The 56,752-nt window shown below is 48.4% G+C and carries 59 protein-coding genes and 6 tRNA genes (2 of these 65 only partly in view); 17 read left to right on the plus strand and 48 right to left on the minus strand.

The features are described from left to right. From rodA to A1sIIA65_RS04715, 15 genes are all read right to left on the minus strand, one after another. Positions 1-973 carry the 5' portion of a rod shape-determining protein RodA gene (rodA, locus tag A1sIIA65_RS04645; RefSeq protein WP_095676407.1) on the minus strand. 188 nt of this gene lie to the left of the window's left edge, so 973 of the gene's 1,161 nt are visible here — the first part of the coding sequence; it begins with the start codon at positions 971-973; the stop codon falls past the left edge of the window. Then, on the minus strand, positions 970-3,126 hold the full coding sequence (mrdA, locus tag A1sIIA65_RS04650; protein WP_095676408.1) for a penicillin-binding protein 2: 2,157 nt from the start codon (positions 3,124-3,126) through the stop codon (positions 970-972). The genes rodA and mrdA overlap by 4 nt, the downstream gene beginning before the upstream one ends. Next, positions 3,123-3,644, minus strand: coding sequence for a rod shape-determining protein MreD (mreD, locus tag A1sIIA65_RS04655; RefSeq protein WP_095676409.1), 522 nt, complete (start codon positions 3,642-3,644; stop codon positions 3,123-3,125). Before mreD ends, mrdA begins: the two co-directional genes overlap by 4 nt. Before the next feature lie 2 nt (positions 3,645-3,646). Further along, positions 3,647-4,591, minus strand: a complete 945-nt coding sequence (gene mreC / locus A1sIIA65_RS04660; protein WP_095676410.1) for a rod shape-determining protein MreC — start codon at positions 4,589-4,591, stop codon at positions 3,647-3,649. Between the two features lie 10 nt (positions 4,592-4,601). Further along, positions 4,602-5,633, minus strand: a complete 1,032-nt coding sequence (locus tag A1sIIA65_RS04665; RefSeq protein WP_095676411.1) for a rod shape-determining protein — start codon at positions 5,631-5,633, stop codon at positions 4,602-4,604. Further along, complete coding sequence (ndk, locus tag A1sIIA65_RS04670) at positions 5,634-6,056, minus strand: nucleoside-diphosphate kinase (protein ID WP_095676412.1); 423 nt, start codon at positions 6,054-6,056, stop codon at positions 5,634-5,636. A gap of 12 nt (positions 6,057-6,068) precedes the next feature. Next, positions 6,069-6,404 (minus strand): DUF4233 domain-containing protein, encoded by a 336-nt coding sequence (locus A1sIIA65_RS04675; RefSeq protein ID WP_095676413.1) that lies wholly within the window; start codon positions 6,402-6,404, stop codon positions 6,069-6,071. After that, the gene (locus tag A1sIIA65_RS04680; RefSeq protein WP_095676414.1) at positions 6,404-7,762 is read right to left on the minus strand and encodes a bifunctional folylpolyglutamate synthase/dihydrofolate synthase; all 1,359 of its coding nucleotides are present in this window, start codon (positions 7,760-7,762) and stop codon (positions 6,404-6,406) included. Before A1sIIA65_RS04680 ends, A1sIIA65_RS04675 begins: the two co-directional genes overlap by 1 nt. Further along, positions 7,763-10,342 carry a valine--tRNA ligase gene (locus A1sIIA65_RS04685; RefSeq protein ID WP_095676415.1) on the minus strand — a complete coding sequence of 860 codons (2,580 nt, stop codon included), beginning with the start codon at positions 10,340-10,342 and terminating at the stop codon, positions 7,763-7,765. A 22-nt stretch (positions 10,343-10,364) separates the two neighbouring features. Then, complete coding sequence (clpX, locus tag A1sIIA65_RS04690; protein WP_095676416.1) at positions 10,365-11,663, minus strand: ATP-dependent Clp protease ATP-binding subunit ClpX; 1,299 nt, start codon at positions 11,661-11,663, stop codon at positions 10,365-10,367. Positions 11,664-11,725: 62 nt separating this feature from the next. Then, complete coding sequence (locus A1sIIA65_RS04695) at positions 11,726-12,982, minus strand: MFS transporter (RefSeq protein WP_095676417.1); 1,257 nt, start codon at positions 12,980-12,982, stop codon at positions 11,726-11,728. Between the two features lie 28 nt (positions 12,983-13,010). After that, positions 13,011-13,637 (minus strand): ATP-dependent Clp protease proteolytic subunit, encoded by a 627-nt coding sequence (locus tag A1sIIA65_RS04700; protein ID WP_095676418.1) that lies wholly within the window; start codon positions 13,635-13,637, stop codon positions 13,011-13,013. Further along, a complete protein-coding gene (locus A1sIIA65_RS04705; RefSeq protein ID WP_095676857.1) occupies positions 13,637-14,203 on the minus strand; it encodes an ATP-dependent Clp protease proteolytic subunit in 567 nt (188 codons plus the stop codon). The genes A1sIIA65_RS04700 and A1sIIA65_RS04705 overlap by 1 nt, the downstream gene beginning before the upstream one ends. A 177-nt stretch (positions 14,204-14,380) precedes the next feature. Beyond that, positions 14,381-15,673, minus strand: a complete 1,293-nt coding sequence (gene tig / locus A1sIIA65_RS04710; protein WP_095676419.1) for a trigger factor — start codon at positions 15,671-15,673, stop codon at positions 14,381-14,383. Positions 15,674-15,726: 53 nt separating this feature from the next. Beyond that, a tRNA-Pro gene (locus A1sIIA65_RS04715) sits at positions 15,727-15,802 on the minus strand. 74 nt (positions 15,803-15,876) lie between these two features. On the opposite strand from A1sIIA65_RS04715, the gene A1sIIA65_RS04720 reads away from it, so the two are divergent. Then, positions 15,877-15,950 (plus strand) — tRNA-Gly (locus A1sIIA65_RS04720). Between the two features lie 5 nt (positions 15,951-15,955). Here A1sIIA65_RS04720 and A1sIIA65_RS04725 read toward each other — a convergent pair. After that, on the minus strand, positions 15,956-17,035 hold the full coding sequence (locus A1sIIA65_RS04725; RefSeq protein WP_095676420.1) for a hypothetical protein: 1,080 nt from the start codon (positions 17,033-17,035) through the stop codon (positions 15,956-15,958). Between the two features lie 245 nt (positions 17,036-17,280). Between A1sIIA65_RS04725 and A1sIIA65_RS04730 the strand changes: the two genes are divergently transcribed. Then, positions 17,281-17,922, plus strand: a complete 642-nt coding sequence (locus A1sIIA65_RS04730) for a hypothetical protein (RefSeq protein ID WP_190277102.1) — start codon at positions 17,281-17,283, stop codon at positions 17,920-17,922. Positions 17,923-18,020: 98 nt separating this feature from the next. Continuing rightward, positions 18,021-18,476, plus strand: a complete 456-nt coding sequence (locus A1sIIA65_RS04735; RefSeq protein ID WP_095676858.1) for a ribose-5-phosphate isomerase — start codon at positions 18,021-18,023, stop codon at positions 18,474-18,476. On the opposite strand, the gene trmB is transcribed toward A1sIIA65_RS04735, so the two are convergent. Further along, positions 18,473-19,132 (minus strand): tRNA (guanosine(46)-N7)-methyltransferase TrmB, encoded by a 660-nt coding sequence (gene trmB, locus A1sIIA65_RS04740; RefSeq protein ID WP_095676421.1) that lies wholly within the window; start codon positions 19,130-19,132, stop codon positions 18,473-18,475. The two genes, A1sIIA65_RS04735 and trmB, sit on opposite strands and share 4 nt — an antisense overlap. 75 nt (positions 19,133-19,207) lie before the next feature. Here trmB and pepN point away from each other — a divergent pair, with 75 nt between their 5' ends. Beyond that, positions 19,208-21,745 carry an aminopeptidase N gene (pepN, locus tag A1sIIA65_RS04745; protein ID WP_095676422.1) on the plus strand — a complete coding sequence of 846 codons (2,538 nt, stop codon included), beginning with the start codon at positions 19,208-19,210 and terminating at the stop codon, positions 21,743-21,745. On the opposite strand, the gene A1sIIA65_RS04750 is transcribed toward pepN, so the two are convergent. Next, complete coding sequence (locus A1sIIA65_RS04750) at positions 21,746-21,964, minus strand: hypothetical protein (protein WP_095676423.1); 219 nt, start codon at positions 21,962-21,964, stop codon at positions 21,746-21,748. It abuts the gene before it with no gap. A gap of 10 nt (positions 21,965-21,974) precedes the next feature. Then, on the minus strand, positions 21,975-22,490 hold the full coding sequence (locus A1sIIA65_RS04755) for an HNH endonuclease (RefSeq protein ID WP_095676859.1): 516 nt from the start codon (positions 22,488-22,490) through the stop codon (positions 21,975-21,977). A 118-nt stretch (positions 22,491-22,608) separates the two neighbouring features. Here A1sIIA65_RS04755 and A1sIIA65_RS04760 point away from each other — a divergent pair, with 118 nt between their 5' ends. After that, entirely contained in the window at positions 22,609-23,154 is a 546-nt protein-coding gene (locus A1sIIA65_RS04760; protein WP_095676424.1) for a mechanosensitive ion channel family protein, read from the plus strand. On the opposite strand, the gene A1sIIA65_RS04765 is transcribed toward A1sIIA65_RS04760, so the two are convergent. The 4 genes from A1sIIA65_RS04765 to ettA are packed head-to-tail and all read right to left on the minus strand — an operon-like array spanning position 23,151 to position 26,846. Further along, positions 23,151-23,537: a globin gene (locus A1sIIA65_RS04765; protein WP_095676425.1), complete on the minus strand. Its 387-nt coding sequence runs from the start codon at positions 23,535-23,537 to the stop codon at positions 23,151-23,153. The genes A1sIIA65_RS04760 and A1sIIA65_RS04765 overlap by 4 nt on opposite strands. A 1-nt stretch (position 23,538) precedes the next feature. Then, a complete protein-coding gene (locus tag A1sIIA65_RS04770) occupies positions 23,539-24,801 on the minus strand; it encodes an MFS transporter (RefSeq protein ID WP_095676426.1) in 1,263 nt (420 codons plus the stop codon). 3 nt (positions 24,802-24,804) lie between these two features. After that, on the minus strand, positions 24,805-25,179 hold the full coding sequence (locus tag A1sIIA65_RS04775; RefSeq protein WP_095676427.1) for an acyl-CoA thioesterase: 375 nt from the start codon (positions 25,177-25,179) through the stop codon (positions 24,805-24,807). After that, a complete protein-coding gene (gene ettA, locus A1sIIA65_RS04780) occupies positions 25,179-26,846 on the minus strand; it encodes an energy-dependent translational throttle protein EttA (RefSeq protein ID WP_095676428.1) in 1,668 nt (555 codons plus the stop codon). Before ettA ends, A1sIIA65_RS04775 begins: the two co-directional genes overlap by 1 nt. Positions 26,847-26,911: 65 nt before the next feature. On the opposite strand from ettA, the gene A1sIIA65_RS04785 reads away from it, so the two are divergent. Then, a tRNA-Arg gene (locus tag A1sIIA65_RS04785) sits at positions 26,912-26,985 on the plus strand. 74 nt (positions 26,986-27,059) lie between these two features. On the opposite strand, the gene A1sIIA65_RS04790 is transcribed toward A1sIIA65_RS04785, so the two are convergent. The 4 genes from A1sIIA65_RS04790 to pstC form a co-directional block, all read right to left on the minus strand. Beyond that, positions 27,060-28,208 carry a substrate-binding domain-containing protein gene (locus tag A1sIIA65_RS04790; protein ID WP_095676429.1) on the minus strand — a complete coding sequence of 383 codons (1,149 nt, stop codon included), beginning with the start codon at positions 28,206-28,208 and terminating at the stop codon, positions 27,060-27,062. 128 nt (positions 28,209-28,336) lie between these two features. Beyond that, positions 28,337-29,233, minus strand: a complete 897-nt coding sequence (gene pstB / locus A1sIIA65_RS04795; RefSeq protein ID WP_223298024.1) for a phosphate ABC transporter ATP-binding protein PstB — start codon at positions 29,231-29,233, stop codon at positions 28,337-28,339. 4 nt (positions 29,234-29,237) lie between these two features. Continuing rightward, a complete protein-coding gene (pstA, locus tag A1sIIA65_RS04800) occupies positions 29,238-30,278 on the minus strand; it encodes a phosphate ABC transporter permease PstA (RefSeq protein ID WP_223298510.1) in 1,041 nt (346 codons plus the stop codon). Positions 30,279-30,280: 2 nt separating this feature from the next. After that, on the minus strand, positions 30,281-31,270 hold the full coding sequence (gene pstC, locus A1sIIA65_RS04805; RefSeq protein WP_095676431.1) for a phosphate ABC transporter permease subunit PstC: 990 nt from the start codon (positions 31,268-31,270) through the stop codon (positions 30,281-30,283). A gap of 109 nt (positions 31,271-31,379) precedes the next feature. Here pstC and orn point away from each other — a divergent pair, with 109 nt between their 5' ends. The 4 genes from orn (at position 31,380) to A1sIIA65_RS04825 (ending at position 33,941) form a co-directional block, all read left to right on the plus strand. Beyond that, the gene (orn, locus tag A1sIIA65_RS04810) at positions 31,380-31,964 is read left to right on the plus strand and encodes an oligoribonuclease (RefSeq protein WP_095676432.1); all 585 of its coding nucleotides are present in this window, start codon (positions 31,380-31,382) and stop codon (positions 31,962-31,964) included. Between the two features lie 22 nt (positions 31,965-31,986). After that, a tRNA-His gene (locus A1sIIA65_RS04815) sits at positions 31,987-32,062 on the plus strand. Positions 32,063-32,113: 51 nt separating this feature from the next. Then, on the plus strand, positions 32,114-32,599 hold the full coding sequence (locus tag A1sIIA65_RS04820; RefSeq protein WP_095676433.1) for an inorganic diphosphatase: 486 nt from the start codon (positions 32,114-32,116) through the stop codon (positions 32,597-32,599). Positions 32,600-32,603: 4 nt separating this feature from the next. After that, positions 32,604-33,941: a serine hydroxymethyltransferase gene (locus A1sIIA65_RS04825; protein ID WP_095676434.1), complete on the plus strand. Its 1,338-nt coding sequence runs from the start codon at positions 32,604-32,606 to the stop codon at positions 33,939-33,941. Here A1sIIA65_RS04825 and A1sIIA65_RS04830 read toward each other — a convergent pair. Continuing rightward, a complete protein-coding gene (locus A1sIIA65_RS04830) occupies positions 33,934-34,599 on the minus strand; it encodes an HNH endonuclease family protein (protein WP_095676435.1) in 666 nt (221 codons plus the stop codon). The genes A1sIIA65_RS04825 and A1sIIA65_RS04830 overlap by 8 nt on opposite strands. Before the next feature lie 89 nt (positions 34,600-34,688). Here A1sIIA65_RS04830 and A1sIIA65_RS04835 point away from each other — a divergent pair. Further along, a tRNA-Lys gene (locus A1sIIA65_RS04835) sits at positions 34,689-34,761 on the plus strand. Between the two features lie 9 nt (positions 34,762-34,770). On the opposite strand, the gene A1sIIA65_RS04840 is transcribed toward A1sIIA65_RS04835, so the two are convergent. Beyond that, positions 34,771-35,370 carry a trimeric intracellular cation channel family protein gene (locus A1sIIA65_RS04840; protein WP_095676436.1) on the minus strand — a complete coding sequence of 200 codons (600 nt, stop codon included), beginning with the start codon at positions 35,368-35,370 and terminating at the stop codon, positions 34,771-34,773. 118 nt (positions 35,371-35,488) lie between these two features. On the opposite strand from A1sIIA65_RS04840, the gene A1sIIA65_RS04845 reads away from it, so the two are divergent. Beyond that, on the plus strand, positions 35,489-37,159 hold the full coding sequence (locus A1sIIA65_RS04845) for a glycoside hydrolase family 13 protein (RefSeq protein ID WP_095676437.1): 1,671 nt from the start codon (positions 35,489-35,491) through the stop codon (positions 37,157-37,159). Positions 37,160-37,164: 5 nt separating this feature from the next. Here the strand turns inward: A1sIIA65_RS04845 and A1sIIA65_RS04850 are convergent, their stop codons facing one another. From A1sIIA65_RS04850 to A1sIIA65_RS04870, 5 genes are all read right to left on the minus strand, one after another. Next, positions 37,165-37,569, minus strand: a complete 405-nt coding sequence (locus A1sIIA65_RS04850) for an FKBP-type peptidyl-prolyl cis-trans isomerase (protein ID WP_095676438.1) — start codon at positions 37,567-37,569, stop codon at positions 37,165-37,167. A 76-nt stretch (positions 37,570-37,645) separates the two neighbouring features. Then, positions 37,646-38,974 (minus strand): argininosuccinate synthase, encoded by a 1,329-nt coding sequence (argG, locus tag A1sIIA65_RS04855; RefSeq protein ID WP_095676439.1) that lies wholly within the window; start codon positions 38,972-38,974, stop codon positions 37,646-37,648. Between the two features lie 10 nt (positions 38,975-38,984). Continuing rightward, positions 38,985-40,169 (minus strand): class I SAM-dependent methyltransferase, encoded by a 1,185-nt coding sequence (locus A1sIIA65_RS04860; RefSeq protein ID WP_223298511.1) that lies wholly within the window; start codon positions 40,167-40,169, stop codon positions 38,985-38,987. Between the two features lie 10 nt (positions 40,170-40,179). After that, the gene (locus A1sIIA65_RS04865) at positions 40,180-41,403 is read right to left on the minus strand and encodes a sensor histidine kinase (protein WP_095676440.1); all 1,224 of its coding nucleotides are present in this window, start codon (positions 41,401-41,403) and stop codon (positions 40,180-40,182) included. Further along, positions 41,400-42,086, minus strand: coding sequence for a response regulator transcription factor (locus tag A1sIIA65_RS04870; RefSeq protein ID WP_095676862.1), 687 nt, complete (start codon positions 42,084-42,086; stop codon positions 41,400-41,402). Before A1sIIA65_RS04870 ends, A1sIIA65_RS04865 begins: the two co-directional genes overlap by 4 nt. 112 nt (positions 42,087-42,198) lie before the next feature. Here A1sIIA65_RS04870 and A1sIIA65_RS04875 point away from each other — a divergent pair, with 112 nt between their 5' ends. After that, the gene (locus A1sIIA65_RS04875) at positions 42,199-42,663 is read left to right on the plus strand and encodes a hypothetical protein (RefSeq protein WP_095676441.1); all 465 of its coding nucleotides are present in this window, start codon (positions 42,199-42,201) and stop codon (positions 42,661-42,663) included. On the opposite strand, the gene hpf is transcribed toward A1sIIA65_RS04875, so the two are convergent. The 5 genes from hpf to A1sIIA65_RS04895 are packed head-to-tail and all read right to left on the minus strand — an operon-like array spanning position 42,664 to position 45,880. After that, on the minus strand, positions 42,664-43,011 hold the full coding sequence (hpf, locus tag A1sIIA65_RS04880; protein WP_095676442.1) for a ribosome hibernation-promoting factor, HPF/YfiA family: 348 nt from the start codon (positions 43,009-43,011) through the stop codon (positions 42,664-42,666). Positions 43,012-43,062: 51 nt separating this feature from the next. Then, positions 43,063-43,446 (minus strand): hypothetical protein, encoded by a 384-nt coding sequence (locus A1sIIA65_RS04885; RefSeq protein WP_095676443.1) that lies wholly within the window; start codon positions 43,444-43,446, stop codon positions 43,063-43,065. Then, positions 43,447-43,593, minus strand: coding sequence for a hypothetical protein (locus A1sIIA65_RS07020; RefSeq protein ID WP_190277103.1), 147 nt, complete (start codon positions 43,591-43,593; stop codon positions 43,447-43,449). A 39-nt stretch (positions 43,594-43,632) separates the two neighbouring features. After that, complete coding sequence (locus A1sIIA65_RS04890) at positions 43,633-44,700, minus strand: trans-sulfuration enzyme family protein (protein WP_095676444.1); 1,068 nt, start codon at positions 44,698-44,700, stop codon at positions 43,633-43,635. 16 nt (positions 44,701-44,716) lie between these two features. Beyond that, positions 44,717-45,880, minus strand: a complete 1,164-nt coding sequence (locus A1sIIA65_RS04895; protein WP_095676445.1) for a MalY/PatB family protein — start codon at positions 45,878-45,880, stop codon at positions 44,717-44,719. Between the two features lie 34 nt (positions 45,881-45,914). Between A1sIIA65_RS04895 and A1sIIA65_RS04900 the strand changes: the two genes are divergently transcribed. Further along, positions 45,915-46,547, plus strand: coding sequence for a DNA-3-methyladenine glycosylase family protein (locus tag A1sIIA65_RS04900; RefSeq protein WP_223298027.1), 633 nt, complete (start codon positions 45,915-45,917; stop codon positions 46,545-46,547). Here A1sIIA65_RS04900 and msrA read toward each other — a convergent pair. Further along, a complete protein-coding gene (gene msrA / locus A1sIIA65_RS04905) occupies positions 46,540-47,067 on the minus strand; it encodes a peptide-methionine (S)-S-oxide reductase MsrA (protein WP_095676446.1) in 528 nt (175 codons plus the stop codon). The genes A1sIIA65_RS04900 and msrA overlap by 8 nt on opposite strands. Positions 47,068-47,094: 27 nt before the next feature. Between msrA and A1sIIA65_RS04910 the strand changes: the two genes are divergently transcribed. Both A1sIIA65_RS04910 and A1sIIA65_RS04915 read left to right on the plus strand, forming a co-directional pair. After that, positions 47,095-47,166, plus strand: a tRNA-Arg gene (locus A1sIIA65_RS04910). Positions 47,167-47,301: 135 nt separating this feature from the next. Beyond that, the gene (locus A1sIIA65_RS04915) at positions 47,302-47,568 is read left to right on the plus strand and encodes a WhiB family transcriptional regulator (protein ID WP_095676447.1); all 267 of its coding nucleotides are present in this window, start codon (positions 47,302-47,304) and stop codon (positions 47,566-47,568) included. Between the two features lie 4 nt (positions 47,569-47,572). Here the strand turns inward: A1sIIA65_RS04915 and A1sIIA65_RS04920 are convergent, their stop codons facing one another. Genes A1sIIA65_RS04920 through A1sIIA65_RS04935 form a run of 4 tightly spaced genes read right to left on the minus strand, consistent with a single transcriptional unit; the run spans position 47,573 to position 51,131 of the window. Then, entirely contained in the window at positions 47,573-49,045 is a 1,473-nt protein-coding gene (locus A1sIIA65_RS04920; protein ID WP_095676448.1) for a sensor histidine kinase, read from the minus strand. A 2-nt stretch (positions 49,046-49,047) separates the two neighbouring features. Then, positions 49,048-49,437 carry a DUF6912 family protein gene (locus tag A1sIIA65_RS04925; protein ID WP_095676449.1) on the minus strand — a complete coding sequence of 130 codons (390 nt, stop codon included), beginning with the start codon at positions 49,435-49,437 and terminating at the stop codon, positions 49,048-49,050. Positions 49,438-49,456: 19 nt separating this feature from the next. Further along, on the minus strand, positions 49,457-50,542 hold the full coding sequence (locus A1sIIA65_RS04930) for a CpaE/TadZ family protein (RefSeq protein ID WP_095676450.1): 1,086 nt from the start codon (positions 50,540-50,542) through the stop codon (positions 49,457-49,459). Next, positions 50,535-51,131 (minus strand): SAF domain-containing protein, encoded by a 597-nt coding sequence (locus A1sIIA65_RS04935; RefSeq protein ID WP_095676451.1) that lies wholly within the window; start codon positions 51,129-51,131, stop codon positions 50,535-50,537. The genes A1sIIA65_RS04930 and A1sIIA65_RS04935 overlap by 8 nt, the downstream gene beginning before the upstream one ends. 123 nt (positions 51,132-51,254) lie before the next feature. Here A1sIIA65_RS04935 and A1sIIA65_RS04940 point away from each other — a divergent pair, with 123 nt between their 5' ends. Then, on the plus strand, positions 51,255-51,758 hold the full coding sequence (locus tag A1sIIA65_RS04940; RefSeq protein ID WP_095676452.1) for an Rv3235 family protein: 504 nt from the start codon (positions 51,255-51,257) through the stop codon (positions 51,756-51,758). Between the two features lie 5 nt (positions 51,759-51,763). Here A1sIIA65_RS04940 and secA read toward each other — a convergent pair whose 3' ends face one another. The 4 genes in view from secA to mtrA are tightly spaced (at most 47 nt apart) and all read right to left on the minus strand, a layout consistent with a single transcriptional unit that may run on beyond the window. Continuing rightward, entirely contained in the window at positions 51,764-54,436 is a 2,673-nt protein-coding gene (gene secA / locus A1sIIA65_RS04945) for a preprotein translocase subunit SecA (RefSeq protein ID WP_095676453.1), read from the minus strand. A 47-nt stretch (positions 54,437-54,483) separates the two neighbouring features. Next, positions 54,484-55,122, minus strand: a complete 639-nt coding sequence (locus A1sIIA65_RS04950) for a ComF family protein (RefSeq protein ID WP_125932728.1) — start codon at positions 55,120-55,122, stop codon at positions 54,484-54,486. 31 nt (positions 55,123-55,153) lie between these two features. Next, positions 55,154-56,722 (minus strand): MtrAB system histidine kinase MtrB, encoded by a 1,569-nt coding sequence (mtrB, locus tag A1sIIA65_RS04955; protein ID WP_095676455.1) that lies wholly within the window; start codon positions 56,720-56,722, stop codon positions 55,154-55,156. Between the two features lie 16 nt (positions 56,723-56,738). Continuing rightward, positions 56,739-56,752, minus strand: partial view of an MtrAB system response regulator MtrA gene (gene mtrA / locus A1sIIA65_RS04960; RefSeq protein ID WP_095676456.1) — the final stretch only. It continues 667 nt past the right edge of the window; 14 of the gene's 681 nt are visible here — the last part of the coding sequence; its start codon lies beyond the right edge, outside the window; it ends in the stop codon at positions 56,739-56,741.

Below are 56,752 nucleotides of genomic sequence, written 5' to 3' on the forward strand. Positions count from 1 at the left end.
TCCCGTAGGGGTCCGTCGATCGCCGCGCAATTGCAAATGCTCGCATCAAAATAAGAAAGAGGAGGAAGATGATGAGCCCACTACCTAAGAATCCAAGTTCTTCACCTGCAACGGTAAAGATAAAGTCAGTCTGCTGTTCAGGAACAAAGCGACCATTGGTCTGGGGACCATTAAAGAGACCTGTTCCAATGAGCCCACCAGAGCCCACAGTGATGCGCGCCTGCCTGAGTTGATAGCCAGCACCTTGTGAATCTGCATTGGGATCGACAAATGATTGAAGTCGCTTTACCTGGTAATCACTAATCACTCCGGCCTTGACTGCAACAAATCCACCGACGAGGGCTAGAAGAATCAATCCAACAACCCAGCGTGTGGGAGCACCCGATACTGCAAGCATGGTGACAACGGATGCGCTAATGATTAGGACTGTTCCCATATCAGGTTGAGCAAGGATGAGAAGAATGGGAATAGCTGCAACACCGAGAGCCTTTAATACATCTTGATGCGAAGGTGCATCATTGTTGTGTGTGCGCTCAGATAAGAGCATTGCAATGCCGATGATGATAGAAATCTTTGCGATCTCCGCTGGTTGAATCTGCAAACCTGCTGGCAAACGAATCCATGCCTTTGCGCCATTTACTTCACTACCCACTCCTGGAATGAGAACAAAGAGAAGTCCGAAGACACCTAGCCCCCAGATATATGGCGTGTATGCACGTAGTAGTCGGTAATCGATAATTGTCGTTCCCCACGCAAGTGCAAGACCGATGACAATATTGATGACATGGCGCTTGAGGTAATATTGGGGATCTAAGCCATTTGATGCATACCAATCACGAGTTGCTGCATAGACAAGCAACGTTCCAATAACTAAAAGCGCAGCGACTGCGCCCGTTAATACCGGATCAAAGCCAGAGAGAACTGAGCTTCTGCGCGCTCGACGATAAGGGCTGCGATTGAGGAATGTACTCATCGTTTCACCTTCGCCTTCGCAGTGGGTGTTGGGCTAGCAAGAACTTTTGGTTTCCCGGGATTTAATATAGATGGCTTTGGTTTTGTCGCAGGTGAAATGCGAGGCAACGTGGTCGGTGGCTTTCCATTGGGAAAGAGTGCAAGCTCTGGCTTAACCGTAGAACCTTGAGCACCAAAGATTGCTTCATAAATCTGTCGAACACCCACACCAGATGTGCCAGCACCGTAACCACCTTGGCTGACCATCATGACAACGGCGTAACGAGGATTTTTTGCAGGAGCAAATGATGCATACCAAGATGTATCAGATTTAGCACTGCCATTTGGGTTTCGACCAAAGACCTGAGCAGTTCCTGTCTTACCTGATGTTGCAACAGGGAAACCCGCAAATGCTCCCGCTGCTGTACCCGAGATTGCTACTTCACGTAGAGCATCATGTAAGAAGTCAATAGTTGCCTGGTCTTCACCGAGCTCACCGAGTTTTTCAGGTTGGAAAGTACGAAGCACTGTTCCATCGGTCTTCACAATTGCCTTAGCAACTGTTGGCTTCCAGATAGTTCCACCGTTAGCGACGGCTGCATACATCTGTGCAAGTTTGAGAGGAGTTACCACAGTATCTCCTTGGCCAATAGAGAAGTTCACAGCATCGCCTGCGCGAATCTTGTCGCCATCAAGACAGTTCTCGCGTGCTAACTGAAGTAAGAATGCTGTTTGCTGTGATTTAGTAGAACGCTCTTTGTAGTTGCAGTAGAAATCCTTATTCTGGCTATACCAAGCCTTGCGCCATTCACGATTTGCCAGGCGCCCTGAGGATTCAGAAGGTAGATCCACACCAGTCTTTTTACCCATTTGGAACTTCTCAGCAGCCTTGAAGAAGTAATCATTTGGGTTTGATTTAGGCCTCAAACCACCATCACGCAACCATTCGTCATATGCGATGCGATACCAAATAGTGTCGCAGGAGACAGCGATAGCTTTCTTCATGGAGAGAGTTCCCTGAGCTTTACTCTCAAAGTTCTGGAATGCGCGAGTACCTACCTGTACCTCAGAAGGACAGGCATAGGAAGCGCTCAAGCTATATCCAGCATCTTTTGCCGCAATCACTGAGACTGCCTTAAATGTTGAACCGAGTGCATAGAGGCCTTGCAGTGCGCGATTGAGTGCAGGAACCCCCGTCTTCTCGCTATAGAGATCTTCCGCCTCTTGAACTGTTAATCCTGTTTCAAAGGCGTTGGGATCAAATGTTGGATAGGAAGCAAGAGAGAGAACTTGTCCATTGCGAACATCGAGAACAACAGCTGCTCCCCCGTCAGCACGGAAACCAGATCCGCGTGCGCGCTTTACCGCAGCCGCAAGTGCTGCCTCTGTTGCGGCTTGCAGTCGAATATCTAGACTTGTCACGAGATGGTTTCCAGCAACTGGCTTTGTATTCTTACTTGTCGTCGTTACAGCTTCTTTTCTGTCAACGATAAATGTCTTAATTCCTGGATTTCCTCTCAAATATTCGTCATAGACGATTTCAAGTCCAGCTTTTCCAATAGATTCAGATCGAAAGTATGAGCGACCATTTGCTCCAGCAAGATCGGATTCAGTTAGCGGTCCGACATAACCGAGTACATGTCCCCCGTTAAGTCCAAGGGTTGTCGGGTAACTTCTAATGGCAAGTGGCGTGGCTGAAATTCCAGGATATCTATCTGAGCGCTCCACAATACGAAGTGCAATCTGAGGATCAGCAGTATTGGTAATTGGTATTGGTTGGAACCTGGAACCTGTCCAGCATCCAGCTTTCTTGCCCTTAGGAAGTTCGCCACATAAACGTGTGCGCTGCCAGACATCATCAAAGTTAAGACCTAAAAGAGTGACAAGGTCTTTCACAACAGCAACACCCTTTTCAGGCAACTTATCAATCTTGGTGCGATCAACAGTGACTGCAAGGCCCACTCTATTGAGCGCCATCGGAACACCAGATGAGTCAACGATAAAGCCACGGTTTGCAGGTGTCACCACATCGCGGCTTTGAATACTGAGCGCTGCATCACGATAGATAGGACCTGCAGCTACCTGGAGATAGAAGAGGCGACCAAAGAGGGCGAGCATGAGGGATGCGATGAAGATTTGAATAACAAGAAGGCTGAGCCGAGAGCGTTGATTCATAGCTGAGAACGCATTCCAAAAATATTTGCGTGGAAGAAAGAGATGACTTTAAGGATGAGTGGGGAAATTATCGCTGTCCAGAATGCAGAACCGGCAAGAAGGAAGGCAATGTTTGAGACGCTTCCCACCTGTTGCCCCAGCATCATTCCAAGGAGTAGAAAAACTGTTTGCGCCGCAATGACGCCAATGGTGACGAGAAAAATGATGTTGATGGGATTGCCGCGAATATTGTCATCACCATAGCCAAGAAATGCGATTGCATAGCAGGCGATGATTAGTACCAGAGTCCAGTGCCCCATAGGTCCAGGAGAGGTTTGTGAAACATCCATCATCAGCCCTGCACCAAAACCAGTGAGTGCACCTATCTCAGGTGTGCTCAGTGCAGCCCAGATGAGTGCAACAACAAGAAGCAAGTTAATGCCGCCTGCTGGCAATCGCATCTGCGTCACAACAGCTTCTTGTAGTAAGAAGACAGTAAAGAAGATAGGAAAGGAGTAGAAGAATCTGCGCAGTGACATCGTTATTTCGTAGCTGTAGGTGTCGGTGTTGGCTCAACTGCACCAGGTGTTGCATAGATAGTGACAGTCGGAAGAGGGGTAGGGCGAGGCTTAGGTGGCACAAGTGAATCGCGAGGGTCGGCAGAAGATCCTGAAACGACTACTGCAACCACACCGAGTGTTGAGAAATTGGTATAGAACTTCACATCAGCAGTTTGTGTCACAGCACCTGGTGAATTATCGACCGAAGTGACTTCACCGATAGGAACACCTGGAACAAATGGACGACCGTTCTGACTTCCGCGCGCTAAGAGCGCATCACCTTTACGCACCTGTGTCGTGTTATCAAGGAGCTGCAGAACTCCCTTACGTGTGCCCTGACCACTGAGAATTCCAATTTGCTGTGTGCCTGCAATACGAGCACCAATTTTAAATGCAGGATCTGATGCCAATTGCACGAGCGCACTATCTCTATATGCATACTTCACAACGCCCACTAGTCCATAACCAGAAAGAACGGTCATATTGGCACGAACACCTGATGAAGTTCCTGCATCGATTGTGATGGTCTGCGTGAAAGATGTAGTTGAACCTTGTGAGATTACCTTTGCATTGACCACTTCATATCCAGCAGTTCCTGCCAAATTCAGAACACCTTTGAGTTGCTTGAGTTGTGCATCTGCAGTTTTACGATTTTGTAGCGTGAGTCGCAGCTTCTCATTCTCTGCAGTGAGCTTCTCCATCTTATTACGTGTGCGACCAAGGTGGGTCACATCAGAGAGGAAGTTGCGAAATGGAGATACGAGCCATGATCCAGCTTTTTGCACTGGAGTAAGAGCAGTCTGTGTTCCTGTGCGCAGTCCATCGATGACTTGAACGCCTCGAAGATCTAAGGTGATCAGAAATAAAGAGGTGACAAGAAGAACGATGATAAGTAAGCGACCGCGGTTGTCGCCGCCGTAGCGCACTTGGGATTACCTATCGACGAGGCTCGGAGATCAAAACCTTTTCAAGGGCTTCGAACTCTTCAATGCACTTACCTGAACCTTCGACAACTGCATCGAGTGGACGGTCTGCAATATGGATTGGCATTCCTGTCTCTTTACGAAGACGCTCATCAAGACCCTTAAGGAGTGCTCCTCCACCTGTCAGAACAATGCCGCGATCCATAAGATCAGATGCAAGTTCTGGTGGACACTTATCAAGAGTTGCTTTCACAGCATTAATAATCTGATTGACAGGCTCTTCAAGTGCCTTACGAATTTCGGCAGCTGTCACAACGATGGTCTTAGGAAGACCTGTTGCTAGATCTCGACCACGAATTTCAGCATCATTCTCACCCTGAAGTGGGTATGCAGAACCGATAGCCATCTTGATCTCTTCTGCTGTGCGCTCACCCAAAAGCAGTGAATATTCGCGCTTAGTCCAGCTAATAATCGACTGATCGAGCTCATCGCCACCAATACGGATAGAAAGGGCTGTAACAATTCCACCGAGTGAAATAACAGCAACTTCTGTTGTTCCGCCACCAATATCAACAACCATATTTCCTGTTGGTTCGTGGATGGGAAGACCTGCACCGATTGCTGCAGCCATTGGCTCTTCAATGATGTAGACCTTACGTGCGCCAGCTGCGTAACCAGCATCCTTCACAGCGCGCTGTTCAACGCCTGTAATACCTGATGGAACACAGACGACGATACGTGGCTTTGCCAAGTAGCTACGACGGTGAACTTTCTGAATAAAGTAACGAAGCATGCGCTCTGTTGTGTCGAAGTCTGCAATAACGCCATCTTTGAGTGGACGAATAGCAACGATGTTGCCTGGAGTACGACCAATCATCTTCTTTGCTTCAAGACCAACAGCGAGGATGCCACCAGTATCTTGATTAATGGCAACTACAGATGGCTCATTAAGGACAATGCCACGACCGCGAACATAGACGAGCGTGTTAGCAGTACCTAGGTCAACTGCCATATCGCGGCCGATGAATGACATTCTGTTAGACATTTATTTCCCCTCGAAGAAGATAGCTATTTCACGAGCTGCAGATTCTGGTGAATCTGATCCGTGAACAATATTTTGAACAACTTTTGTGCCTTGATCGCGAGCAAGATCTCCGCGAATCGTTCCAGGAGCTGCAACCGTTGGATCCGTTACTCCTGCAAGGGAGCGAAAACCTTCAATCACGCGATTGCCTTCGGCAACGAGTGCAACAATCGGACCTGACATCATGAACTCAACAAGTGGTTCAAAAAATGGCTTGCCCTGATGTTCTGCATAATGCTTTTCAAGAAGTGCGCGATCTGCTTGCAACATACGTAATGAAACAATCGAATAGCCCTTAGCTTCAATACGAGCAATTACTTCGCCTACTAAACCGCGCGCAACGCCATCGGGCTTAACGAGGACGAGTGTCTTTTCTATGCTCACCGGTGCAGTCTATTAGGGGTTGGGAGTACGGGAAGCCATGAGTTTTGCCCTGATGGCCTCACCCCTGCGCCCCACCACAATGGCTGCAATCCAGAGTCCGGCGAAAATCAGCCCCACGATGGCCATGGAAGGCACGACGACGGCATAGCCAATCATCAGAAATTGCAGAATAGATCCAAGAATCCACCCTGTGCGCTTCTTGAGAAGTCCTGGGGTGAGAAGCATGAGAATTGCAATGACCGCTCCGGCGATGATTGAGGATGGCTCTTGGTTATCTTTTGCAAGCAACATGGCAAAGCCCATGATGAAGAACTCCATCACAAGAACTGCAGAACCTAAAACGCGCATTACTTCTCTTCCTTTGCAAACTTCTTGCGAACGATAGCGCGAGCTTCGCCGACTGTCACCACAGAACCTGTGATGAGGATTCCAATCGTGTCTTCACTCAATGGGCGGATGCAATCCTTAACAGCCTTATCGATGGCTTCTGTAACAGTTGGGACTGCAAAGACGCGATCGCTGCCAAAAATCTCTGCCGCCATCTTCTCTAATTCACTGACCTTCATCGAACGAGATGATGAGTTGGCGGTGACAATGACCGAATCCATCACCTGCTCAAGTTCAAGCAAAATCCCGCGCGCATCCTTATCCCCCATAGGGGCAAAGATTCCCATGACCTCATCGAAGGTGAATTCACTCTGAATGGTGTCTGCAATAGCAGATGCACCATGTGGGTTATGGGCAGCATCCACAATGATTGTTGGGTCGCGATGGAGAACCTCGCAGCGACCAGGGGATTTCACATTGGCAAAACCTGCTCGCACGGCCTCAATATCGAGATCTTGATCTCCAAAGAAGACTTCCACGGCAACCAGAGCTGCAGCTGCATTCGATGCTTGATGCTTTCCATGAAGTGGAATGAAGATATCTGTGTAAACCTCCTTGGTGCCTTGGATAGCCAGTAACTGTCCACCGACTGCAATAGAGCGAGTGAGAACTGAGTATTCAACTCCTTCACGCGCAACATCAGCGCCCACAAGTGCTGCCTGCTTAAGAAGTTCGACTGCGCACTCTGGCTCTTGCTGAGCAAGAACCACATAACCGCCTTCTTTAATGATTCCAGCCTTTGTCTGCGCAATCTCTGTAAGGGTTTCACCTAAATACTCAGTGTGATCAAGGCCGATAGGCATAATCACTGAGACATCAGCTTTGACAACATTGGTTGCATCCCATTGGCCTCCCATACCGACTTCAATCACACCAACATCGATGGGATGCTCGGCAAAGGCTGCAAAGGCAAGTGCGGTAATTGCTTCAAAGAAAGAGATGGGATGTTCAAACTTTTCATCCATCAGATCGAGATAGGCAGAGATATCGTTGAAGGAGAAGATGAGATCTTTTGCAGCAATTGGCTCACCGTTGATTGCAATGCGCTCGAGATAGCTTTCAAGGTGAGGGCTGGTAAAGCGTCCTGTGCGAAGTCCCATCTCAAAGAGAAGTGAATCAATCATCCGTGAAGTTGTTGTCTTACCGTTTGTTCCACCGATGTGAATTGTGGGATAGCTCAGTTGAGGTGAGCCCAACATATCCACCAGCGCTGCAATACGTTCCAGTGTTGGTTCGATACGAGTCTCGGGCCATCGCGCAAGCAGCGCTTGCTCAATGGCATCGATACGTGATTGATCTTCAGGTGAGGTATGTGTCATTTACTTCAACGCTGCAAGTTGTGCGGTGATGCGTTCGATATCTGCAGATGTTGCAGCCATACGCTCTCTAATCTCGGCAACAACACTTTCAGGCGCCTTTGCCATAAAGCCTTCGTTATTTAACTTCACGTCAGCAGTCTTCATATCCTTCTGCGCTGTGACCAAATCTTTCTCAAGACGAGCACGCTCTGCAACAACATCTACTGTGCCAGAGAGATCAAGTTCAACCTTCATGGAACCAATTTCAACAGATGCACTCGGTGTGAACTCTGTGAGCTCAAGTCTTAAGAGAAATGCCATGGCACTTGCATAGGCGGTCACATCTGCAGGAGCGATGAAGCGACCTGGAATCTTCTGTGATGGCTTCACGCCTTGATCATTTCGAAAGCGTCGAACTTCAGTAATGATTTTCTGGAGTTCACCAACGAGTGCTTCTGACTTCTTATTGATGTGAGAGCTATCAGCAACTGGCCACTTGGCTGTTACGAGGGTTTCTCCCCCAGTCAGCGTTGTCCAGAGAGTCTCTGTAATAAATGGCATGACTGGGTGAAGCAGGCGGAAGAGTGTGTCGAGAACATGGCCGAGAACTCGCTGTGATGCGCCAGCGTTACCTGAAGCAAATGCTTCTTTTGAAAGCTCGAGATACCAATCGCAGAGGTCATCCCATGCAAAGTGATAAATAGCATCGCACGCACGAGCAAACTCATAACTTTCCATGAGAGCAGTGAATTCAGTTGTGGTCTCAGATAGGCGTGAGAGAACCCACTTATCAATATCTGAAAGGGTTTCTGTTGCAGGTAGTGGTCCTTCAACTGTTGCACCATTCATCATCGCAAAGCGCGTTGCATTCCAGAGCTTTGTCGCAAAGTTGCGTGAACCTGCAATCCAATCTTCAGCTAGCGCCTGATCTTTACCTGGATTAGAACCGCGAGCTAGAGTGAAGCGAAGAGCATCTGCGCCATATTTATCAATGAATTCAAGTGGGTCAACCACGTTACCGCGAGATTTTGACATCTTCTTACCGAATTGATCGCGCACAAGTCCGTGCAGAACGATGGTGTGGAAAGGTGGAACGCCATCCATGGCAAAGAGACCAAAGAGCATCATGCGAGCAACCCAGAAGAACAAGATGTCATAGCCAGTAACTAGAACACTTGTTGGGTAGAACTTCTTCACATCAGCTGTGTTATTCGGCCAACCAAGAGTGGAGAAGGGCCAGAGCGCAGATGAGAACCATGTATCGAGAACATCAGGATCTTGTGTGTAACCAGCAGGCGCACTTTCGCCAGGACCCACGACGATTACTTCATCATTTGGTCCGTACCAAACAGGAATACGGTGACCCCACCACAACTGACGAGAAATACACCAGTCGTGCATGTTATCTACCCATTCAAAGTAACGCGGTGCAAGTTCTGCTGGTTCAATCTTTACGCGACCATCGCGAACAGCATCTCCTGCTGCCTTGGCAAGAGGCGCAACTTTGACGAACCACTGCTTAGATAAACGTGGTTCAACTGTTGTATCGCACCGTGAACAGTGACCGACTGCGTGAATGTATGGGCGCTTTTCAGCAACGATGCGCCCCATCTCTTTGAGCTTTGCAACAACTGCCACACGAGCATCAAAGCGATCCATGCCATCGAATTCTGTGCCAGTGCCATCCATGATGCCGTGCTCATTCATAATCACAACAAAAGGAACGTTATGGCGCATCGCCATCTCAAAGTCGTTCGGATCATGGGCTGCAGTGACCTTTACGGCGCCCGTTCCAAAATCAGGGTCTACTAATTCATCAGCGATGATAGGAATCATGCGGTTCACAAGAGGCAAGAGAACTTCTGTGCCCACCATGTGCTTGTAACGAGGGTCATCAGGGTGAACAGCAACTGCTCCATCACCCATCATGGTCTCAGCACGAGTTGTTGCAACAACGATGCTCTGCTCGCCTTCGCCATAGCGAACCTGAACGAATTCACCTTCATCATCTTGATGCTCTACTTCAATATCTGACAGAGCGGTAAGGCAACGTGGGCACCAGTTGATGATGCGCTCTGCGCGATAGATGAGCCCTTGATCAAAGAGTTTCTTAAAGATTGTCAGCACAGCTTGTGAAAGATTCTCATCCATCGTAAATGCTTCGCGAGACCAGTCAACAGAATCTCCAAGACGGCGCATCTGTCCAAGAATCTGTCCGCCAGATTCTGATTTCCACTCCCAGACTTTCTTGACGAAATCTTCGCGACCTAAATCATGGCGTGAGAGTCCCTGCGTTGCTAATTGTTTTTCAACAACGTTCTGGGTTGCAATACCTGCATGGTCCATGCCCGGAAGCCAGAGAGCTTCAAACCCTTGCATGCGCTTCATGCGCGTTAAACAATCTTGCAGAGTCTGATCCAGTGCGTGACCGATATGAAGGTTGCCCGTTACATTCGGTGGAGGAATAACAATGGTGAATGGTTCTTTAGAAGAGTTGGCATCTGCCGTGAAATAACCAGCTTCGATCCACTTGGTATAGAGAGGGCCTTCGATATCGCCAGGAAGAAATGACGACGCGAGTTCGCGCTTTTCGGAGGACATAGAGCGCAGTCTAGTTCACGCCTTAAGCGCTTTTTTCCTCATTTGGCTTCTCGCGACGTGATGTGCGCTTTGGAATATCGCCTGTGCGAGGAAGTAATGTAGGAGCTGCATTGGAATCGATGCATGCCTTCTCAATGATTACCTTTGCAATATCTGCGCGGCTTGGCACGTCATACATCACGCCAAGGAGAGCAGATTCCATGATCGCGCGAAGTCCACGTGCGCCAGTGCCGCGATTGAGTGCAAGGTCTGCAATGGCATCAAGGGCATCAGCTGTGAATTCAAGCTCGACATCATCGAGATCAAAGAGCTTCTGATACTGCTTCACAAGTGCGTTCTTTGGCTCAGTAAGGATCTGCATCAGTGCAGGCTTATCAAGATTTTCAACGCTAGTCAGAACTGGAAGACGGCCGATAAATTCAGGAATCATTCCAAACTTCAATAAATCTTCCGGCATGACATCGGCAAAGATGTCGCGACGGTTCTTCTCTTCTGCGCTCTGAAGTTCCGCACCAAAGCCAACACCTGATGACCCACTGCGAGCTTCAATAATCTTTTCAAGGCCTGAGAATGCTCCACCAACGATAAAGAGAACATTGGTTGTATCAATCTGGATAAATTCTTGGTGTGGGTGCTTACGGCCACCCTGTGGTGGAACAGATGCAACTGTTCCTTCTAGAATCTTAAGAAGAGCTTGCTGAACACCTTCACCCGAAACATCGCGAGTGATTGATGGATTCTCAGCCTTACGTGCCACCTTATCGATTTCATCGATATAGATAATTCCTGTTTCAGCCTTCTTCACATCGTAATCTGCAGCTTGTAATAGCTTGAGAAGAATATTCTCAACATCTTCACCGACATAGCCTGCCTCAGTCAGCGCTGTTGCATCTGCAATTGCAAAGGGAACATTGAGCATACGTGCAAGAGTTTGGGCCATCAGCGTCTTACCGCAACCTGTTGGACCCAAGAGAAGAATGTTTGACTTCGCTAGTTCAATTCCATCTTCATTACGGGAATCACCTGATTGCACGCGCTTGTAGTGGTTATAGACAGCAACAGAGAGAGACTTCTTTGCTCGATCTTGTCCAATGACATATTGATCGAGGAATTCAAAGATTGCCTGTGGCTTAGGAAGTTCACTTAGGCCAAGAGATGATGCCTCAGAGAGCTCTTCAACGATGATCTCATTACAGAGTTCAATACATTCATCGCAGATATAAACGCCAGGTCCGGCAATGAGTTTCTTAACCTGCTTCTGAGTCTTTCCGCAGAAAGAACATTTGAGCAGGTCGTTAGCTTCACCGATACGAGTTGACATGGGATAAGAATAGTTTTTAAGCCTAATTTATGTGGGCTAAATCAGGCAGAACTGTGTTCGCCCTAAGAAGAAATTGCAGATTTTGGTGTGTAGGGCGGCCGTGAAGACTTCATCTGTTTCACTCCAGGAACCAGGAGTACAACTGCGCAAATAAACAAGTGGAAGACGGCAACTCCGATGAGTAACTCTCCTTCGCCAAAGACATTTACGAGCGGTCCAGCAAGTGCCATGCCCAGTGGCATCAAGCCAAGGGATCCCATGTAATCAATGGCAAACACTCGCCCTTGATATGCAGCAGGGACTTCGCGTTGCACTTGTGTTGCCCAAAACGCTTCCCACGGTCCAACTGAAAATCCAGCAATGAAGTAGGCAATGAAGATCACGCTCTTAGAGCTGGGAAATGCCAGGACAAGGGGTGCAAGAACAAATAGACCCCACACAACGACAGAGACAAGGCCAGGATTCTTCACCTTAGATTTAATGCAGATCACCGCAGAGATAGCACCCCCTGCGCTAAAGAGTGCTGCAGAGGTTGCAAAGACTGATGCGGTTCCAAAGTCTCGCTTTGTGATGACAGGAAGGAGAACATTTTCAACGCCAACAACCATCATTAGCTGAACGGAGGCCATAAGGATCATCGCTGCAATCCACTTGTAATACCAAACAACCTGAAGTCCTTCACGCATCTCTTCAGAGAAAGTCGTGCGGTGGGTATCGGATGCAACCTTTGGACCCTCATTGATACGAAGTAGTAATACGGCCCCTAGAAGAAAGAACACGGAGGTTGCGACATATGTCGCATGAGTACCAAGGGAGACAACAATAATTCCTGCAACACCAGGGCCGGCAATTGTTGAGCCTTTGAGTGCAATTCCACGCACCACATTTCCTGCGGGCAATAAGTGATCTGGCAAGATGCTCGGGATAATTGCGCCAGCAGCCGGTCCGCCGAATGCATCACTGACACCCATCAAAACAACGATCGCACCCAGAATCCACATTGAAATGCTCTTAGGATCAATAAAGACAACAACACTTCCCATGATTGCGCGAAAGCCATCTGCAAGAATCAATATTGTCTTTCGTGGAAGTCGATCTACCCAGACTCCCCCAACAGGTGCCAAGACAACGCCTGAAAGCACCCGCACAGCAAGGATTAGCCCAAGAGTTGTTGCACTTCCCCCTGCATCAAGGACTGTGACAGCAAGTGCGATAGGAAATGCTGACATTGCAATGACTGTCAGAATTCCAGATAGCAGTAGCGCTCGATAGGCGGGGAAAGAAAAAAGAGCGCCGGGTTCGAAATATTTCTTCAACATTTCTTAACCGACGCCCCTTTATTAATAATTACGCGACAGGCTTGGCCTTTCGTGAAGCCATAACCTTATCGATAATTCCGTACTCAACTGCCTCTGCAGCGGTAAGAATCTTGTCGCGTTCGATATCTTTCTCGATTTCCTCGACAGATTTGTTCGAGTGCTTTGCAAGCATTGTCTCGAGCAAGCCACGCATACGCATGATCTCGCGTGCCTGGATTTCGATATCTGAAGCCTGTCCGCCACCTTCAGATGAAGGTTGGTGAATCAGGATTCTTGAATGTTCAAGACCGTAACGCTTGCCCTTCGTTCCACCTGCAAGGATGATCGCAGCAGCGGAAGCTGCCTGACCAAGACAGATTGTTGTGATGTCTGGGCGAACAAATTGCATAGTGTCATAGATAGCTGTGAGCGCAGTAAATGAACCACCAGGTGAGTTGATATAGATCGAGATATCGCGATCTGGATCCATGGATTCAAGGGTCAGAAGCTGCGCCATAACATCGTTTGCAACAGTGTCATCGATTGGCTGTCCCATGAAGATGATGCGCTCTTCAAATAGCTTTGTATAAGGATCAAGGCGCTTATAGCCATATGCGGTCTTCTCTTCAATTGTTGGAAGAACGTAGCGGTTTGTAATTTCTTGAATGTGCTTCATTACTTCTTACCTCCCACAATGCTTGCCTCGTTTGTTGCGATGTGATCGATAAAACCATAAGCAAGAGCATCTTTAGCGTTGAACCAATTATCGCGATCGGAATCTGCGATGATCTTTTCAAGTGGCTGACCAGTGTGCTTTGCATTGAGCTCAGACATTGTCTGCTTTGTAATTGCCATCTGCTCTGCCTGGATACGAATATCTGTAGCTGTTCCACCGATGCCACCAAGTGGTTGATGCATCAAGATGCGTGCATGCGGAGTTGCATAACGCTTTCCGGGAGCACCAGCTGTGAGCAAGAACTGACCCATGGATGCAGCCATTCCCATTGCAACAGTTGCAACATCGTTCTTGATGTAATGCATGGTGTCATAGACGGCCATACCGGCAGTTACTGAACCACCAGGTGAGTTGATATAAAGGTAGATGTCTTTCTCTGGATCTTCAGCAGCAAGAAGAAGCATCTGCGCACAAATAGCGTTAGCCATTTCATCGCGTACTTCGCCTGCAAGAAAGATGATGCGTTCGCGTAGCAAACGGCTATAAATCTGATCACCTAGTCCCATGAGTTCTGAACCAGCTGAGCGGGCAACGGTTGTGTTGTCCTGTGGGTTATTAAAATCCACGTGTCATCCTTCCGATCGTTTTGCTTGTAGTGACCTTAACAATCTGGGCAGCAAAATGCTTCCCAAATTGGGTAGAAAGCCTGGAAAAGGGGCGATGTTCGCTTACGGCTAAAGAAGTTACTCAACAACAGGGGCATCAGGTGCCTCTTGAGGGCGAAGCGCCTCAAGTTCGACCTTGTTGCCTGACTTATCAAGAACTGTGATGCGAGCAAGAACAGATGCAAGTGCCTTAGCGCGTGTTACCTCAGCAACAACCTGGCTAATCTGTCCAGCTTTTTGAAGTTCTTGTGCGAATTGTTCTGGACCCATTCCATAACGCTGTGACATGCGAATGAGGTATTCAGTTAATTCGATTTCATTAACCTGAACTTTTTCAGCCTTCACAATGGAGTCAAAGAGGAAATCAGATTTGATAGATGCGCGAACCTGGCCATCTACTTCAGCACGGTGTTCAGCATCTTCCATACGTCCTTCACCTTCGAGGTGATCGTTAACTTCTTCAAGGACGATGTCATCAGGAACTGGAATATCTAGATCTGCAAGGAGTTTTTCAACGAGGAGGTCGCGAGCTTGTGCTCCTTGTTCCATCTTCTTCACACGGCTTAGGCGCTCAGTGAAATCAGAACGAAGTTCTGCAACTGTGTCGAACTCTGATGCAAGCTTGGCGAATGAATCATCAAGCGTTGGAAGCTCACGCTCTTTCACTGCCTTCAGAACGATATCGATCTCACCGCTTTCGCCATCTTTCTGGCCAACGAGCTGAGAGGTAAATGTCTTGGTATCGCCTGCGCTCATGCCGACAAGTGCCTCATCGAGGTTATCAATCATCTTATTTGAGCCAACTTCATAGGAAATTTCATTTGCCTTGCCGCCATCTACTTCAGCGCCATCAATGCGTGCTGTGAGATCGATAGTGACGAAGTCACCATTAGCTGCTGCGCGCTCCACTGTATTGAGTGTGCCAAAGCGAGCGCGGAGCTCATCAATCTGCTCATCAATATCTTTATCAGAGACTTCCACGTTATCTACTGAAATTTCAATCTTGGAGAAATCTGGCAATGTGACATCTGGGCGCACATTAACTTCAACAGAGAAATCAAGCTTCTCGTTATCAACAAAATCAATGGCATCAACTGTTGGGCGACCAACAACAAGCACATCGTTCTCGCGAGCTGCAGCAACATAGAAATCTTGGATAGCAAAGTTGATTGCCTCATCGATTACTGCTTGGCGACCCACGCGCTGATCGATCATTGCATTAGGAACTTTGCCCTTACGGAATCCAGGGATAGTGACAGATGCGCCAACCTTCTTATATGCAGCATCAACATATTCACCAAGCTCGGCATAAGGAACTTTGACATCTAAACGAACACGAGTTGGGGAAAGTGTCTCGAGAGTGCTCTTCACGAAGTGCTCCTTATTATCTACATAGGTAAAGCTCTACAGCTTTGAAGAAGTTCTGGTCGGGGCGGGGAGATTCGAACTCCCGATCTCCTGCTCCCAAAGCAGGCGCGCTAGCCACTACGCTACGCCCCGAGGCGCATGCGGAAGTCTAGACGAATTTTTTACTCTCGCTTACACACCCTGTACGCTCAGCCTCCGCACCACTTGCGGGTGTAGCTCAATGGTAGAGCCCCAGCCTTCCAAGCTGGCCATGCCGGTTCGATCCCGGTCACCCGCTCCATAGTTCTAGAAGGATGTCGAGACTGATTGCACTTCCTCGGCTACGAATGATCCCTCGAGTTTTACTAACAATGTTCCTGAGGTATTTCGACCGACTACGAATGTCATAGTCAATCCGTAATCCGTAGCAACCGCGCTGCCCTCTAACGTGATGTTAATGTCAAAGGAATTCTCATATCTTCCCGCTCCGGACCTATAGGAGTATCCGTGGCTCAATAAGTATTGAGTCGTCACGGTTGGTGCTCCGTTAATCCCGGATGCCGACATGGACAGCCAAGTAAAATTCTCTCCTGGGTCATTTGGTTGATAAGTAAATACTTTTGCATGAACTAGATAACTTTTATTTGACTTGAAACCATTTATTGAAACTGCTTGAGACGTACCTGCGACTCCGCTCAAATCACCGAAAACGAGACTCCCGGTTATTACTTTTGTAGCACCCGCAGGTCCCGTGGCACCGGCCGCTCCTGTCGCACCTGTTGCACCGGCACTTCCGGTAGCTCCGGCTGCTCCTGTCGCTCCCGCCGGCCCGGTTGCACCTGCCGGTCCCGTTGCACCTGCAGCACCCGTTGCACCTGCTGGTCCTGCAGGTCCCGCAGTTCCACCACCTGATCCAGATGATCCCGCTGCACCTGTCGCACCTTGTGGTCCCGTGGCACCAGCGGGACCTGTTGGTCCTGCAGGTCCTGCTGCACCTGTTGCACCTTTCTCTCCTTGTGGTCCAGCTGGTCCTGCACCACCTGACGTTGTCGATGCATTCGTGATTGTCTTTCCATCACTACCGTTCTTGCCATCACTTCCATTCTTTCCATCACTACCACTCAGACCTGCTGCACCTGTTGGTCCTTGCAAGTTTTGAGGTAGTGGCCACTTCCCACTTTTCTTTGGCCCAAAGAGCAAGAGACTTCGTGTGTCGATATAGAAATCACCGTTGATCCCAACTGAATTAGCTGGTGCCCCTTTGCCATTTAAAATCGTATTGGGAATAGAGGATGCACTTCTTCCTGCAGCATTGGCGGGAGTGAATGTCAGAGCAGAAGAGAAGAGTGCAATAGAGATAAGAATGGCTAATCGGGTGCGCTTCACTGGTGACCTCCTGGTCGTTGGCGTGTAACCAGTGTGAAGAAGGGGTCCGCCTGTTTAAATCGGGCAATCCCCCAGTTTTCTCTCAGAAATCAAGGGTGGCTACGCGTAATCGGCCACAAACTCTGCCCACAAACTCGCAAGGTGCTCACAGATTAATGAGATATCTTTTTCAGCATAGGGCGCTTTATTACTCACAGGTCGATACAAGGGTGTCGGCACAAAGTACGGGATGAGGAGACATACAAATGTCAACGAAGAAGAAGGTAGCTGCAATAGTTATTACAACTGTTGCACTCACAGCAGGAACAATGGGAGTTTCATCTGCAGCATCTAAGTCATCAGTAACTCGAGTGTCTGTGACTAAGGCATCTGTTGCTGGAGTAAAGGGTCCTCGTGCAGAAGTTGCATCAGTTCTTGCAGCACTTGTTACCAAGGGCACCATCACTCAGGCACAAGCTGATGCGATCACAGCAGCACTTGCAGCGGTGGAAGCATTAAAGCCAGCTAAGCCACTTGAGGCAGATCGCGCAGCTCACCTTGCTCTCATCTCATCAGTAATTGGTGTGGATGCAGCAACGATTAAGACTCGTCTTGAAGCAGGAGAAACTCTTGCAGCAATTGCAGGAGCGAAGAAGGATGCACTCATTGCAGCACTTGTTGCAGATGAGACAAAGCGCATCGATGCAGCAGTAACAGCTGGAAAGCTCACTGCAGCACAAGCAACAACCCTGAAGTCAACACTCACAGCTCGTGTGACAACTCAAGTAAATGCAGTTCGTCCTATGGGTCCAAAGGGTGGAGATAAAGGCGATCGCGGTCATAGTGGACCAAAGGGCGGATCTAAGGGTTCACACACTCTGACTCTCCCAGCACCAGCAAAAGCATAAGAACTTTCATCATGTAGTACCTCCTTGGGTAGAAAAACCCGTCACGTGAAGGCGTGGCGGGTTTTTCGTTGCCCGCCCTCACCATGCTTCAATTGCCCATGCGCATTCATATCGGTAGCGATCACGCTGGCCTTGATTTCAAGAATGAACTCATCACCCACCTTGTGATGAATGGCCATGACGTCACAGATCACGGCCCTTATGAATATGACGCACTCGATGATTACCCAGATTTCTGTATTCCCTGTGCTGAGGCTGTCTCAAAGGATGCGACCTCTATGGGCATAGTCCTAGGTGGCTCTGGCAATGGCGAGCAGATGGCAGCAAATAAAGTTAAGGGAATTCGCGCAGCACTTGTCTGGAGTATTGAGACAGCAAAGCTTGCGCGCGAACATAACAATGCCAATGTCATTGCAGTCGGTGGCCGTATGCACGAATCAGATTTTGTGAAGCAACTGATAGATACCTTTATCGCAACGCCATTTCCAGGAGATGAGCGCCATGTAAGACGCATTGAAAAAGTTGGAAATTACGAAGTAACCGGTGATCTCTAAGCTTTGAAATACTTCAGGTCATTGACCTGGTGATCTTTCGTTATTCCTTGTCCTTCAAATCTGGTTACTGGCCGCCACTGCGGGCGCTCAACAAGGCCCCCTGTGAAGAGTGGGGATGCTGCAAATACTTCTTGGATGTATTCAGCGTAGGGAACCCAATCGGTAGCAATATGAAAAAAGCCCCCATCCTTAATCTTTGAATGGATGAGCTGTAAGAAGTCTTGATTGATGATGCGCCGTTTATTGTGGCGCTTTTTTGGCCAGGGATCGGGAAAGAATAAGTGAACACCATCTACGGAACGATCAGGAATCATTGTCTGCAAGATTGGATGGATATCGCCTTCGATAATGCGGATATTAGAAAGTGCTAGCTCTTCAATCCGAGCCATCAGCTTTCCAATACCTGGCTTATGAACTTCCACTGCAAGAAATCCCGTATCGGGGAAATCTCGACCAATGAGCGCAGTTGCCTCCCCCATGCCAAAGCCAATCTCAAGAATGACTTCCTTTGAATTGGGAAAGAGTTGAGAAGGGGAAATGGGGGTGAGGGAGTAATCGATTCCATATATCCCCCAATACTTATCGAGGGCGCTCTGCTGGGGAGCTGTGATCCGCGTTCCGCGTATGCGATAGCTGCGAATCGTCGGTTGTTCCATTCCACAATCCTAACTTGTGACGGATGCTCGAGTTGGTGGTTGGATAAGGCGATTAATTAACCTTAAGGAGCACCCGTGCCAGGCACAAATATCAAGCAGGTTGAAGCAGCAGAGCGTTCAGCACTTATCAAGGTCTCTCACTACTCAATCGACCTCGACCTCACTACCGGTGCAGAGAACTTTCGCGTAAAGACTGTTATCCACTTTGCAGGGCTTAAGCCAGGTGCAACCACATACATCGACTGCGTTGGCAGCAAGGTCATCAGCACAAAGCTCAATGGCGCAGATTTTGATCCTAAATTCGATGGCGAAACCATTTATCTTCCTGCACTTGCTGCAGAGAACGTTCTTGAAATCGAGCACGATGGCATCTACTCAAACTCAGGTGAAGGACTTCACCGCTTCGTAGACCCTGCAGATAATGAGGTATATCTCTATACACAGTTTGAAACAGGCGATGCTCGCCGTATGTATGCATGCTTTGATCAACCTGATCAGAAGGCAACTTTCACAATTAGTACCATCACACCTAAGCATTGGGAAGTCATCTCTAACTACGGCGTTGAATCCACCAAAGAGCTCGATGGCGATCGCAAGTTCACGCAGTTTGCTAAGTCACAAGTTATTGCCACCTATGTCACCGCAATCGTTGCCGGTGCCTACACATCAGTCCATGATGAATACAAAGGCGAGAAGACAATTCCCCTTGGCATCTATGCCCGTAAATCATTCTTTAAGCATGTCGATGCAGAGAACATCTTTGAAGTAACCAAGCAGGGTTTTGCCTACTTCGAAAAAACCTTCGGTCTTGCATACCCATTCGGTAAGTACGACCAGATTGCAGTTGCTGAATACAACTGGGGTGCGATGGAGAACGTCGGCTGTGTGACTTTCCACGAAGATGTCTTGATCTTCCGTTCTAAGGTCACAGAGCGCAACTATGTCAGCCGCGCAACGACTATCCACCACGAGATGGCACATATGTGGTTTGGTGACTTGGTCACCATGAAGTGGTGGGAAGACCTATGGCTCAATGAATCATTTGCTGAATGGGCTTCATACCAATCAGTCTCAGAATCAACGAAATACACACACGCCTGGACTGAGTTCAACTCACTCCGCAAGAACTGGGCATATCGTGTAGATCAGTTAACGACTACTCACCCGATTGCAACTGAGATGGAAGATCTCGATGCAGTGCGCACCAACTTTGATGGAATCTCTTATGCAAAGGGTGCATCTGTCTTGCAGCAGCTTGTTGCTCACGTTGGCCGCGATAACTTCATCAAGGGTCTTCGTCTCTACTTTGCTAAGCACCAATATGGCAATACAACTCTAAAAGATCTCATTGATCAGTTAGAGGCAGCATCGGGTCGCGACCTCACTCCTTGGGTCTCCACATGGCTTCGCACAGCAGGTGTGAACACACTCAGCCCTGTCATTGAAATCAGCGGCGATACATACAAGTCAATCTCTATTAAGCAGATTGCACCTGCAATGCCTGTGGGTTCAAAGGAACTTCGCCCACACCGTCTTCACGTTGGTCTCTTTGATATCAAGGGTGACAAACTCACTCGCCGCACCAGCGTTGAACTCGATGTTGCAGGAGCTCTCACTGAAGTCACAGCACTTGCTGGTGAGAAGCTTGCAGACCTTGTCCTTATCAACGATAAAGATCAGACCTATGCAAAGCTGCGCTTTGATGATCGATCCATTGCAACAATGAAGAGCCATCTTGGAACACTCGATGATTCACTTGCTCGCGGCCTCATCTGGGCATCTCTCTGGGATTCATGCCGTGATGGAGAGCTATCTACTTCTGACTATGTTGCCATCGCACTGAACGCGCTGAAGACAGAGTCTGACATCTCCATCGTTGCAGCCACCTATATTCAATTTGAGACCGCAATTTGGGCATATGCAGATCCTGCTAAGCGCGATGGGCTTCGCACACAGGTTGCTGATGCAACTGCTGCGATGTTGGCTGCGGCAAAACCTGGCAGTGATCACCAGATGCAATTTGCTAAGGCATTTGCAAATAATGCAATCACACCAGCACATATGGATAAGCTCAAGGCAATCCTTGATGGTTCAGAAAATGGACTTCTCATTGATGCTGAAATCCGTTGGTATATCTTCATCTGCGGCGTTAAGCGCGGTGTATTTGGCCCTGCTGAAATCGAAGCAGAGTCAGCTAAAGATAAGACAGCTCACGGTAAGCAATACAACGCTTACTCCTATGCAGCCCTTCCCACACAGGAAGCTAAAGCAAAGGCCTTTGCATCCATCACCACAGATAACCTCTCCAACACAATCCACTCCTATATGTGCCGTGGATTTAACGAGAATATCCATCACGAACTACTTGCTGGATTTGTCGATCAATACTTCGATGCAATCTTGAAGGTCTGGGAGACAAAGGGATTTGAAATCGCAGAGACAACTGCGACCTTGTTATTCCCAGCATGGGTTATCAGCGATGAAACTGTGAAGAAGGCTCAGCACTGGCTCGATGTCACCGGCAAGGATGCATCCAATGCACTTCGCCGTTCAGTGACAGAGGGTCGCGATGCTATGTCTCGCGCGATTAAAGCTCGCGCTGCAGATAAGTAATTACTGGATAGAGGTAATGACAGAAGATGAGCTTGCGCTCTTCTTCTTTTCACCTGTCAGCGCCCAGACAATGAGTGAGATCCCAAGGAATAGCCCGATAGGTGCTGCAACAAAGTAGGTGAAGGTTTGTAGCGCTGTGAGTCCCTCACCTGGCATTGCGCCAGGCTCTTGGTTAATTCTGGGAGAAAGAACTGCGACCTGAGAAAGTGTCTTGATCATGTGGCTAAGTCTATGCAGTGGCTGCAGCGACGCCAAATGGCTCAAGGTATGGAAGCCATCTAGATTCAGTGCGACCTGTTCCAAGAATTCTCCATGCAGCACCCACAGGTTCGCGAGGAAGTGAACGCAGTCGCCATCCCAATTCTTTTAACGGCTTATCAGCTTTGACATGGTTGCACTTATGGCAAGCGCTGACAACATTCTCCCAATTGTGACCGCCGCCACGAGAACGCGGGATCACGTGGTCAATAGAAGTTGCAGCTGCATGGCAGTAGACACAGCGACCACCATCGCGAGCAAAGATTGCCCGACGTGAAAGTGGAACTGCGTGGCGATATGGAATCTTGACGAATTTATTGAGGCGAATAACAAGTGGAAGTTCGAGCTGACCTGTTGCAAAGTGCAGAACAGTTCCAGAGGATTCAATCATTGTTGCCCGATTATTGAGAACCAAAATAAGCGCGCGACGATCAGTAACAACACCTAGAGGTTCATAGGTGGCGTTGAGTACCAACGTGCGGTTCATCATTACCCCGGTTCCAACGCGTGGCTCGCGTTGATTGGGATATATTGCCTCAAAACCGAGCCTCCTAGGGGTATTTCGCGGTGAAATTTAGATAAAGATTTCACTACCCTTAGCGATTATGAGCGAACGCACGCAGGCAATCTGGGATTGGTTCAATGGAGCCCCACTTCGAGTACTGGTGATCTTCCTGGTCGCAGCTATCGGCCACCTCGTAGGACACCGCGCCATCGACCGTGCCATCGACCGATTAGCTAGCGCCGATCTCAAGCCAGGGCCAGGAACTGCAAAGCGTCAAGCAGAACGTGCTCGCACAATCGGAACAGTATTTAGCTCAACATTTAATGCAGCTATTTGGATCATCGCCTTTGGAATGATTCTTGGTGAATTCGGATTTAATCTCGGGCCCGTGATTGCATCTGCTGGTGTCATCGGTGTTGCACTCGGACTTGGCGCACAGACTCTTGTCCGTGACATTCTTTCAGGAATCTTTATGTTGATTGAAGATCAATATGGTGTTGGCGATGATGTCAAAGTCCAAGATGTTGAAGGAAAAGTTGAACGTGTGGGACTAAGAATTACTCAAGTGCGCGATAAGAAGAATGTGCTCTGGTATATCCGAAACGGTGAGATTCTCACTGTCGGAAATAAATCTCAGAAGCGTTAATCCAGAGCGTTCACCATATGAAGGGCAGCGCCTTCTAAATAGCGCCATAACTTCTCACGCAGTTCAGGTTCTAACTTCATTCCATCTACTGCCTTACCCATGCAATCAAGCCAGGCTTCTTTTGCTTCTGGGTTGATATGAAAACCTGCATGGCGCATACGAAGACGTGGATGTCCGCGCTCTTCTTGATAGGTAGTAGGCCCTCCCCAATATTGTTCAAGGAAGATCTGCAATCGATGGGCTGCACCCTTCATATCTGACTCTGGATACATCGGGCGCAAGATCTCATTGGTGGCAACATGTGCATAGAACTGTGAGACGAGATCTGCGAAGAAGACTTCTCCCCCAAAGAGTTCGTAGTAATTCGTTGTGTCGCGCTCCACGTTAACCTCGAAGCTCTGCTGTGCTCTTGCCCTTAGCTATCTGCAGTACTGCAAATGATGCAACAAGACACATCGCCCCTGAGATATAGAAGGCAGCTGCATAATCACCGAGTTTGACGCGAAGAACTGCAGCGCCAAGGGCGGCAATAGATGCACCAATTTGATGGCCCACAAATACCCATCCATAGACAACTGCTGAGCGTTGATTGCCCATCACCATGCGACAGAGCACCAGCGTTGGCGGGACTGTTGCAACCCAATCAAGGCCATAGAAGATAACAAAGACAAGAGTCGATGGATGCACTGAACTAAAGAGAATGGAAGGCAAGAGAAAGAGTGATAGTCCGCGAAGACCGTAATAGAAGAAGAGAAGTTTGCGTGGGTCAATTCGGTCTGTGAGATAGCCAGAAAAGAGAGTACCAATCACATCAAAGAGACCAATGAGTGCAAGAAGTCCTGCAGCAACTGTCTCTGCCATCCCATGATCGTGGGCAGCGGGAATAAAGTGAGTGCCAATAAGGCCATTAGTTGATAGCCCACAGACGAGGAATGTTCCAAAGAGAATCCAGAAATCTCTCGACTTGGATGAAACTCTTAAGGTATCGATTGCAATGCGTCTTGCAGAGAGTTCATTAGGTGCAGGTGGCTGCCAATCACTGGGTGCACCGTAAGGAGTCATGCCAAGCGCTTCAGGCTTTTCCTTGAGGAAGAAGTAGATAAAGGGAATGACAAGAGCTGCGGCAGTTCCCACAGTGAGTGAGACGCTCTTCCAGCCATAGTTGATCGCAAAGTACGAAAGCATCGGCAAGAAGACCAGCTGTCCACTTGCTGTTGCTGCGGTGAGCGCACCAATAACAATTCCCTTGCGCGCCACAAACCAGCGATTAGCAATGGTTGCTGCAAAGACAAGAGCCATGGATCCTGTGCCAACTCCAACGCCTACCCCCCACAGCGCCCACAAGTGCCACGGTTGGGTCATAAAGATTGTCGAGGTTGAACTGATGGCAACTAAAGTAAGAGCTGACATCACCACTTTACGAACGGTAAATCGCTCCATCAACGCTGCAGCAAAGGGTGCTACCAAACCAAAGAGGAGCACATTGATAGAGACTGCCAGTGAAATCTGAGAGCGTGACCAACCGAATGCATCTTCAAGAGGAACGATGAGAACTGAAGGAGCCGAGCGATAGCCAGCAGATGCCATCAAGGTGAAGAAGGTAACGGTGACTGCTATCCACCCAGGGTGGATCTTCTGCTTAGCCATGAATTAAGCCTTTAGATATTGATTCAGGAACTCACGTTCTGAATCTTTAAGCGGACGAGACTTCATCGTCTCCATGCTCACAACAACTTGCACGGTCTTTACCTTTGCGTGCACAACACCGTTATCACCCACTACTTCATAAGCCATTGTAAAAGATGAATTACCAATCGCTTCGACCCAGAGATTGACATCGTAGAAACGACCACCTTCATAGATTGCTTCTATGTAATCTACTTCAGCGCGTGCAACAACCATCTCCGTGATGGTTGACCACAGGAAGCGTGCCTCTTGGATATAGGTCAGATACTTTGCATTATTGACATGGCCAAATGCATCGATGTCATCCCAACGCACAAATTGCTTACCTGTATAAATCATTAGCGTGTGAGCTTTCGATAGGTGACGCGGTGAGGGCGAGCTGCATCTGCTCCAAGTCGCGCAATCTTGTTCTCTTCATAGGATTCAAAATTTCCTTCAAACCAGAACCATTTGGAATCACCTTCATAAGCCAAGATGTGTGTTGTCACGCGGTCCAGAAACCATCGATCGTGGGAGATCACAACGGCGCAACCAGGAAATTCAAGGAGCGCATTTTCAAGTGATCCAAGAGTTTCCACATCAAGATCGTTCGTTGGCTCATCCAGCAGCAATAGATTGCCACCTTGCTTGAGTGTCAGAGCTAAGTTCAAACGGTTTCGCTCACCACCTGAGAGAACACCTGCAGGCTTTTGTTGATCAGGACCCTTAAAACCAAATGCTGCAACATATGCACGCGATGGCATTTCCACTTGTCCGACCTTCATAAAATCAAGACCATCTGAGACCACTTCAAAGAGTGATTTCTTTGGATCGATGCCACCACGTGACTGATCCACATAGGAAATCTTTACCGTCTCACCAATCTTCACACTGCCTGAATCAGGTGTCTCCATACCAAGAATGGTCTTAAAGAGAGTTGTCTTACCAGCGCCGTTGGGCCCAATAACTCCAATAATTCCATTTCGTGGCAAGGTAAAGGACAAATCATCGATCAGTACACGATCGCCAAAACCCTTCACAAGGTGTTCAACTTCAACAACAATATTTCCAAGACGCGGGCCAGGTGGAATCTGAATCTCATCGAAGTCCAACTTACGCATCTTGTCTGCCTCAGCTGCCATCTCTTCATAGCGAGCAAGACGAGCCTTGGACTTTGTCTGGCGGCCCTTTGCATTCTGGCGAACCCAATCAAGTTCCTCTGTCAGACGCCTGGCACGCTTTGCATCTTTCTGGCCTTCAACTTTAAGACGTGCTGACTTTGTCTCAAGATAGGTGGAGTAATTTCCTTCATAGGGATAAGCACGACCGCGGTCGAGTTCAAGAATCCACTGTGCAACGTTGTCTAGGAAGTATCTATCGTGCGTAATCGCAACAACGGTGCCTGGGTACTTACTCAAATGTTGCTCAAGCCAGAGAACAGATTCAGCATCTAAGTGGTTCGTTGGTTCATCAAGGAGCAGTAAATCTGGTGCTTCAAGAAGTAACTTGCAGAGTGCAACGCGGCGCTTTTCTCCACCAGAGAGAACCTTCACATCAGAATCTCCTGGTGGGCATCTGAGAGCATCCATCGCCTGCTCGAGTTGTGAATCTAACTCCCATGCATTGCGGTGATCGAGTTGTTCTTGGAGCTCACCCATCTCAGCCAATAACTTGTCGTAGTCAGCATCAGGGTTTGCCATCTCCTCTGAAATTTCATTGAAGCGGCGAACCATCTCCATGGTTTCAGCAACGCCCTCTTGCACATTTTCAAGAACTGTTTTCTCTTCATTTAGGTGTGGTTCCTGCAAGAGGATTCCGACTGTGTAACCAGGTGATAGATATGCCTCGCCATTAGATGGCTGCTGTAGTCCTGCCATGATTTGAAGGACTGTTGATTTACCAGCACCGTTGGGACCGACAACACCGATCTTTGCGCCAGGCAAGAACATCAACGTCACATCATCGAGAATTACCTTCTCGCCATGCGCTTTACGCGCCTTCTTCATCGTGTAAATGAACTCAGCCATAAGGCGAGACTCTACCCGTCAATGCTTCGGTAGACTTACTCCGCAAACACAGATGTTCTTCACACGTGCCCGTAGCTCAGTCGGATAGAGCAACCGCCTTCTAAGCGGTAGGTCGCTGGTTCGATTCCAGCCGGGCACACACATAAAAAGCCTGACAATAAAAAAACTGGATGGGCCGCCGAAGCGGACCACCCAGTTTCTCTTTTTTAAGGGTTACTGATTCATCTTTGCAAGCTGTGCCTTCGCCTTATCGAGGAAGGTACCTGAGATGACTACGAATCCAAGCTTTGGATCCGCTCCAGAACATGCTGGTGAAACGATGTACTCAGCGAGCTGCTTTACAGCTGCTCCACGAGTCTTATCTGCATATTGTGACTCAATCAACATGTAAGAGATGATTCCGAGTGTGTACGCACCAGCAACCTTTGTGTTGTAGTCGTACTTCACGATTCCGTTAGCATCTTGTGATGCTTCGCCCAAGAATGCTGATGTAGCAACTGAATCTGGGAATGTGAAGCTTCCAGATGCGTTACCGACATATGCAGAACGAAGTCCGTAAGCATCGCCCCAGTTCTTCTCAGCGTATGTGATTGAGTACTTTGTCTTTGCAGCAAGTGTTGCTACACCTTGTGACTGGTTAGCGCCAACAATGCGGCCGATGTTTCCAGTTGCATTGATGTTGCCTGGGAACGCTGTTGTGAAAGCGTTATTTCCTGCCTTCGACCATACAGTTGGAGCAACAGCGTTCATCCATGCTGTGAAGTTACCTGATGTTCCCGATCCGTCTGAGCGGAAGATTACTTTGATTGGCTGGTTGGGAAGTGTGTAGATAACTGACTTAGTACCGGAACGAAGGACTACTGGCTTTCCACTTGCGTCCTTGAGGGCGTTTCCTTGTGCATCCTTCTTGTAGACAACTGATGCGACTGAACGGTTGTTATCCGCAACGATTGCTGGATCATTCCAACGAGTGATTTCTCCCGCAAAAATCTTTGCAACAGTTGTTGCTGAAAGATAGACATCCTTCTTCGCTGGAAGGTTTACTAGTACTGCAATTGGTGCAGCCACGACTGGAGCGTGGAATACTGTTGAACGCTTTGTTGCAGCGGTGTGTGGAGTATCTGAGAACCAGAAATCACCAATCTTTGCATCTGAGTTCTTCTGGCCTGTTCCTGAACCTGTTGATGTGTAAACATATGAGTGGCTTGATGCCTTAGCAAAGCCAGCTTTGCAAGCTTGTAGAAGTGGATCTACGAATGAAGCTCCAGAACCCTGGAGATCTACTGCGTGAGCAGGTGTTGCTGAGGAGATTGCAATAAGGCCTGCAATTACAAGCGCCTTTGCCTTCTTTGAAAATGTCATTTTTTACCCTTCGAGATGTCTAAGTAAGTAGCCCTTACATCTGGAAAAGTAACGAAAATGGATGTCTAAATGCCCACCTTTAGGTAAACGATTGGAAACACCAAAGTGAACAGATGAAGACGCAGGGTTTAGCCGAAACGCCCTGTTACGTAATCTTCTGTGCGCTTATCTTGAGGTGCAGAGAAGATGCGGCTGGTCGGTGCTGCCTCAATCATCTCTCCTGGGCCGCCATCAGAGAGGAAGAAGGCGGTGTAGTCAGAGACGCGCGCTGCCTGCTGCATATTGTGAGTCACAATCACGATGGTCATGGTCTTAGCAAGGTCTGCAATGGTCTCTTCAATTCTAAATGTTGAACCTGGGTCAAGTGCTGAACATGGCTCATCCATAAGAAGCACTTGTGGCTCAACTGCAAGTGATCGAGCGATACATAGACGCTGCTGCTGTCCACCTGACAGCGCACCACCATGTTCTCCAAGACGATCCTTAACCTCGTTCCAAAGACCTGCACGGGTGAGGCATGACTCAAGGAGCTCATCTGTATTGCTCTTCTTGATCTGAGCCAACTTAAGGCCTGAGAGAACGTTCTCACCGATGGTCATTGATGGGAATGGGTTTGGCTTCTGAAAGACCATTCCCACGCGAAGACGAATCTTGGTGACATCTGTTCCTGGTGAGTAAATATCTTTTCCATCGAGAAGTACTTCTCCTGCCATGGCAGCTGTTGGAATGAACTCATGCATGCGATTGAGTGTGCGCAAGAATGTTGACTTACCGCACCCTGATGGTCCAATGAGCGCAGTCACTGTTCCTGCTGCGAAATCAAGGGTGACATCTGAGAGAACATGCTTCTTACCAAACCATGCGTGCACGCCACGGGTCTCAAGACCTGTGCCGAGCAATGCGGTGCCTGGCTGTGACTGCGTGCGAGCGGATGCAACACTGGCTAGTGATGCTGGCTTTGTCTTTGATGTTGTCATATTGCTCTCATCTTTCTCATTGTTGTTCAAGTCGCTTGTGTTAGTCATGGTCTTACCCAACCTTTCTTCCGCTTAAGTAGCGTGCTAATCCAAAGAGAATGAAGATGAAACTGAGTAAGACCAACATACCTGCCCAGGCGCGAGCAAATGCTTCATCAGTTCCGCCCGTTAGGAATGCCTTCCAGATGTAATAAGGAAGGGAACCCATCGCACCTTGGGTTGGGTTGAGGTTCAGTGCATCTCCTCCGCCGCTGACAAGAAGCAGTGGCGCAGTTTCTCCGATGATGCGAGCGACGCCCAGAATGATTGCGGTGACAAGCCCGCTCTTGGCCGCAGGTAGAACTACCCCAGCCACTGTGCGCCATTGGGTTCCACCTAGAGCAACTCCAGCTTCACGAAGTTCATTAGGAATAAGGTGAAGCATTTCTTCGGCGGTACGAGCAATGGTTGGAATCATCAGGATTGTTAGGGCCAGAGAACCCATAAGTCCTGAGAGTTCTTTCGTTACTGGGTAGATCAAGCTTGAAAGAATAAAGAGGCCAGCGACGATTGAAGGAACACCTGACATCGCTTGTACCAGGAACTTGATCGGACGGGTAAGTGAGCCGCGAATTTCAGTCAGATAGAGAGCGGTCAATACACCGATTGGGAAGCTGAAGATGAGAGCGCCGCCCACCATCAAGATTGTTCCGACTAACGCATGAAGTAATCCACCATTTGCGATGGGGTCATTGACCGATGCCAAAGCCATATCTTTGGTGAGAATTCCCCAGTGCAAGCCTTTGTAACCTTTTGCAAAAACAGTTACCACAATACTTACTATCGGAATCAACGTAATCACAATCGCCATTACCGTAAGCACCTGCAACAAGGAATCCTTAGCTGCCGCGCTACCGCGTTGTAAATAATGAAAAGAAAAACTAAGAATTAGTAGCGATATAAATAGAGAGATAAAGAAGCCAAGCTTGCCGCTTAAACCTGTGAATTCAACTGAAAGGCCCGCAAGTCCAAAAGCAGCAACAATAACGAGTACATTCTCAATGCGATTCTTCGCAGTAGGCTGCCATGGCTTGCGAGGTGTTGGAATTGTCATTGTCATCGCCCCTTGCCTCCAAAGCGGTTGATTAAGAAATCCGCTGTCGCATTCACTAGAAGTGTGAGCAAGAAGAGAATGAGGCCCGCTGCCATCAGGGCATCGACTTCATAAGGGCCAGCTTCACCAAACTTAAGCAGAATGAGTGACGCTACGTTCCCACCAGCCCCAAAGAGCACCTGCCAATTTACCTGATAGACAACATTGAGAACCGTGTAGACCGCAACAGTTTCACCCATCGCGCGACCCAAGCCAAGCATTGCGCCACCAATGATGCCGCCACGTCCAAATGGAATAACGACTGCCTTAATCATGGCTAACTTCGTCGCACCAAGTGCATAGGCTGCTTGAATGCGATCTAAAGGTGTTTGATCAAAGATTTCTCGCGAAATCGATGTGACAATTGGAATAATCATGATTGCAAGTACTAATCCTGCAATAAATGGTGAGCGCTCAAAGATTGGCACTGGAACATCGAAAATCGGAATAAAACTTAGGTACTTATTTACTAATTTCGCCCAGTATTCAGCTGACGACATAAAGACTATAAATCCCCAGAAACCGAAGAGGAGTGATGGAAATGCTGCCATCAAATCGATGACAGAGATTAGGAATTTCTTGACGCGACCATCGGCATAAAACGTTAAGTACAAAGCACTGAGCACCGAAATTGGTACACCGACAACAATTGCAATAAGCGCACACAGCATCGTGCCGATGAGCATTGCACCGATTCCAAACTTGGATTCAACAATGTTGCCAGTTTCATCAGTGACGACTTCCCAAGCAGAGCCGGTTATGAATCCAAGCTTCTCATCAATAAGGATGTGCACACCTTTGATAGAAAGGAAGAGTGCAATCAAACCGAGAATGACAAGTGATGCCATTCCACCGACTGTGACAATGGTGCGGAACACCTGATCCGAAAGTCGAGGCTTTGTCGTGATCTCGCGTGCTTCTGGAATCACCTTTACTGGAGCGTCAATTGACATGAGGGCATCCTTCAGTCTGTCGGCATAAATTGAAAGTGGATTTAGTGAACAGAAGGTGAACGAAGGCTGAATTATCGCCTTGGGCGCTAAAACCTCTATCGTGCACCCCATGGCTACCGAACTCCCCCACCTGATTTGGATCGATTGTGAGATGACGGGCTTAGACCTTGCAACCGATGCCCTGGTGGAGATTGCCGTCCTTGTCACCGACTCAGAACTAAACGTCATCGGTGAAGGCGTTGATGTCGTTATTCATGCAACCGAAGGCCAACTCGCATCGATGAATGACTTTGTTCGCGAAATGCACACAGCCTCAGGTTTGATTACTGAGATCCCCAAGGGCATCACGATGTCTCAAGCTGAAGAACAGATACTTACCTATCTGCAATCTGCAGGAGTAGAGGCAGGCAAATCTCCTTTAGCTGGTAATTCAGTATCGGTTGATCGCAACTTCATCGCTCGCGATATGAGCGCACTCAATGGCTACCTTCACTACCGCACCATCGATGTCTCATCGATTAAAGAGCTAGCCCGTCGTTGGTATCCCAAGACCTACTTTGCCGCCCCTGCCAAGACTGGCAACCACCGCGCACTCGGAGATATCCGTGACTCCATCGCTGAATTGGCCTATTACCGAGCGGCTCTCTTCATCAATAGCGATAACAATTCGACCACTACAGAGTCGAACGGGTAAAGTAACCCCTGCACAGCACATGGTGGGCGTAGCTCAGCTGGTAGAGCACTCGGTTGTGGTCCGAGATGTCGCGGGTTCGAGCCCCGTCGTTCACCCCAAGTCTTTCACTCATTACTTTCCTACCTATTTATAGAGAGAGTCGGTTTCATATGATCTTCGACGTAGTTGTTGAAATCCCAGCAGGCTCACGCAATAAGTATGAAATCCATCATGAGACTGGTGAGATTCGCCTAGACCGCATGCTCTTTACCGCAACGCGCTTTCCCCATGACTACGGCTTTGTGAAGAACACTCTCTCTAATGATGGCGATCCACTTGATGCTCTCATCATGCTTGATGAACCGACATTTCCTGGCTGCGTTGTCTCATGCCGCGTTATCGGAATGTTTCGCATGACAGATGAAAAAGGCGGCGATGACAAGCTCCTCTGCGTTGCAGCAGGAGATATCCGCAAGAACAATCTCAAAGATCTCTCTGATGTTCCATCCTATGAGCTCGATGAAATCAAGCACTTCTTTGAGGTCTACAAGACTTTGGAGCCAGGTAAGGAAGTACATGGCGGAGAGTGGGTTGGCCACGATGCTGCCGAACTTGAAATCAACGCATCATATGAACGCTTCAAAAGTCATAAGTAAGTAAATGACACAGTCTCTTAAGACTCAGAGTTGGGCAACCCCGGCATCACAAGAGCTCATCACTCGTATTGCATCGCAAGTAGATAACAAGTCGGCATCTGATGTGCAGGGCTGGATTGAAGAGCTAGCGCAAGAGAACCATCGCCTTCACGATATTGAAGGAATCAATCTCAATCCCGCCACAAATATTCTCAATCCTCGCGCAGAGAAGATGCTGGCATCAGGTATGAGCTCACGGGCATCCCTAGGACATCCTGGTGATAAATATGAAACTGGCCTTGGCGCTATCGAGCAGATTGAAATCATCACACAAGAGTTAGCCTGTGAAGTATTTGGGTCAACCTATGCAGAGTTTCGTGTTCCATCTGGTGCTATTGCAAACCTCTATGCATTTATGGCAAATACAGAACCGGGAGACACGATCATCGCTCCCCCAGCAACTATCGGTGGACATGTCACTCACCATAAAGGTGGCTCTGCTGGTCTCTACAGACTCAACACAATCTCAGCACCTGTTGATGAGACCGGCTACACCATCGATATCGATGCTTTAAGAAAACTGGCTATTGATGTAAAGCCGGCGATGATTACAGTCGGTGGATCTCTTAATCTCTTTCACCACCCGATTGCTAAGGTGCGCGAGATTGCAGATGAAGTCGGTGCAAAAGTTCTCTTTGATGCAGCCCACCTCTGCGGAATGATCGCTGGAAAGGTCTGGCCACAGCCTCTTGTTGAAGGTGCACACCTGATGACCTTCTCTACCTATAAGTCACTTGGTGGTCCTGCAGGTGGACTGATTGTCACCAATGATGATGCCATCGCACAGAAGTTAGATGCCATCGCATATCCAGGTCTTACCGCGAACTTCGATGCTGCAAAGACGGCAGCTCTTGGCATCACCTTGCAAGATTGGAAGACAGTAGGACCTGCCTATGCGCAGATGATGGTCAAAACATCACAAGCACTGGCGCAGAATCTACAAAGCCGTGGTGTCAATATTTATGCAGCCGATAAAGGCTTTACGACCTCTCACCAATTCGCAATCATTGCAGCCCCCTATGGCGGCGGACAGCGAGCAGCACAGCGCATGGGTCAAGCAGGCCTTCTTGCATGCGGAATCGGTTTACCGATAGCAGCAGTGGAAGGTGACCTCAACGGCCTACGTATTGGAACCCCTGAGATCGTGCGCCTTGGTATGAAGGTTGAGCATATGGATGCGCTTGCTGATTTCATTGCACGATCACTTGATGTAAACGTTGACTCACAGTCAGTAAAGAGTGAAGTGACGCAGTGGCGTAAGCAATTTGGCGGTGTTCACTACACCGTAGATCTTCCTAACTAACAGGAACTTTCTGAGTTGGGCACTTTGCCAAGATAGAGAGCATCGCAGCTTTCTCAGGTGGCACAACCCATAACGAATACTTAGCCTTGACCGCAATCTGCTGAGCAACATAAACACATCTAAAACTCTTGAGCGGTGGCAGCCATGTTGCAGCATCGCCATCGCCCTTCTGTGAATTCAAGCGACCTTTGACAGCAAAGAGGTTGAGTGGATCATTAGCGAGCGCCTTGCGTTGCTCTGCTGTTAACTTGAATGCTCCTGTCTGCCAGGCATTGGATAGCGCCACCACATGATCTATCTGCACCTCCATGCTGGTGATATTTCCTCGAAGAAAATTGATGCTCTCCCCTGAATAGCGGTCTAGCAAAGTGCCAGAGAGAACAACGCAATTACGAGTTTTAGCTTTATAGGTAAGAGATGTTAAATCTCGCTTCAAGATATCGTTTCGGGTATCGCACCCATTGCGGTCAACATCGGCCCATGCCTGCCCGAATTGATCACGGGTATATCCAGTCTTTGGTGCGCGCCCCTTTACAGGCAAAGTCTCAAGGGCGGCTATAGCAAGGCCTGGCTGCTCTGCAGCCGTTGTTGCCGTCGGGGAAAGCCCAAGAGCCATCGCAGCAATAACTGTGGCTATCCGTATTTCCCAGCGAGACATCTCACTATCTTCGCCCTAGATACGTGGTTATACAAGGCGCGCCTCGCTGGTAGGGTCTGCTCTGCATTTAAGTGTTTACGCACTTAAATGGGTTGTTAGCTCAGTTGGTAGAGCAAGGCACTCTTAATGCCTGGGTCGGGGGTTCGAGTCCCTCACAACCCACTTAGTGGACTACTTACTGAATTTTGGTAAGTGCAGATCAAAGTGAATTGAAACCACGCGCGTCAGGATTACTACTGCTCCCCCGACAATCGCGCAGATATTGTCCCCAAAGCTAAATTGGTGAAGTGCCACAAAGGTAATGGCGCCCATCATCGCTGAAGTTCCGATTGTTTCGCGATGGAGAAGCACGGGCTCAAGCTGGCAGAGAACATCTCGCAAGAGTCCACCAGTTACTGCTGTGATAACGCCCAGCAGAATCGCTGCAAACCAGGTGACATCCATTTCGAATGAAAGCTGGGTCCCCGACATCGTTGCAACGGCTAGACCAAATGTGTCCATGATGAGCAACGTCTTACCCACATGAGTCACTCGTCTAAATACCAAGGTGATTACAACTGCTGCGATGATGCTGGTGATAATCCATGGATCAATAATCCAGATGGGGCGAAGTCCTAAGAAGATATTTCGAAGAGTTCCACCTGAGACAGATGCAATGCCAGCAATAAATGCGATGCCGCCGTAATCAAGACCTTTATCTGCTGCGACCCTTGCGCCAACGAGTGCGAAGACGAAGGTGGAGAGCAGATCCAGGATATGCAGCAGAGTCATGGGTACAGGGTAGAGATATTTGGGCATCCCTGCACAAAACTGCAAATTCATTTCATTTACATCACAATATGCGTGTTTAGGTATCGCCAATACCTGCCTCTTCCGTAGAGTTCCGCGCATGTCAAAGACCACGAAGAAGAGTTCAGGCCTGAGTACCGATAAGAATTGGTGGCGCCAAGCTGCCATCTATCAGATCTATCCACGCAGCTTCGCCGATTCAAATGGCGATGGCATTGGAGATATCAAGGGAATCACTTCACGTATTCCATATCTGAAGTCTCTTGCAATCGATGCGGTCTGGCTCAGCCCCTTCTATCCATCAGCGCTAGCCGATGGTGGTTATGACGTTGATGATTACCGCAATGTTGATCCCAAGCTTGGAACTCTTGCTGACTTTGACGAGATGTTGGCCGGCCTTCACAAGCAAGGCATCCGTGTATTTGTAGATATCGTTCCAAACCACTCATCAAATTTGCACGAATGGTTTAAGGAAGCAATCGATGCAAAACCAGGATCCAAGGCGCGCGAGCGTTACATCTTCCGCGATGGTAAGGGTGCAAATGGCGAACTCCCACCATCAGACTGGGTTTCACACTTCGCCCCATCTTCATGGACACACGAATCAACATTTGGTGGAAAGAACAATCAGTGGTTCCTTCACTGGTTTGCACCCGAACAACCAGACTTCAACTGGGAAAATCGTGAAGTTCAGAAAGATTTCCTTAAGACTCTTAAGTTCTGGTCAGATCGCGGCGTCGACGGATTCCGTATCGATGTGGCACATGGTCTTGCTAAAGATCTCTCAGAGCCATTTCGCAGTATGCCTGTGCACGAAGGTTTGGAACAGCGCGGCAATAAGGGCAAGGGTATTTGGGGCGATCGCAACGAAGTCTTTGCTATCTATAAGGAGTGGCGCAAGGTATTTAATCAATACGACCCACCACGTGTTGCAGTTGCTGAAGCCTATGTTCACCCTGAGCGTCTTCCACTCTATGCAAGCACAAAGACTTTAGGTCAGTGCTTTGACTTTCGCTTTATCGAAACTCCCTTTGAGGCAGCTGCTTACAAGGCAGCAACGAAGGAAGCAATTGATCTTGCCAAGAAGAATAAGTCTTCCTGCACATGGACTCTGTCTAACCATGACCAGATTCGCCATGCAACGAAGATGGGGCTCAACCCAGCAGTTGAGCGTCGCGATTGGATGCTCTCAAACGGCACATCTCATCCGATTGATATGAAGTCAGGCACTCAGAACGCACTTGCTGCAACGCTCTATATCTTGGGCCTTCCAGGCTCTACCTATATGTATCAAGGTGAAGAGCTGGGCTTGCATGAAGTAACTGATATTCCTGAAAAAGATATCCAGGACCCTCAATACCTACGTAATTTAAAGGTTGATAAGGGTCGCGATGGTTGCCGTGTACCACTGCCATGGACATCATCTGGTTCATCATTTGGCTTTGGTTCAGGTGGAGCTCACCTGCCACAGCCGAAGTGGTTTGCTGATTACTCAGTAGAAGTTGAGGAGAAAGATTCTCTCTCACCACTATCCATCTATCGCAAGGCTCTCAAGCTCCGCAGCGAGCTACAGACCAAGGAAGATATCAAGTGGCATAAGACAAAAGATATCTCCGTGCTGCATTACTCACGTCCTAATGGATGGCACTGCATCACTAACTTCCGCGGACATGCTTATCCAATGCCAAAGGGTGAAATCCTCATTGCATCATCACCGCTGGTGAATGGTCGCATTACTGCAGGTACTACGGTCTGGTTTAAGAAGAAGTAACTTCTTTAAGCAACGCCGATAATATCGACTGCAAAGATCAAAGTTTCATCAGGGCCGATAGGTCCTGCTCCTGCTGAGCCATAACCCATTGATGGTGGCAAGATCAGAAGACGTCGTCCACCTTCCTTGGCTCCCGGTAGACCTTTCTGCCATCCCTCAACAACTTGAGCTAGTGGAAATGTTGCAGGTTGTCCGCTCCATGAAGATTCAATGATCTTTCCTGTCGACCAAGCCATCAGTGTGTAATGCACAGTCAACGTTGATGTGGGAAGAACTTCAGCACCAGTGCCCACAATGACATCTGTGAAGGAGAGCTCTGCAGGTGGTGTGCCTTCAGGCTTTGAAATTGTTGGCGCTTGTCCTGCTACTGCTGAAACAACGGGTAGAACTGTTGCACTTGTTCCTGACATTTTCATTCCTCCGAGAATTGTGATGGCAATGAGAGCTACGGCAAAGATGCCTGCGAGAATTTTGCGTGTGAGTATATTAATTTTCTAGCTCCTTAATCAGGTTGAAATCTCCGCCACCGAGCTGGCCTTGATCGCGATACATCTCAAGCTTTGCGCGAGTATCTGCAATATCGAGATTACGCATAGTCAGCTGCCCAATACGGTCTGTTGGACCAAAAGCAGCGTCTTCTGTGCGCTCCATAGATAACTTATCTGGGTGATAGCTCAAAGCTGGCCCTGTTGTATTGATTACGGAGTAATCATCACCGCGACGAAGGCGCAGTGTTACCTCACCTGTGACAGCAGATGCCACCCAACGAGTAAGTGATTCGCGCAGCATGAGCGATTGTGGATCTAACCAACGACCCTCATAGAGAAGACGTCCTAAGCGGCGGCCTTCAGCGTGATAGTTAGCAATAGTGTCTTCATTATGGATAGCTGAGATAAGTCGCTCATAGGCGATAAAGAGGAGTGCCATCCCTGGTGCTTCATAGATTCCGCGAGACTTCGCTTCAATGATGCGGTTCTCAATCTGATCTGCCATACCAAGACCGTGGCGGCCACCGATCTTATTTGCCTCATCCATCAAGGCAACAACATCAGAGAAGTCTTTACCGTTGATAGCAACGGGGCGACCTTGAACAAATTGGATTTTCACATCTTCTGATGCGATTGCAACGCTTGCATCCCAGAACTTCACACCCATAATCGGTGTGACAAGCTCAACGGATGCATCAAGGTTTTCAAGATCTTTCGCCTCATGTGTTGCACCCAAGATGTTGGCATCTGTGGAATATGCCTTCTCAACGCTATCGCGATAGGGAAGCTTGTTGGCAACCAACCACTCTGACATCTCTTTGCGCCCACCGAGCTCGCGCACGAAATCTGCGTCTAACCATGGCTTATAGATACGAAGGTTGGGATTGGCAAGAAGTCCATAGCGATAGAAGCGCTCGATGTCATTGCCCTTATAGGTAGAACCATCGCCCCAGATCTCAACCTTGTCATGGAGCATGGCACGAACAAGTAGCGTTCCGGTTACCGCGCGTCCAAGTGGTGTGGTGTTGAAGTACTGCTTGCCACCTGCGCGAATATGAAATGCTCCGCATGCAATGGCGGCAAGTCCTTCTTCAACCAGTGGAGTCTTGCAATCAACAAGACGTGAAATCTCAGCGCCATACTCTTTTGCGCGCACAGGCACTGAATCAATATCTGGCTCATCGTATTGGCCAAGGTCTGCTGTGTAGGTGCAAGGAATAGCTCCCTTTGCACGCATCCATGCGACAGCTACCGATGTATCGAGACCGCCAGAGAAGGCGATACCGACCTTTTCGCCAACAGGAAGGGATGCAAGGACCTTAGACATAGTGCGCAGTCTAACGGTTCAGCAGTGTTGCAAGTGCTGGTTTAACTTTCCAGAGAGTGAGCATCTGCTCATATTTAGCCTCATCGCCAGCATCAGCAAGTGCCCCCGTCTTCACCGCTCGGATCATGAGGTTGCGTGGTGTGTGCTCTCCCCCAACAAATTCAATTGCTTCCACGCGATATCCGCGCAGCTTCATTATCTGCATGCGAAGGGCATCGGTCAGAAGATCACCAAGGCGCTCTTTCATAATCCCGTTGCGAGTCAGTAGTGACCATGGCTCAGGAATCTCATTCATCTGTGCCTGAATATCATGGTGACAACACGGTGCAATCAGCGCAAGCTTTACATCAGCGTTAACGCTCCAGGCGATTGCATCATCGGTTGCTGTGTCGCAGGCATGCAGTGCAATAGAGATATCAGCGCTACCCAGAGTCGTATCTGCAATCTCCTCGGCCCTAAATTCAATGGTCTTATCAATTCCTAATTGGCGAGCAATCTCATTGTTGCGATCACGAGCTGCGCCTCTCACATCAATTCCGATTACTTTGACTGCAACACCTTGAGCACGCAGATATTGGTGGGCTGCAAAGGTGAGATAGGCATGGCCGCAACCAAGGTCGACGATGGTCAGCGGATTACTCTCTGAAGGCTGATGAATATGACCTGCTGAGATTGCAGATGTCAGAGTTGGCATGAGAAGTCGTAAGAACTCCTCCACCTGCTTGTATTTATCCACTTTGCTCGGCTTCACATGCCCCTTTGCATCTGAAATGCCAACTGCAATCAGGAATGGGTCTGCTGCATCAAGTAATCGAGATTTGGTGCGATCATGAGAGAGATCTTGCTCGCGCACTCCACTCTCGCGATGCACAAGCGCTTCACCTTTCTTGGTGATGCGAAGAGCAAGGGAACCTTGGATATGTTCAAGAAGAACATTGGCATAACCTGCGCGTAGTAACTGCCCAAAAGGTGCTTCACTTGGCGCATAATTCTTTGAAGTCATCTGACGGCCATCGCTATGGCTTACCTGGATGGCAAGTCCATCTTTAAGAGCAACAGGGCGGATATCTATGCGTTCATTCGGTGTCTGCATATTGCGGCGGCGACCTGACAAAACAACTCGCACTAAAGAATCTGTTTTGGCAAAGAGTGTTTCAAATTCAGCAAATGTTGCTTCAAGGCTTTGATCGCTCACACGTGCGAGTTTAGTCTCTCACCTGCGGTAATTCGACCACGATTGCAAGGCCGCCTAGCGCGCTCTTGCGTAATGAGAATCTGCCACCAAGCTTTTGAATCACTGCAGACATGATGCTCATGCCTAAGCCTGAACCACCATTTTCACGTGAGCGAGACTTATCGAAGCGATTGAGTGAACGAATATCCTCACGATAGGCGCTCTCTGGTAGTCCCCCTCCAGCATCTTCAATGATGAGTTCAACATTCTTACCACGCGATACCAATGAGATATTCACGGCCACGTTGCTATCGGTATGGCGGATGATATTGGTGAGTGCATTTTGAATAAAGCGAGCCATGTAGTCACGGGATGCTTCAACAGTAATTGATTGCGCAATAGCAAGAGTCACATTCCGTGATGGGTTGAGCGTTATGAAGTCCGTGCCATGGGCGGTCAAAACTTCACTCAAATCAATATTTTCAATATCTCGCACGCCGCTCTCACCGAGTTCGGCAAGGAGTAAGAGATCTTGCACTAAGGATTCCATCCGTTGAATCTCTGTTCCCACTCGATCAAATGCTCGTTTCTTATCTGCATCTTCTTTCAGTTGGTTCTTGCTGAGCATTTCAACATAACCCTTAATGACGGTCAGTGGTGTGCGCAGCTCATGTGAGGCATCGCCTAAGAACTCTTGCATGCGTGCAAGGGATGCGCTCTCATAGCCTCGATTTGTGCGGCGGAAGTAGAAGAAGAGAAGAAGTGCTGCAAGAGAGTCGATAGCAAAGGTAAATCCAGCTAATGATTGAAAATTGGAGCGGAAATTTGCATCAATCTCATCGGTAGAGCGTGCAACGAGTACGTAATCACCGCCTTCCACTAGTACTGCACGGAATCGATAGGGCGCGCCATCTCGAATCTGAACTGGGCGAGTTGTTGCTAATTCAACGGTAGGAAAATCTGGCGCACCTCTATAGCGAAGGGATGATTCATGGACAATTGTCTCCTGCCCCTCATGGGTTAAGAAGATCAGAGAAATATCCAAACTAGATTGCTCGATGGCAAAGAGTGCAGCCCCCACAGGTTGCTGGGGATTTTCAAATGCACTTCGAACTACAAACTCCAGTGATTGATCGACCTTATTGATCTCAGCCCCTTGCGAGTGAAGTACCGAGAAGCCACCAACGCCCATGGTAATTCCGGTCAATAAGAAAACGGTTGCAACTGTGGTGCGGGTAAAGGCTGAGAACTTCACTTCTTCTCCGCTTGAAGCTGAAACCCGACTCCTCTTACTGTGCGAATTCCCTCAAAACCATCACGATGGAGCTTTTTGCGAAGATAGGAAATATAGGTATCAACAACTGTACTTTCGGATTCAAAGGTAATTCCCCATACCTCATCCAGGAGATAGGTCTTGCTTAAAACCCTGCCTTTGCTCTCAAGCAGAACGTGGAGCAGGCGAAATTCTGTAGGAGAGAGATCAACAACGTCATCGTTAAATCGCACTTGATGTGAATCACTATCAAGTGAAATCGGACCACAACTGAGACTTGTAGGAGTCTCAACGCTAAATTGGGAACGTCGCAAGATTGCTTTGATGCGAAGGACTAACTCTTCAAGTCCAAAAGGCTTGGTGACATAATCATCGGCGCCCAAGGTAAGACCTCGAGTGATATCTGCACGATCTCCGCGTGCGCTAAGCATCAGCGCTGGTGTGTTATCCCCATTGCTTCGAATGCGTTCAATAAATTCAAAGCCATCCATCATCGGCATATTGATATCGACAATCAGTAAATCGGGTTTCGTATCTCTGAGTAAAGTCTGAGCAATCATCGCATCTGATGCCGTGATGGTCTCAAAGCCGGCAAGCTTGAGGGCATCGCCCAGTAAATCACGGACTCCTGCCTCGTCATCGATCACCATGATTAATTGGCTCATGGCTATACCTTGCCATGCGTAGCGCTGCTTTGCTACCAATTCAAGGCTATGCACACGTAGTCAAAAGGACTTTCACAGAATATTCACACCTCAGAGGAATTACTATTACATCATGTCAAACAACCGTAGATATGCACTTATTGCACTCTCGGCTGCGCTCATCTCATCCAGCTGTGTATCAGCCTTTGCAGCTCCTACTCCATCAGCATCACCTTCAGCATCGACATCTATTGATACTTTTAAAGTGGCACAAGAGCAATATAGGAAAGATCGCGATGCATACATGTTTGCTCTGCAAGAACGCGAAATGAAGATTCGTTCTATTAATGCAACTTTTAAGAACGCTATCGATAAATCTGCTGCCGATGCTAAGAGTGCGATGTTGCTAGCGACTACTCCTGATCAGAAGAATGCAATTACTTCGGCCAGACGAACTGCAGTGGCATCTGCGATTATTTCTCGCGAGAGTGCGATTGAAGCACTGGGGCCACTTCCCTCGCCGCCAGTGCAACCACAACGACCAGCGAAGATGTCTCCTCAAGGAATGAGTGAGCAGAAGGAAAAGAAGAAGCGATAGCTACTCGCTTACATCCACCTTCATGGTGCGCACAGTCTGACGGTTGTGGCTCTTCTCTCGCTCATGAATTTTTCTAATCTGTAGCTCAATACTCTTAATCGCATCATCAAAGGCTGCAACATCGTTAAATCCTGTTGCTTCAGCGCGCAAGAGTGGGCCAGATCCGTGAGATGTGATTACCACTTTGTGGGATTGCTTTCCTTGTCGAGGATTTGCCTCATGAGTTACTTCAACTTCAATCCGGTCAATGACAACGTTAAAACGTTCCATCGATTGAAGTTTCTCTTCAGCAATTGCTTTAAAGTCACTTGCGAGTTCTGCATGGCGGGTATGAATAATTATTTTCACAATGCCAACAATGTCACTGAAGGGGTGAAAATGTAAGGGGGGTGTGGAGAACTAAGCGAGCGGGAGAAGATAGACGATTAAGGTAAGAATGGCTGCAAGACCTATGCACTGAACCAGAATTGAGGCCGCAGTCTTACGATCTGCAGCTAGCGCTGCTTTATCGCCAACTCGTGAGACTTTACCGAGACGACCAAAGTTAAAAGTGCCCATAAACCCATAGGCTAAACAGAATTTCTTACGCGATTGAATAAATCCCACAGAGAAAACTAAGAGTGGAAGAAAGATTCCCAGTCGAACACTGGGTGAGGCACTTGTCGATATAAATCCAGCCAGTGCGCTGACGCTCAAGAAGAGCCCAATGAGAGCCACCACTTGTCGCTGGCGAACTTCACTCTTTCCAATGTTGCATGAACCTGCGATGTATTGATCGCTCATTTATGCATCTTCAAATTCGTCTTCATCAATCCAAGCATCGGTTGCGGTGTCATCTTGTTTCTCAACCCATGAGAGAAATGTTCCCACTGCTCGAAAGGCGAGAATGCCAACAGTGACTGCAGCAATGACTCGTCGAAGGGCTTTCATGAGGATAAAAATACTCCCCTTTAGCGCACTGCGCTCGTTTTAAGCCTTAGTCAGGGCGGTGTCGATATCTGCCCAGAGATCATCAACGTGCTCGCAACCAACAGAGAGACGGATGAGATTTTCAGGAATGTTTTCACTTTCCAGCGGCCAACGGCGGCGGCGCTCCCATGTGCTCTCTACTCCCCCGAGGCTTGTTGCATTAGTAACCAATGACGCGCTATCGCAGACTCGCTCTGCAGTTGCTGCATCCCCTGTAATTTCAAAGGAGACGATCGCACCAAATCCTGGGTAGCGCACATTCGTGACCGCTTTATGGCCAGCTAACTTCTTAGCAAGGGCTGCTGCGCTCTCCTGCGCCTTGGCAAAGCGAAGTGGGAATGTGCGAATTCCGCGGAGTGCAAGCCATGATTCAAAGGGGCCAGCGATAGAGCCGTAGGAAACGCGTGCATCCTGCAGGCGTGCATGAAGAGCTGGGTCTTTCATTGAGAGCGAACCAAGGATGACATCGCTATGTCCTGCTAAATACTTCGTTACCGAGTGCATCACGATATCTGCGCCAAATGTCAACGGCTTCTGATTGAGCGGTGTTGCAAAAGTGTTATCAAAGCCAACGCCCATATTGCGCTTCTTTGCTTCGCCAATAATGACGCCTACTTCAGCTACTCCAAGGCCTGGGTTTGTTGGTGATTCCACCCATAAGAAAGCTGCTCCTTGTAGTTGTGAAATAACTTCCTTGGTATCAGTGATATCAACAAAGCGAACCTCTAGGCGTCCTTCTGTGTGATATCTCTTGAGCAGCGACATCGTTCCGCTATATCCCTGATCGGATGCAACAATCGGTGCACCATGTGGCAATAATGAAAATGCTGCAGTGATGGCAGCCATTCCTGATGAGAAGACAAGTGTGGACGTTGCCTCTTCCAGCGCGCTGATTGCTTCCTCTAGTGGCTGCCAGGTTTCATTACCTGTGCGCCCGTAGTTGATAGGGCCGTTTGCAACAAAGGTTGAGTTCAATGAGATAGGACTGTTGATACCAACACCTGCAGCGTGGGCTGGGCGCCCTGAAGAGATTGCAAGGGTATCGGGATGAAGGTTCTCAGAACTCATTGGGTAAGAGTAATCGTTAGTGCAGAACTGTGGCGAGGCGATTAAACGCCTCTTCAAGAATTTCTGGGCTTGTTGCAAAATTGAGGCGAACAAATTGGGCAGATTGTGCACCAAAGCGATGTCCTGGAACTAATGCCACCTTTGCCTTCTCAACAAGGACAGCTGATGGGTCCGCACCGAGATTAAAACTGGTCAGATCCAGCCACGCTAAATATGAGCAATGGGGAATGAGATAGCCAACACCTGGAGTCTTTGCCGCAATCAGATCTGCGATGAGATTTCGATTGTGGTCAATCTGCACCATCAGAGAATCTAGCCATGGCTCGCCCTTCTCAAATGCTGTCACTGTGGCAAAAGCGCCAAGTAGTGATGCCCGGTAGTGAGTAGCAGAGGCAATTGCATTCATCGTCTCGTGAACTTTTTCATTCTCTGTCACGATGATGGCGCATTTAAGCCCTGCAATATTCCAACCTTTACTTGCAGCCGTGATGGTGATTCCAACCTCACGAGCAGTGTTGGAGACTGTAAGAAAGGGAGTGAAAGTCTGCTCTGAATACATCAAAGGCGCATGTATCTCATCGCTAAGAACATAGACATTGTGCTTCTTTGCAAGCTCTGCAATACGTGAGAGTTCTTCGCGCGTATAGACCCGACCTAATGGATTGTGAGGGTTACAAATCAGATGAGCTTTAATGCCTGATGCGTACGCCTTTTCAATGCCCTCCCAATCAAGAATCCAATTGCTGCCGTTGACTTGCTGCTCAGATTGCGTCAGTGGAACATCTACATGTTCTAGATGGGTTTCAGCGCTCCATGTCCAAAAATTTGGATAGACAGGTGAGTTGATAAGAATCTTGTCACCAGGTTGTGTAATGACTCGAAGTACTTCAACAACTCCAACTCCCACATCAGCTGCAATGCGCACCTGAAGTGGATCGACTTTCCATCCCCAGCGTCGCTCGGCAAATCCAGCAAAAGAAGTTCCCATCTCTGGAATCAAGCCTAGATAACCTAAATCTGAGTGATCGATCATCTCTCGCAGTGTTTGGCGAATCGGCTCTGCTACAGGGAAATCCATTTCAGCAACAGGAAGTGGAAGAACATCTTTAGGAAAGGCTCTCCACTTTTCACTGCGATGCGTCTGTAATTCACCGAGATCCAGTGCCCGCAACTCGCTCATGGACTTAGTATGTCACTGTCAATACGCTATATCTATGACTAGCGAGATGACTATCTCTCAAGCGCAGATGAAGAAGATAGCTAAGGAGTTATCAACGCGCGATAAACGACTTGCACGGGTCATCGATGCTCACCCTTTATGCACCATCGGCCGTAATCCAAAGCCCGTTACTCACTTTGAGGCTCTCGTGGAATCTGTCATCTCGCAGCAATTGGCTGTTAAGGCTGCAGACACTATCTATGGGCGGGTTAAGGATTTAACTAAGGGGCGCATGGTTCCAGGGCGCATTGCAGATATATCAGAGGCAGATATGCGCGCTGCTGGAGTATCTGGTGCAAAGTTTAAAACTATCCAAGGACTTGCAGATGCTGCTCTCTCAAAGAAGATAAAGATCAACACACTTCATGAAATAGATGATGACCAACTCATCTTTGATCAACTGACATCTCTATGGGGCATTGGGCCATGGACAGTTGATATGTTTATGATGTTTCAACTAGGTCGCCTTGATATCTGGCCCACGGGAGACCTCGGTGTGCGGCGCGGCTGGGAGAAGATCTATGCACTTAAAGATGAGATTGAACCAAAGGCGCTGGATAAGAAGGGTGAGAAGTTTCGCCCCTATCGAAGCGTCGTCGCCTGGTACTGCTGGCGAGCGCTTACTTAGCGAGAGCAGGAAATGCCACACCCGTTGAAGAGTGGCAGTCATATCCATTGGGATTTTTCTGCAAGTACTTCTGGTGATACTCCTCAGCGAGGTAATAAGGCACGCCGTCTGCACTCTTAATCTCAGTGACAATCGAATCAATGCCTTCACGAGTAAGCGCTGCTTGATAGACATCGCGAGTGACCTCAGCTTGTAGCTGCTGTGATTCAGAGGTTGTGAATATGGCGCTGCGATATTGAGTTCCAATATCTCCACCTTGGCGATTGAGTGAGGTTGGATCATGCATCACCCAGAACTCTTCAAGAAGTCTGCGATAGCTCACGCGGGTTGGATCAAAGGTAACTTCCACCATCTCTGCATGTCCTGTTACTCCGGTGCAGACTTGTTCATAGGAAGGGTTCTCTCGTACTCCACCCATATAACCAACGCTTGTGGCGATAACTCCATCGATATTCCAGAAACGTCGTTCTGCGCCCCAGAAGCATCCTGTTGCAAAATATGCATTCTCTGAACTGTTCATAGTCGGATAACCTACCCTTGTACCTGCGCCCCCGTAGCTCAGGGGATAGAGCACTGCCCTCCGGAGGCAGGTGCACAGGTTCGATTCCTGTCGGGGGCACGCGATATAAATCACCTCATATTACGAAATCTCTTTCCTTTCCCTGTTGTTTATATATCTAGCAACAGGGATAATTACTCTCTTGCGCAGATACTTTGACGCACATTCACCATCAGATTCGAAAGGGGTAGAGCCATGGATTGGAGACATCAGTCAGCCTGTCGTGATGAAGACCCCGAGCTCTTCTTCCCCGTAGGAAATACTGGCCCTGCCATCACCCAGATCGAAGAGGCGAAGAAGGTCTGCAATCGCTGCATCGTTAAAGATGCATGCCTAGCCTGGGCCCTTGAATCAGGACAGGATGCTGGAGTCTGGGGCGGTCTGTCAGAAGATGAACGTCGCGCACTCAAGCGCCGTGCTGCACGTAATCGTGCGCGTCTTGCCGATCACGCAAATAATTAATTACTTACACATTCGGAAAGAGTAATACCGCTCGCGTCTCTTTCTCATCCGTTACAAGTGAGAGCGTTCCGCGTAGTTCATTCTCAGTCAGTGTGCGCACAATCTGCAAACCTAAGTTCGGTGATGTTGCGATATCAAATCCTTCAGGAAATCCCACTCCATCATCGGAGATGGTGACTGATAACTCTGAAGCCACACTTGAGACATGAATACCCAGAGCAAGACCTTCTTGGGCTAATCCATGCTCAAGAGCGTTGTGAATAAGTTCGGTAATGACCAAGGCGAGCGGGGTTGCAATACGAGGCTCAAGGGATCCAAAGGACCCAGTGCGATCGATGCGTAGCTCATTCATGCGCGGGCTCAGTTCCAGCGCATGAGTCACAAGACTGTCAAGAACATCATCGAATGCAACAGATGAATCACGGCTGTTGGAAAGGGTTTCGTGCACGAGGGCAATTGATGCAATACGGCGCACTGCTTCATTGAGTGCTGCACTTGCACCAGGATCTTCAATGCGGCGTGCTTGCAGACGCAAGAGCGCTGAAACAGTTTGGAGATTGTTCTTCACGCGGTGGTGAATCTCGCGGATGGTGGCATCTTTTGTCACGAGCTCACGTTCACGGCGGCGTAGCTCTGTGACGTTATTAAGCATCACAATGGCACCGATGCGATCTCCTGATCGCATCAAAGGAAGCACAGTGAAATCAATCGTTCCGCCAACATTTTCAATCTCAACGCGCTTGAGCGCTTTACCTGTAAGCCCAAGTGCAATTGTCTCTTCATGTGCATCAGGGCGAACACGTGCAAGTGATTGCGCAACATCTCCTAGGACATGGCCTTCAACTTCACTTACCCACCCTAAACGACTAAATGCAGAGCGTGAATTAGGGCTTGCATAGGAGATAACTCCGTTGACATCAAGGCGAATGAGACCATCGCCAACGCGAGGCGCGGGATCAAAGAGTGAACCTGCATCAGGATATGGAAAAGTTCCTTCTGCAATCATGCGATAGAGATTATGTGCAATCTCGCGGTAATTAAGTTCAAGGCGGGAAGGTTGACGCATGAGCTCTGAATTTCGGTGGCGAGAGATCACGCCAATAACCTGGTCTCCAACCATCACCGGAATCGTCTCTTCTTTGACCATGAACTCACCCATGGCTTCTGGTTGAGTATCGCGCACAATTTCAGCACCAGAGAGTGCTTGATCGATATGAGGGCGTGCGCCATAAGAAATTTCATCACCGATGACATCATGTGGAAAGAGAGTTGCAGCTGTTGTGGGACGAATATGCGCAACAGCCACATATCCAGTGGGCCAACTCTTAAAGTCTTTTCGTAGTGGAACCCAGAGAATGAGATCTGCAAAGGAGAGATCTGAGAGCAGCTGCCAATCAGCAACTAATTCGCGAAGGCGGTGAATCTGATTGGGTGAGAGCGAGCTTCTTCCCTGCACATAATCTTCAATAGATGCCATCGCTACTTCAACCAACTCGCTAGATTGGCATCAATTTCTTGCGTTGCATACCAGGTCAGCTCTTCACCATCGCTGGATACTTCAAAGAGGCACTCAAGGCTCTCCCACTTCAAAGGTGATGAGAGTGAGATTGACATGTCATGGCTCTCTGAAATTGACTCTGCAGGAACTTCAAATGCAAGAACACATGCAGCACCCGATGTAGCCGTCTTCATCTCTAGCGCATCTTCTGCAGCAACCATAGAAAGTGTGTATTCAATCTCTTCATCATCAAGATCTTGGTGATCGACAATGAATTGAGATGTTGGGGCATAGACATCAGAGACATCAAAGAGACCCGATGCCATAAATTCGGCAACCTCTTGGGCTGTCATAGCCACATATCCACGCATGAGCTAAGCCTATAAGAAGTTATGAGATCAATTCACCTGCATATTCAGCAATGGTTTTACGCAGTAAAGCTCTCTCATTCGATTCACATAAGGAGGTGCGCTTATCTTGCGCACCTTGTGCGCTGCGTGGATCCCATGGATATTCCAACACACGCAATGGGCGAAGTGAAGTCACCACAGGTAGAAATGAATCCTGTCCAGATTTACTTCGTTTTGAAGCACCACGAAGGGCGTGAAGAAATGATAATCGTGGCTTGATGGAGTTCTGTGCAAGCTCTGCAACGAGTAGACGAAGTTGCTCAGTTCCAAGCAGATCAGTCTGTGCCATCACCCACATCTCATCTCCATGAGTAGTAGTCCACACGCACGCTTCCTCAGACCAGCGTCGTCCACTTAATGATGCAGAGAAATCTTTGAGAACCCCCAGATCTATCACGATGAAGTCGAATTCAGAGCGCGCATGATCAAGAGCTGCTATCTGTGTGTTGATCTCAGATTGCGTGATTTCAAGTGCCCAGAGATTATTGGAGATACTTCTGATCTCGGGCGATGAATTCAAGCCCCGCTCACCTAACTTCAGCGCAATTGCAGGTGAGTAACTATGAGCATCAACTAAAAGTACTTTCTTTCCTAGCTCTGCTAACTCAGCACCGAGATTGATTGCAAGGGTTGTGCACCCGAGTGAATGGGACGCTGCACATACTCCAATAATCTTTGAGCGAATCTTCTTCGAATGTGTGGGGCGAATAAGTGGTGAGCGCAGTGAGCCACGAATGATTCCAAGGAGTTCAAGGGGTGTTGTGGGCATCGCAATCGCTTCAGGAAACACTTCGTGAGCATCAATCGTTGCTGCAAAGAGAAAGTACTTCACACCACGGCGCTTGAGCACATCGAGACCTTCCACAGAGAATCCATCCACATCGGTGGAGATCAGAAGCAGTGAGCCACGTGCTTCAGTTCTCTCAATATGATCTAACAGTGATGAGAAATCCAGAGCCCTGCATGAAACGCTCCATCCTTGGCTAAAGAGAGTTCCTGCGATGAAACCTTCCGCCTCTGCGCTGCGAATTGCGGTTGCTACTGATTGCGTCTGCATCTCACCCATGTGCGCGCACGATGACCAATCTCCCACTTGTAGTTGCATTCAAGAGTTCAGAGATAGATTCACGATTAATTGAAACGGTTAGCGCAGCTTCTCCCCCAAAATTATTACCTTTGCGATCAAGGGCGCTCACAAAAACTCCACCCTGCACAAATTCAGGAGCAAGGGCTGCCTGGCCATTTTTTGCATCATGGAGTTGATAGATACTGACCATCTCTCCCACAGTGAGCCCTGCTGGGATATCTACAGATCTCACACTGATGGAAATTTGTCGATTGACCATGGCAGATGAGTCATCTGTGATCGAATTACCTCCCAGCAGCTCACCCGAAGATAAGGCTCTACGCGTTATCGACCCGATCGGGTTTAGCGCTGCTGGAAGGTAATTGCCCTCGGAACTACCTAGCACAACAGATTCCAGACCGAGATCGGCCGCCTCAATCTGTGTGCCGGCTGCAATTGGGCGCAGGACCACCCAATACTTTTCTTTTTGATTTGCCGCAACAGACATTGCAAAGGATGCAAGAAGAGTCGCTCCGCAGAGAGTTGTAGCAAGAATCAGTCGGGTATGTGAATTTCTTTTCTGGACCATGGGCGCAAGTTAGGAGTGTTGGTGTAATCCCACTTCACACTTCTACACACTCCCTCAAAAGTATGAGAGTAGATAGAACTATTCCTTGATGCTCTTCACATTCTCTGGTTACAGGATGCCTGCATGACAACATCCCATAAAACCACGATGCAATTGATTTCTAGCACTGAAGATCCAGCGCTGTGGAGCCATCCTGTCCTGGATCTCTTCGCTCCCCCAACACAAGTAAGAGTTGAACAGAGCACCAAGCTCTATCTCGTTCCCTCTACCTTTGGAGAAGAACTTGAGGCTGATGAAATGCCGCTACCTACTTCAGCCACGGCGCTTCCCGAACTTCATGCATGGACTATGAAATTTATCGTCAGCGTTGTTGAGGTATGGGCAGGACGTAGGCAACCAGCTCAACTAATCAGCTGGTGTCACAGAGTTATTTACATGGAGTTACTTCGTGCTTCAGGAAGTCAGAAAGAAATCGGAAAGATTAAGAGCATTCACCAATCCGAGCCACTGGATGGAATCTGTGAATCAACAGCCCTGATTCGATATGGCGAACGACTGCGCGCAGTTGTCATCCGCTTTGAAGGCGTAGATGGACGTTGGTTATGTACTGCGCTAAAAATGATTTAGAAGAGTTATGCGGCGCCGTGGCAACGCTTGTACTTCTTTCCAGAACCACATGGGCACTGGCTATTACGTGAAACATCACCCGATGAAGCAACACCATTTTCATCTGCTGCTGTGTATTTCAACGGCGCAGTTTGAGCGGGCTTCTCATCAACGCCGCGAGCTTTCACCTGTGATCCATCACCTTCGATAGTGACTTCAACGTTAAAGACAAGGCTTGCAAGTTCTTCCTTGATGGCATCCATCATCGCTGCAAAGAGTTCATATCCTTCGCGCTGATATTCAACCAATGGGTCACGTTGCGCCATGGCACGAAGTCCGATTCCCTCTTGGAGATAATCCATCTCATAGAGGTGCTCGCGCCACTTTCGATCGAGGACAGAGAGTAGAACCTTGCGCTCGAGCTCGCGTAGAACATCGACACCAAGATCTTCTTCGCGCTTCTTATATGCAGCAGCTGCATCATCCAAGATGCGAGCCTCAAGGAAATCAACATCGAGTGCTGAAGTTGATCCAACCTCAGCGATGATCTGCTCAGGTGTAAATGAAATTGGATAGATAAGTTTGAGAGCTGTCCAGAGCTGGGCCAGATCCCAATCTTCTCCAAAACCTTGTGCAGCAGCTGCACGCACGTATGCAGATAACGTATCTGCCATAAAGTCATTGACCTGCTCACCGATATCTTTGCCTTCAAGTACTAAGCGGCGCTCTCCATAGATCACTTCACGTTGGCGGTTCATGACATCGTCATACTTCAAAACATTCTTTCGGATTTCAAAGTTCTGAGCTTCAACCTGTGTCTGGGCTGAGCGAATTGCATTTGAGACCATCTTGGATTCGATGGGTTCATCTTCAGGTAGTCCTGCAGCTGCCAATACTCGCTCAACAATTCCTGAGTTAAAGCGGCGCATCAAATCATCTTGAAGTGAGAGATAGAAACGAGATTCACCAGGATCGCCTTGGCGACCTGAACGTCCACGTAGCTGGTTATCAATACGACGAGATTCGTGGCGCTCAGTTCCTAATACATAGAGACCGCCCAGTGAAATCACTTCTTCATGTTCTCTAGCGATTGCATCTTTCTGCTTTGCAATCTCTGCAGGCCATGCAGCTTCATACTCAGGTGCGTTATCTACTGGAGAAAGCCCACGACGTTGAAGTTCGAAATCTGCCATGAACTCAGGGTTTCCTCCGAGCATGATGTCAGTACCGCGACCTGCCATATTGGTTGCAACGGTGACTGCGCCCTTCACACCTGCACGAGCAACGATTGCTGCTTCGCGCTCGTGATGTTTAGCGTTCAATACTTCGTGGGGAACGCCCGCTTTCTTTAAGAATGCTGAGAGTTCTTCAGATTTTTCAACGCTGACAGTTCCAACCAATACTGGCTGGCCTTTGCGATGGCGTTCGACGATATCGCGAGTAACGGCTGCAAACTTTCCTACTTCAGATTTATAGACCAAGTCGGCTTGATCAAGGCGTTGCATATCGCGGTTTGTAGGAATAGGAACAACACCAAGCTTGTAAATTTGGTGGAATTCAGATGCCTCAGTCATTGCAGTACCTGTCATGCCTGAAATAGTTTCGTAGAGACGGAAGTAGTTCTGCAGCGTAATCGTTGCCAGAGTCTGGTTCTCATCCTTGATTTCAATATGCTCTTTTGCCTCAAGTGCTTGGTGTAGACCTTCGCTATAGCGACGTCCTGCCAGCATGCGTCCTGTGTGCTCATCAACGATCAAGAGCTCACCATTCATCACTACATAATCCTTATCGCGCTTAAAGAGCTCTTTAGCGCGCACTGAGTTATTCAAATAGCCAATTAGCGTTGTATTTGCTGCCTCATAGAGGTTTTCAATCTTAAGAAGCTCTTCAACCTTTGTGACGCCATCTTCAAGAATGCCGACGGTCTTCTTCTTCTCATCAACCTCATAGTGCGCATCACGCTGGAGCTTGCCCGCAATATTTGCAAACTCGACATACCACTTGGTTGCTTTATCAGCCGGTCCACTGATGATCAAAGGTGTACGAGCTTCATCGATAAGAATGGAGTCCACTTCATCGACAACAGCGAAGAAGTGGTCGCGCTGAACACAATCTTCCAGCGACCATGCCATATTGTCGCGAAGGTAATCAAAACCAAATTCATTATTTGTGCCATAGGTAATATCTGACATATATGCAGCGCGACGCTCTGCCGGAGTCATACTGTTAAGAATGACACCAACGCTTAAGCCGAGGAAGCGATGGATGCGACCCATCCATTCACTATCGCGCTCAGCGAGATAATCATTGACTGTAACGACGTGAACACCTCGACCTGCGAGAGCATTGAGGTAGGAAGGAAGAGTTGCAACGAGAGTCTTACCTTCACCAGTACGCATTTCGGCGATATTTCCGCTGTGAAGTGCTGCCCCGCCCATTAGCTGAACATCGTAATGACGCTGACCCAAGGTGCGCTGTGCTGCTTCACGGACAACTGCGAATGCCTCTGGCATTAGGTCATCAAGAGTTTCACCTTGTGTAAAGCGTGACTTGAATTCTTCTGTCTTTGCGCGCAGCTGCTCGTCAGATAGTGGAGTGATGGAAGCTTCAAGGGCATTGACCTTGTCGACGATCTTGCTCAAGTCGCGAAGGATTTTGCCTTCGCCAGCTCGCATGATTCGATCGAGAATTGAAGCCATCGGTCTACCTTCCAGTTGCTGTACTACAGGGCGCTAAATCAACCCCCTTATCGTAGGGGTTCTGCAACGCAGGCTGTTACGCCGGCTGCCACCTCAATGCCTAGTTCACGCAGGGCTCGCGCAGCTTCATGCAGAGTTGCCCCAGTTGTGACGAGGTCGTCAATCAAAAAAGCCTTTCCACTGAGATATCTCAGCCCTTTAAGTGCTCCCGCTAAGTTTTCGACTCTCGCTCTTGCATCCAGTGCTGATTGATCTCTCACTTTTCTTACATGTATGAGATTTTCAAATGTTGGCAATCCGCAGCTCTTGCTCAATTGCTCTGACAAATCACACATAAATTGCCGCCCTCGCAATCGTGCGATGCTAGGTCGTGATGGAATCGGAATGAGCATTCCTATTCCTTGCTCCTTCACACAGTATGAAAGTGATTTCTTAAGAGCATCGATCATCAATTCATCTGCCTGAACCAGGCTATTTTCTTTGGCAGCAAGAAGCACCTTTCCTGCAATCGGTGAATACTCAATCGCTGAATAGATTGGGAATTTCGGATTGCTTCGAGAATTGCGCGTGAAGATATGTGGGTGCCATTGGCTGCGACAGAGCGAACAGATTGAAAGCCCCAAAGCTGAACATCCCAGACAACGGACAGGAAATATCATTTCTTGCAGGGCTTGAATACTTCTCACTCGCGCATTGTGAACGAGAGGCTAGAGCTATTTACAGATAAAAATTCTCTTCGTGGAAATCTTTTGGCGCAGCCTTTATTGGTCGTCCTTCAATAGATTCTCCCGCTTTGCGTGGCAGGGTAAGTACAAATTGAGCTCCAAGGCCTGGTCGGCCCCACGCATCGAGTTCGCCGTTATGTAGTCGGGCATCTTCGAGTGCGATCGATAGACCAAGGCCAGTGCCGCCACGAACTCGAGCACGGGAAGGGTCTGCGCGCCAGAATCGGTCGAAGACTCGTATTAATGATGATTCATCAAGGCCAGATCCAAAATCTCGCACAGCAATACCGACATCACTATCGGTTGCAACGATGGTGACGATTACTTGCTGACCGTCGGCATGATCGAGGGCATTAGATAAGAGATTGCGCATAATGCGCTCAACGCGCCTGACATCAGCCTGAATATTGACCTTGCCTAGCTCACAAAGAACTCGAATACCTGACTCTGTATCAATATCGCCTAGCTCAAAATCTTTGACGCATTTCTGCACAAGTGCAACGACATCAAAGTCAACCGGCTCAAGGACTGCGACCTCTGCATCGAATCGACTTACTTCAAGCAGGTCTTCAAGTAATCGCTCGAAGCGATCAATCTGGGCTGCTAAGAGTTCAGAACTTCGTGCAACCAATGGGTCAAACGATGTGCGCTGGTTGTAGATAACTTCAGATGCCATACGAAGAGTGGTCAGTGGTGTGCGCAGTTCATGAGAAACATCCGAAACAAAACGTTGCTGTACTCGAGAAAGGTTTTCAAGGCGAGTGATTTGCTGCTCAATAGATTGCGCCATCTCGTTATATGAATTGGCAAGGGTTGCCATCTCATCCTGAGATTCGATCTTCATGCGCTGGCTGAAATCACCCAAGGTAAATTGCGTTGCGATGCGCGCAGCATCACGTACGGGCCGGACAACTTGTCGTACTACCAGCCATGTGATCAAGCCAATCAGAAAGATCAGTCCAAATCCCGTGAAGAGAAGAGAGTTTCGAATGAGCGCCAGCGTGGCTGTCTGATTTTCAAGAGAGAAGACAATATACATTTCATACTGTCCGCCTGAAGGAATGTTTACTCTCTTTCCTACGATCAGTACTTGTCGAGATACTCCTGAGTTCTCTTTCGCCTGGGCATAGCTATTTTCAATCTTGGTTCCAGAGATAACCTTCTTCCTTAGGTCGGCCGGGATAGAGGAGCTCTTGATGCGCGCTGAAGCCATCTCGTAAGAAACCTTTTTATTGGTATTTGCCGGAACTTTGAGGAAGATGATTTCTCGTCGCGCTTCTTTCACTACTTGAGTAGTGGCATTCACAACTATGTCGGCAAGAATTTTCTTACGTGCCTCTGTTGTTGAATCGCGTGAAATCGCCAACTTATACTCTGCATCAAAGAAGGTGAACTTGGACTCTGAAAGTGCAGAGTTAAAAGCAGATGAGCGAAGGCCATCAGATAAGCGTGAATTAAGCGCGGAACCGACTAAAGAGATTACGCCCAGAGAAAGTAGAACTGTCGAGAGAATGACTTTGATTGCAAGTGATTGCGATAGTGTCTTGCGAATATCCATCATGGATGTGTGAGCCCCTTTACGCTGGGCCGC

This window comes from Candidatus Planktophila dulcis (genome assembly GCF_002288225.1).
GTDB lineage: Bacteria > Actinomycetota > Actinomycetes > Nanopelagicales > Nanopelagicaceae > Planktophila > Planktophila dulcis.

Coding starts and splice junctions, on each gene's coding strand:
- mrdA (WP_095676408.1), bottom strand. CDS start 3,126: ATGAATCAACGCTCTCGGCTCAGCCTTCTTGTTATTCAAATCTTCATC.
- mreD (WP_095676409.1), bottom strand. CDS start 3,644: ATGTCACTGCGCAGATTCTTCTACTCCTTTCCTATCTTCTTTACTGTC.
- A1sIIA65_RS04665 (WP_095676411.1), bottom strand. CDS start 5,633: ATGTCTAACAGAATGTCATTCATCGGCCGCGATATGGCAGTTGACCTA.
- A1sIIA65_RS04675 (WP_095676413.1), bottom strand. CDS start 6,404: ATGCGCGTTTTAGGTTCTGCAGTTCTTGTGATGGAGTTCTTCATCATG.
- A1sIIA65_RS04680 (WP_095676414.1), bottom strand. CDS start 7,762: ATGACACATACCTCACCTGAAGATCAATCACGTATCGATGCCATTGAG.
- A1sIIA65_RS04685 (WP_095676415.1), bottom strand. CDS start 10,342: ATGTCCTCCGAAAAGCGCGAACTCGCGTCGTCATTTCTTCCTGGCGAT.
- clpX (WP_095676416.1), bottom strand. CDS start 11,663: ATGTCAACTCGTATCGGTGAAGCTAACGACCTGCTCAAATGTTCTTTC.
- A1sIIA65_RS04695 (WP_095676417.1), bottom strand. CDS start 12,982: ATGTTGAAGAAATATTTCGAACCCGGCGCTCTTTTTTCTTTCCCCGCC.
- A1sIIA65_RS04700 (WP_095676418.1), bottom strand. CDS start 13,637: ATGAAGCACATTCAAGAAATTACAAACCGCTACGTTCTTCCAACAATT.
- A1sIIA65_RS04705 (WP_095676857.1), bottom strand. CDS start 14,203: ATGGGACTAGGTGATCAGATTTATAGCCGTTTGCTACGCGAACGCATC.
- A1sIIA65_RS04730 (WP_190277102.1), top strand. CDS start 17,281: ATGTCAACGAAGAAGAAGGTAGCTGCAATAGTTATTACAACTGTTGCA.
- A1sIIA65_RS04735 (WP_095676858.1), top strand. CDS start 18,021: ATGCGCATTCATATCGGTAGCGATCACGCTGGCCTTGATTTCAAGAAT.
- trmB (WP_095676421.1), bottom strand. CDS start 19,132: ATGGAACAACCGACGATTCGCAGCTATCGCATACGCGGAACGCGGATC.
- A1sIIA65_RS04750 (WP_095676423.1), bottom strand. CDS start 21,964: ATGATCAAGACACTTTCTCAGGTCGCAGTTCTTTCTCCCAGAATTAAC.
- A1sIIA65_RS04755 (WP_095676859.1), bottom strand. CDS start 22,490: ATGAACCGCACGTTGGTACTCAACGCCACCTATGAACCTCTAGGTGTT.
- A1sIIA65_RS04760 (WP_095676424.1), top strand. CDS start 22,609: ATGAGCGAACGCACGCAGGCAATCTGGGATTGGTTCAATGGAGCCCCA.
- A1sIIA65_RS04770 (WP_095676426.1), bottom strand. CDS start 24,801: ATGGCTAAGCAGAAGATCCACCCTGGGTGGATAGCAGTCACCGTTACC.
- A1sIIA65_RS04775 (WP_095676427.1), bottom strand. CDS start 25,179: ATGATTTATACAGGTAAGCAATTTGTGCGTTGGGATGACATCGATGCA.
- ettA (WP_095676428.1), bottom strand. CDS start 26,846: ATGGCTGAGTTCATTTACACGATGAAGAAGGCGCGTAAAGCGCATGGC.
- A1sIIA65_RS04790 (WP_095676429.1), bottom strand. CDS start 28,208: ATGACATTTTCAAAGAAGGCAAAGGCGCTTGTAATTGCAGGCCTTATT.
- pstB (WP_223298024.1), bottom strand. CDS start 29,233: ATGACTAACACAAGCGACTTGAACAACAATGAGAAAGATGAGAGCAAT.
- pstA (WP_223298510.1), bottom strand. CDS start 30,278: ATGACAATTCCAACACCTCGCAAGCCATGGCAGCCTACTGCGAAGAAT.
- pstC (WP_095676431.1), bottom strand. CDS start 31,270: ATGTCAATTGACGCTCCAGTAAAGGTGATTCCAGAAGCACGCGAGATC.
- orn (WP_095676432.1), top strand. CDS start 31,380: ATGGCTACCGAACTCCCCCACCTGATTTGGATCGATTGTGAGATGACG.
- A1sIIA65_RS04820 (WP_095676433.1), top strand. CDS start 32,114: ATGATCTTCGACGTAGTTGTTGAAATCCCAGCAGGCTCACGCAATAAG.
- A1sIIA65_RS04825 (WP_095676434.1), top strand. CDS start 32,604: ATGACACAGTCTCTTAAGACTCAGAGTTGGGCAACCCCGGCATCACAA.
- A1sIIA65_RS04830 (WP_095676435.1), bottom strand. CDS start 34,599: ATGTCTCGCTGGGAAATACGGATAGCCACAGTTATTGCTGCGATGGCT.
- A1sIIA65_RS04840 (WP_095676436.1), bottom strand. CDS start 35,370: ATGACTCTGCTGCATATCCTGGATCTGCTCTCCACCTTCGTCTTCGCA.
- A1sIIA65_RS04845 (WP_095676437.1), top strand. CDS start 35,489: ATGTCAAAGACCACGAAGAAGAGTTCAGGCCTGAGTACCGATAAGAAT.
- A1sIIA65_RS04850 (WP_095676438.1), bottom strand. CDS start 37,569: ATGTCAGGAACAAGTGCAACAGTTCTACCCGTTGTTTCAGCAGTAGCA.
- argG (WP_095676439.1), bottom strand. CDS start 38,974: ATGTCTAAGGTCCTTGCATCCCTTCCTGTTGGCGAAAAGGTCGGTATC.
- A1sIIA65_RS04870 (WP_095676862.1), bottom strand. CDS start 42,086: ATGAGCCAATTAATCATGGTGATCGATGACGAGGCAGGAGTCCGTGAT.
- A1sIIA65_RS04875 (WP_095676441.1), top strand. CDS start 42,199: ATGTCAAACAACCGTAGATATGCACTTATTGCACTCTCGGCTGCGCTC.
- A1sIIA65_RS04885 (WP_095676443.1), bottom strand. CDS start 43,446: ATGAGCGATCAATACATCGCAGGTTCATGCAACATTGGAAAGAGTGAA.
- A1sIIA65_RS07020 (WP_190277103.1), bottom strand. CDS start 43,593: ATGAAAGCCCTTCGACGAGTCATTGCTGCAGTCACTGTTGGCATTCTC.
- A1sIIA65_RS04890 (WP_095676444.1), bottom strand. CDS start 44,700: ATGAGTTCTGAGAACCTTCATCCCGATACCCTTGCAATCTCTTCAGGG.
- A1sIIA65_RS04895 (WP_095676445.1), bottom strand. CDS start 45,880: ATGAGCGAGTTGCGGGCACTGGATCTCGGTGAATTACAGACGCATCGC.
- A1sIIA65_RS04900 (WP_223298027.1), top strand. CDS start 45,915: ATGACTAGCGAGATGACTATCTCTCAAGCGCAGATGAAGAAGATAGCT.
- msrA (WP_095676446.1), bottom strand. CDS start 47,067: ATGAACAGTTCAGAGAATGCATATTTTGCAACAGGATGCTTCTGGGGC.
- A1sIIA65_RS04915 (WP_095676447.1), top strand. CDS start 47,302: ATGGATTGGAGACATCAGTCAGCCTGTCGTGATGAAGACCCCGAGCTC.
- A1sIIA65_RS04920 (WP_095676448.1), bottom strand. CDS start 49,045: ATGGCATCTATTGAAGATTATGTGCAGGGAAGAAGCTCGCTCTCACCC.
- A1sIIA65_RS04925 (WP_095676449.1), bottom strand. CDS start 49,437: ATGCGTGGATATGTGGCTATGACAGCCCAAGAGGTTGCCGAATTTATG.
- A1sIIA65_RS04930 (WP_095676450.1), bottom strand. CDS start 50,542: ATGGGTGAGATGCAGACGCAATCAGTAGCAACCGCAATTCGCAGCGCA.
- A1sIIA65_RS04935 (WP_095676451.1), bottom strand. CDS start 51,131: ATGGTCCAGAAAAGAAATTCACATACCCGACTGATTCTTGCTACAACT.
- A1sIIA65_RS04940 (WP_095676452.1), top strand. CDS start 51,255: ATGACAACATCCCATAAAACCACGATGCAATTGATTTCTAGCACTGAA.
- secA (WP_095676453.1), bottom strand. CDS start 54,436: ATGGCTTCAATTCTCGATCGAATCATGCGAGCTGGCGAAGGCAAAATC.
- mtrB (WP_095676455.1), bottom strand. CDS start 56,722: ATGATGGATATTCGCAAGACACTATCGCAATCACTTGCAATCAAAGTC.